This window comes from Sodalis sp. (in: enterobacteria) (assembly GCF_051710625.1).
Taxonomy (GTDB): domain Bacteria; phylum Pseudomonadota; class Gammaproteobacteria; order Enterobacterales; family Enterobacteriaceae; genus JBPESN01.
Genome location: NZ_JBPESN010000014.1, coordinates 1 through 49,689, shown reverse-complemented (window position 1 = coordinate 49,689; position 49,689 = coordinate 1). Strand labels below are relative to the sequence as shown.

The following is a 49,689-nucleotide window of genomic DNA, read 5'->3' as shown; positions in this document are numbered from 1 at the left end:
ACGGACTAAATCGGGTGAATTTGCAGTCCGCTTATTCAATGACCAGCGAAGTCCCTGCAAGGTGCCAGGCAATCCGGGTAAACCGACTCACTCACCGTAACAAACATAATTACGACACCTTGCGCATATAACGACTCAGTTAAATGCTAGCCGGATCCACATTGAGTGCATTAGCGATAATGCGTTCACCTTTGGGATAGGGACGATACAGCGCGTTTTTTAACGTGCTGGACGCCAGCCCCGAGCCGCGGGAGAGATCTTGCACGGTGATCCCCTTATTGTGCAGGGAGGCCACAATATCAATCCGGTGCCAGTCACGATGATTCACTTCATTTCTATCTAACATTTAATTATCCTAAAAAGTTAACCATGTGTGTAAGTCATGGGGCTTACCCATACAGCAATGACATCTCAAATTTAAGACAAGTAAAGCAAATAATGAATTTTCTTTTCTGATCGCCCCATATAAGAGATATTTTTGTATTTTATTAACTATAATCAATTAGTTATAGAGAAAATAAAATGAAAAAAATGAAAACAAGTAATTTTGCTTTTGATATGGATGGAAAAGAAAATTTTGTCGCACGCCTTAAACAACTTATAGGCAATAGAAGCGCTAGAGCTGCTGCAACTGAATGGGGGTTATCCTTTTCAACATTGCACAACTATTTAACTAGAGGTACAGAACCATCTTATACAGTGGTGCAGAGCATTACATATAAGGAACACGTCAGCCTGGACTGGCTTGCATTTAGTTTATTATGCACTCAAAAAGAAGTGGCCTCAACTAGCGAGATTCTGTCGATTAACGAGGAAAGCCTAATAGAGGATCCTTTAGAAGCTACTTGGCATATGATTTATAAGTCGCTGAATAAAAAAGATTTAGAGGCATTAATAATGCCTGCTTTTGCAAGAAGGGCAAAGGGTGTATTGGCGTTATCAGGACGTAAAGATGACTTAGATAGCCTGTTACTCCAACTTCCAAAAGAAGAAAAAGAACGGCTGATAGCCCTACACGAAGCTAAAAAGGAGGCGGTATCTGAAGAGTGTGCAGTAGCAGATGTGGCAAGTTTAAACTGTAAGAAAAGTGGCGCGGCCTAAATAAAGATTAGGCCATTATCTATCTCATTTCATTATTTTTATGATTTACCAAAATTTTTTAACCTAATTCACATATATATAATGGATGCCCAAAAAGCGTTTAGGCTACCTTTAAATCTGCTCAAACCACAGTCATTCGAATCCAGAATTTAGTGCAAGAGAATCATTTTCTGCCCATTTTTTTGCGACGAGTCCAAAATCTGTAAAATCTCTGTAAGGCGTGCCATTAAAGGGCTTCCGGCTAACCCATCGTTTAACTTAAGAGTCCAGAAATGATTGCCACCCCACACGCCGGGGTCAAATTTCCGCCCGGGTGCCGCATCGCCGTGGCCGATAATCTGAGTAGGGCTAATATCTGGATACCGTTGCAGGATATCCTGCGCTAATTGAATGATGGACGCAGTTTGCACCGGATGATAGGGCGGAAAAGTGAATTTCCCGTTATTGAGCGATGCCAGATTCACATTTTCAATGCCAATAGAGGTATTGTTGAGATTGTTGCGCCCAGCACACACGTGAATTGAATCCTTTCACCGAACGGTAACTTGTCGCATCTATGGGATACATGGTCAACGTTGACTCCTGTCTGAAAATTGCCCTCCTTCCATTCATACACCCCGTGGCCTCCGCCGGCAATCCTGGATTGTTGTGCCGTTGAAGGGACATTGCGCAGGGGGGCGCGGGGAAGGCGCCTTGAGACCGGCTTCGTTTAACGGCCCAGCGCACCCTGGCGGGCCAATTGCATCATCGCTGGATACAAATGCCAGAACGCCTCCTCCAGCGGGCGATAATGCATCTGGATCTCTGGAAAAATTGCCCCGAGGGCCGACAGTCGCGGGCGTCGTTGGGCCATCCCGTTAAGCACCTGAGCCAGAAAGGGCATATCCGCATAGCGCCGCAGCCAGCGTTCACGCCATAGATAGCGGTTGAGGGACTGGAAGCCCGCCGGCGTATCCGGCAGGGCCGGCGCAATTTTCCGCTGCGCCCGCAGGACGAATTGCGCCAGCGGCCATTGCGGTTCGACCTGCGACCAGTGGCGCACCAGAAAGTGATCCCAAACCACATCCAGCGCAATAGGCGCCACCCGCCGCGTCGCCGGTGAGAACAGCGTCCGTACCTGGCGTACCGCGTCATGAACATCGGTAAGGCTATCGATGCGGCGATGCATACGGATGCCGGCGACGACCGCGGGCGGATAAAAACCGTCGGGATCGCCGCGGACAAAATCCGCCATCAGATTACCGAGTAATGAACTTTGCGCCAGGGCGGCGAGATGCAGATGAGCAAGAAAATTCATCCTTTCAGTATACGGCAAAAGCGGCCCGCTGTTGCTTAATTCTTGCAGGGCGGAACGCATAGCCCTGACTAAGCCGCCTGCTTTTAAGCTGAAGTGACTTGTCATGCGCGTTGCCGACTTCTCGTTTGAATTACCCGATAATCTGATTGCCCGCTATCCTCAGGCGCAACGCAGCGCCTGTCGTTTGTTATCCCTCGACGGCTCGACAGAAGCGCTGGCGCATCAGGTCTTTACCGATTTGCTGGAGAAACTGGCGCCCGGGGATTTACTGGTCTTCTACAATACCCGAGTGATCCCCGCGCGGTTATTCGGCCGCAAAGTCAGCGGCGGCAAAATTGAAGTCCTGGTAGAAAGGGTTCTGGATGATAAGCGGGTACTTGCGCACGTCCGCGCTTCCAAAGCGCCGAAACCCGGCAGCGCGCTGCTGTTGGGGGATGATGACAGTATCGCCGCCACGATGGTGGCCCGTCACGATTCACTTTTTGAATTGCGTTTTGACGACGCCCGCGATGTCCTGACGCTCTTGAATGCCGCCGGCCATATGCCTTTGCCGCCCTATATCGATAGGCCTGATGACGCCGCGGACCGCGAGCTGTATCAGACGGTCTATGGCGGAACGGCCCGGCGCGGTGGCGGCGCCTACCGTCGGTCTGCATTTCGATGAGCCGCTGTTGGCAGCGCTACGCGCCAAAGGCGTTGAGATGGCGTTTGTCACGCTTCATGTAGGGGCGGGTACCTTTCAGCCGGTACGGGTGAACCAGATCGAACAGCATCAGATGCATTCGGAGTATGCCGAAGTACCGCAGGAGGTGGTCGATGCGGTACTGGCATGCAAAGCGCGCGGCAACCGCGTCGTTGCCGTTGGCACAACCTTCGTCCGTTCGCTTGAGAGCGCCGCCGCCGCGGCCAGTAAGCAAGCGCTGACACCATTTTTCGGCGATACGCGCATTTTCATTTACCCAAGTTATCAGTTCCGCGTGGTGGATATACTGATAACCAATTTTCATCTCCCCGAGTCCACTCTTATTATGCTCGTTTCGGCGATCGCCGGCGAACGCCATACGCTGGCGGCTTACCGGGAAGCGGTGGCGCAGGCGTATCGTTTTTTCAGCTACGGAGATGCGATGTTTATCACCCGCAATCCCGCTGCTGCCGCAGAGCGCGTAGGCGAGTCGTCACCGTCCAGCCCCGAAACCCACCCCTAACGGACCTGATTCAAGCGCAGACCGCCGGCGAGAGAAAGCATTCATTGACAACGCCGGTGATAAATACAGCGCGCGGACTGGCTTGTATAGCGGCTTGGGAGGTTGGTAGAATACGCTCCTTTTCATCAAGCATCGGACTGTTTCTCTGGTGTTGGAGGATGTGTGGAATATCAATTATTGAAAACCGATGGCCAGGCCCGCCGCGGGCGGCGGGTCTTTGATCGGGGCGTGGTGGAAACGCCGGCGTTTATGCCGGTCGGGACATACGGCATTGTTAAGGGCATGACCCCTGAAGAAGTAAAAGAAACCGGGGCGCAAATCCTGCTGGGTAATACCTTTCATCTGTGGCTGCGGCCGGGGCAGGCTGTGATGAAGCTGCACGGTGATTTGCACGATTTTATGCAATGGCATGGCCCGATACTGACTGATTCCGGCGGTTTCCAGGTATTTAGCCTGGGGGACATTCGCAAAATCACCGAAGGAGGCGTGCATTTCCGTAATCCGATCAACGGTGACGCGATTTTCCTCAGCCCGGAAAAATCGATGGAAATCCAGTACGATCTGGGTTCCGATATCGTGATGATTTTTGACGAATGTACGCCTTATCCGTCCGATTGGGATTACGCCAAACAATCGATGGAAATGTCGCTGCGCTGGGCGGCGCGCAGCCGTCAGCGCTTTGACGAACTGGGTAATCCCAATGCGCTATTTGGCATTATTCAGGGTGGTGTTTATGAAGATTTACGAGATGTATCGGTAAAAAGACTGGTAGAGATTGGATTTGATGGTTACGCTCTGGGCGGCCTGGCGGTAGGGGAACCGAAGGCTGATATGCACCGAATCCTGGCGCATCTCTGCCCGCAGATTCCGGCTGGTAAACCGCGCTATTTAATGGGGGTCGGTAAGCCAGAGGATGTAGTGGAGGGCGTACGCCGCGGTATTGATATGTTCGACTGTGTTATGCCGACCCGTAATGCCCGCAACGGCCATCTGTTTGTCACCGATGGCGTGGTGAAAATCCGCAATGCCCGGTACAAAGACGATGTCGCGCCGCTGGATGCGGAATGTGATTGTTACACCTGTCGCAATTATAGCCGTGCATACTTGCATCATCTTGACCGTTGCAACGAAATATTGGGTGCCCGTCTGAATACTATCCATAACCTACGTTATTACCAGCGTTTGATGGCGGGTTTACGCCAGGCTATCGATGAGGGTAAATTAGAGCACTTTGTAGGTGAGTTTTATCGCCGGACAGGTAAGCCGGTTCCACCTTTAGTCGTCGAGTTACGTAACAATGAGGGAATTTAAATGAGTTTTTTCGTTTCTGACGCCGTTGCCGCCACCGGTACTCCGTCCCAGTCTAGTCCTTACTCTCTGGTGGTGATGCTGGTCGTTTTCGGTCTGATCTTTTATTTCATGATCCTGCGCCCGCAGCAAAAACGCTCCAAAGTGCATAAAGAACTGATGAGCTCCATTTCCAAAGGTGATGAAGTTCTGACGACCGGCGGGCTGGTTGGCCGCGTGGTGAAAGTCGCGGACACCGGCTATATTTCCATCGCGCTCAACGACACCAATGAAGTGGTCATCAAGCGTGATTTTGTGGCCGCCGTTTTGCCGAAAGGTACGATGAAAGCGCTGTAATAGCTGATTTTCCCGAAGGGAACCGCCGTGTTAAACCGTTATCCTTTATGGAAGTACATCATGCTGGTGCTGGCGCTGGTCGTCGGCCTGCTGTATGCGCTTCCCAACATCTATGGTGAGGACCCGGCCGTACAGATTACTGGCGCGCGGGGTGGCGCCGCCAGTGAATCGACGCTGGTCCAGATTCGCAACGTATTAGAACAACAACATATCGCCAGCAAAGCCATTGCGCTGGAAAATGGCGCCATTATAGCCCGTTTCGCCAGCTCCGATGTGCAGTTGCGCGCCCGCGAAGCGTTAATGATGACCGCGCTCGGCGACAATTATGTCGTGGCGCTCAACCTGGCGCCGGCAACACCCGGCTGGTTAGCCATGCTCGGAGCCGCGCCGATGAAGCTGGGCCTGGATTTGCGCGGCGGCGTTCACTTCCTGATGGAAGTGGATATGGATACCGCGCTCAATAAGCTGCAGGAACAGACGATGGATACCCTGCGCGGCGATTTACGCGATAAGGGCATTCCTTATGCGGCGGTGCGCAAAATAGAGAATTACGGCAGCGAAATCCGCTTCCACGACGCCGAAATCCGCGATCAGGCGATCTCATGGCTAACGCTCCGCCCCCGCGATCTGGTGATTAACAGCCAGGGTGATAACGCCCTGCGCGCCACGCTGGCGGACGATCGACTGCGCCAGGCCCGCGAATACGCGGTGCAGCAGAACATCACCATCCTGCGCAATCGCGTCAACCAACTGGGGGTCGCCGAGCCTTTGGTGCAACGACAGGGCGCCGATCACATCGTGGTTGAACTGCCGGGTATTCAGGATACGGCCCGCGCCAAGGAAATCCTCGGGGCGACCGCGACGCTGGAGTTCCGTCTGGTCAATAGCGCGGTGGATCAAACCGCCGCCGCCAACGGCCGCGTGCCGGGGGATTCGGAGGTGAAAGCCACCCGCGCCGGCCAGCCGGTTGTCTTGTACAAACGGGTCATCCTGACCGGGGATCACATTACCGATTCCACCTCCAGCGCCGATGAATATAACCGTCCGCAGGTGAACATTTCCCTCGACGGCGCCGGCGGTACGACCATGTCCAACTTCACCAAGGACAACATCGGCAAGCTGATGGCCACCTTGTTTGTGGAGTATAAGGATAGCGGCAAGAAAGACGCCAACGGCCGTTTCATTCTAGTGAAGCAGGAAGAGGTTATTAATGTCGCCACCATTCAGTCGCGACTCGGTAACAGCTTCCGTATCACCGGGATCAACAATCCTAACGAAGCGCGTCAGCTGTCGCTGTTGCTACGGGCGGGGGCGTTGATTGCGCCAATCCAGATTGTGGAAGAGCGCACCATCGGTCCAACCCTGGGGTTGCAGAATATCACCCAGGGGCTGGAGGCCTGCTTATGGGGGCTGGTGGCGTCAATTCTGTTTATGGTGGTGTGGTATCGCAAATTTGGTCTTATCGTCACCACGGCGCTCATCGTCAACCTGGTGCTGATCATCGGCATTATGTCCTTGCTGCCCGGCGCGACGCTGACCATGCCGGGGATTGCCGGTATTGTGCTGACGCTGGCGGTGGCGGTGGATGCCAATGTACTCATCAATGAGCGCATCAAAGAGGAGCTGCGCAACGGTCGCACGGTGCAGCAAGCCATTCATGAGGGCTATCGGGGCGCGTTCTCCAGTATTGTTGACGCCAACGTCACCACGCTGATTACCGCCATTATCCTGTATGCCGTGGGGACTGGGTCCATCAAGGGCTTTGCCATCACCACCGCCATCGGGGTCGCTACCTCCATGTTTACGGCGATCATCGGCACGCGTGCCATCGTTAACCTGCTTTACGGCGGTAAACGCATCGATAAGCTGTCTATCTAGGAGTGGCTTGTGGCTCAGCAACAACGAAATGTTGAAGAATTGAATTACGGCCGTAAAGTCTATGACTTCATGCGCTGGGATTATGTCGCGTTCAGCCTGTCGGCTATTCTGCTTATCGCCTCCATCGCCATCATGGCGGTAAAGGGCTTTAACTGGGGGCTGGATTTCACGGGCGGGACGGTGATTGAACTTAACCTGGAAAAGCCCGCCGATGCCGATCTTGACCAGATGCGTGAGGCGCTTGAGCACGAGGGCTTTACCGATCCGCTGGTACAGAATTTCGGCAGCAGCCGCGACGTAATGATCCGTATGCCACCGGTGCAAGACGGGCTTGGCCAGGAATTGGGGAATAAAGTTCTTGGCGTGATTAATCACGCCACGGGTCAGAACGCCGCCGTGAAACGGGTCGAGTTCGTCGGCCCGAGTGTCGGCAGCGATCTGGCGCAGGATGGCGGTATGGCGCTGCTGGTTGCATTGATCTGTATCCTGATTTATGTCAGTTTCCGTTTTGAATGGCGGCTGGCGACCGGGGCGGTATTGGCGCTGACGCATGACGTAGTGATTACGCTCGGCGTCTTGTCGCTGTTCCACATCGAGATCGATCTGACGATTATTGCCTCGCTGATGTCGGTGATCGGCTATTCGCTGAATGACAGTATCGTGGTGTCGGACCGTATTCGTGAGAACTTCCGCAAGATCCGCCGCGGTAGCGCTTACGATATTTTCAACGTCTCGCTAACGCAGACCCTGAGCCGGACCATAATGACCTCGGCCACCACGTTGATGGTGGTGCTGATGTTGTTGATTTTCGGCGGGGCGATGCTGCGCGGTTTCTCGACCACGCTGTTCATCGGCGTGTTTATCGGCACCGTCAGTTCCATTTATGTGGCGTCGGCGTTGGCGCTTAAGCTCGGTATGAAGCGTGAGCATCTGCTGCAGCAGAAGGTGGAGAAAGAAGGCGCCGATCAGCCGTCACTGCTGCCCTGATAGAGGCGCCGCGCGCCGCAGCCGTGCAAGCGGTCTGCGACTGTAGTCAGCTTGGCCAGCTACATCCGGCCTGGCGCATGAGGAGCAGCAGTTATCACCTACTGTTCGCGCTACCGGCTAACTCATCGGGCCAGGCGCGCGAGGTCTGGCGCCTGGCGGATCGTAAGCGCTGGGCCTACTGGCTGCCGACAGGTTTGCTGGCATCCGCGGCCGGCGGGGTCTGCGGCGTGTCCGGGTGAATATCATGCAGCCGGATAAACCCCACCTGCTCCGGCGTCAGGCCGGACATCCGCAGTTCGGTGGTGGCTTCGGTTCTTGGCAGCAGCGAGACCGGTACGGAAATCGGCTAGCTGAGCGCGTTGGCGGTCAGTAATTTACCCGTCGCCGCGCGTCCACCTGTCCCCAATCTATAATCTCATGCAGGGGCCTCAACGCCGCGCTGTCCGCGCTGCGGATATGCAGCTGCGCACGCGAGCCGCTGGCCTCCGCTTCCACCTGATCGACAGAAACCCGCAGTGTGCCCGCCTCGCTTTGCACTTCGGCCGCGGTTTTCGCCGCCGGATAAAGGTAGATGGCGCGAGTGGACTGCCGATTTTGCTCGTTTTGCGCCACCAGCGCAGCGGCTTCACCGTCAATATTCCCAACTCTGCGGCGGCGGTTCCGCTTTAAGTACTGTTGCTTTGTAGTCTGCGGAGTTCGCGTTAAACTATCCTATCCCTAATCAGCCGGCCAGGAAGCGCTATGCATTGCCCGTTTTGTTCTGCAGTCGATACCAAAGTGATTAATTCCCGTCTGCTGGGGGAAGGAACTCAGGTTCGCCGCCGCCAGCAGTGCGTCGTCTGTAACGAACGCTTCGCCACCTTCGAGGTGGCGGAACTCGTGTTGCCTCGCGTTATCAAAAGCAATGACGTGCGCGGACCGTTCAATTGAAGAAAAGCTGCGTGGCGGGTTTTCAAAGGCGCTGGAAAAGCGGCCGGTCAAATCCGACGATGTCGAAATGGCCATCAACCACATCAAATCCCAGCTGCGCGTCACCGCCGAGCGAGAGGTGCGGAGCAAAGTGATCGGTAATCTCGTCATGGACGCGCTGAAAAAGCTCGACAAGGTCGCCTATATCCGTTTCGCCTCGGTTTACCGTAGTTTTGAGGATATCCGTGAGTTCAGCGAAGAGAGCGCCCGGCTGCAGGATTAGGCGCAACCCTTAAGGACCATCCTATGAATCATGATGAGGTTTATCTCGCGCGCGCGTTTGAGCTGGCGCGGCGGGGGCGTTTCACGACGGCGCCCAACCCCAATGTCGGCTGCGTCATTGTTCGTGACGGGCGCATTGTTGGCGAAGGGTACCATCAGCGCGCCGGCTATGCGCACGCCGAGGTGCATGCGCTGCGTCAGGCGGGGAACGCGGCGCGCGGCGCCACCGCCTATGTCACGCTTGAGCCCTGCAGCCACCACGGGCGCACGCCTCCCTGCGCCGCCGCGCTGATAGACGCCGGCGTGGCGCGGGTAGTGGCCGCGATGCCCGACCCGAACCCTCAGGTGGCGGGCCGCGGGTTTTATCGGTTACAGCAGGTGGGGATAGAGGTGCGCCATGGCCTGATGCTGACGGAGGCGGAGGCGGTGAATCCAGGCTTCCTTAAACGCATGCGCACCGGTTTTCCCTGGGCCAGGCTCAAACTTGCGGCATCGCTTGATGGCCGCACCGCCATGGCATCCGGGGAAAGCCAGTGGATTACCTCTGCCGAAGCGCGGCAGGATGTCCAGCGCTGGCGTGCCGAAAGCGACGCCATTCTTTCCACCGCCGCCACGGTGCTGGCGGACGATCCCGCCCTGACGGTACGCTGGCCGTCGCTGCCGGAGGATGTCCAGGCCCATTATCCCGAGGAGCGGTTGCGCCAGCCGGTGCGGGTTATCATCGACAGCGCCAATCGCGTGACGCCATTCCATCGGGTGGCGCAGGGGGAGGGGCTGACCTGGCTGGCGCGCTTTGCGCCGGATAATTTGACGTGGCCTTCGTCGGTAGAGCAACTCCTGCTGCCAGCCGGCGAGGGAGCAAACGCCGCGCATCTCGATCTGGTGGCGTTGATGATGCAATTGGGCCGCCGTCAGATTAACAGCCTGTGGGTCGAGGCGGGCGCGGGGCTTGCCGGCGCGCTGCTGGGCGCCGGGCTGGTGGATGAACTGATACTGTATCAGGCGCCAAAACTGCTTGGTGCCAACGCCCGCCCGCTGTGTCTGCTGCCGGGGCTGGAACGGCTTGGCGCGGCGCCGGGTTTTACCCTGCTTGATGTCCGGCAGGTGGGGCCCGACCTTCGCCTGTGTCTAAAACCCGGCGAACGCGCTTAATTGGCCCGCGCAGCGGACAAAGTATTATGTTAGAATTCGCTCCCTCGCGAGACGATTCAGCTTTCTGCCATTTTGTAAGGATAACCATGAACGTTATTGAAGGTGTTGTTGCAGCCCCCGATGCGCGCGTTGCTATCGCTATTGCGCGCTTTAACCACTTCATTAATGACAGCCTGCTTGATGGCGCCGTCGACGCCCTGAAACGCATCGGCCAGGTCAAAGACGAAAATATTACCGTGGTCTGGGTGCCTGGGGCTTATGAATTGCCGTTAGCGGTCAGCGCGCTGGCCGACAGCAAAAACTATGACGCCATCGTGGCGCTTGGTACCGTTATCCGTGGCGGCACCGCGCATTTTGAATTCGTCGCCGGCGAGTGCAGCTCCGGCCTGTCCGCGGTTGCCGCGCGCGCCGCGCAGCCGGTGGCGTTCGGGGTACTGACCACCGAGAGTATTGAACAGGCTATCGAACGCGCCGGCACTAAAGCCGGCAACAAGGGCGCGGAAGCCGCACTGACTGCGCTCGAAATGATCAACGTATTGCAAGCCATTAAAGCGTAAGTAAAGGGAAATTTTGTGAAACCAGCCGCTCGTCGCCGTGCTCGTGAATGTGCCGTCCAGGCGCTTTACTCATGGCAATTATCACATAACGACATCGCCGATATCGAAGTCCAGTTTCTGGCGGAGCAGGACACGTCGGATGTGGATGTCGCTTATTTCCGCGAGCTGTATGCCGGCGCGGCGACGAACGCCCGGGAGCTGGACAAGCTGATGGCGCCCTACCTTTCACGTCAGTTGGAAGAGCTCGGCCACGTTGAGCGTGCCGTGCTGCGCATTGCGCTGTTTGAATTGAGCAAACGCCAGGATGTCCCTTACAAGGTCGCCATCAACGAAGCTATTGAGCTGGCCAAAATCTTTGGCGCAGAAGAGAGTTACAAATTTATCAATGGTGTGCTGGACAAGGTAGCCCCCCAGATTCGTCTCAACAGAAAATAGCGGGGCGGGGTCGGAATAACCGCTCCCGCAGTGACGCCGCGTCAGCACCAATACAACTTTGGACAGAGTATGGCATGTGGTGAGTTTGACCTCATTAACCGCTATTTCAACCAGATGCGCAGTACGCGCCGGGATGTGGTGGTGGGCATCGGCGATGACTGTGCGCTGCTGTCGGTAGCTGAGAAAAAGTGGATTGCGGTCAGTACGGATACGCTGGTGGCGGGCACGCATTTTTTGCCGGACATCAGTCCGTCTGACTTAGGGTTTAAATCGCTGGCGGCGAACTTGAGCGATCTGGCCGCCATGGGGGCCGATCCGGCCTGGCTTTCGCTGGCGCTGACCTTGCCCTCGGTGGAAGAGAACTGGCTGGCCGCCTTTAGCGACAGCTTATTCCAGCAATTAGATTATTACGATATGCAGCTTATCGGCGGCGACACTACCCGAGGCCCACTGAGCCTGACGCTGACTATTCAAGGTATTGTACCCGCGGGCCGCGCGCTGACCCGCCACGGTGCCCGCATTGGCGACTGGATCTATGTTACCGGCACGCTGGGGGACAGCGCGGCCGGCCTGGCGATACTGCAAGAGCGTCTGCAGGTTCTGGATCCACAGGACAGGCAGTATTTGCTGGCGCGTCATTTGCGTCCGCAGCCGCGGATCTTGCAGGGGCAGGCAGTGCGCGATCTCGTCAGCACCGCCATCGACATTTCCGACGGTATTATCACGGATCTACGCCATATCCTTACCCGTAGTGATTGCGGCGCCCGCATCAATCTGGACGATATCCCCTATTCACCTGCGCTGCTGCGCCACACCACACCCGATCAGGCGCTGCGCTGGGCGCTTGTCGGCGGCGAAGATTACGAACTGTGCTTTACGGTGCCTGAAATCAACCGCGGCGCATTAGATGTGGCCTTGAGCCATACCGGCGCGCCTTTTACCTGCATCGGCCAAATCGGGCCGCGAAGCGAAGGGATTCAATTTATGCGTCATCACCAATCGGTAGAGTATGACTGGCACGGCTATGACCATTTCAAACGGGACAATATTGCGTGACGATGGATATGCTGGCCGCCAAGCGGCGGGTTAAACTCTCCAATCCCTGGCATTTGCTGGCGACGGGTTTTGGCAGCGGGATGTTTCCCTGGATGCCTGGTACCATTGGTTCGCTGGCGGCGATTCCGATTTGGTGCCTGTTGGTGCTGCTGCCGCGGCAGCTTTATTCGCTGGCGGTTATGTTCAGCCTGTGCATGGGGGTCTATTTTTGCCATCAGACGGCGCGGGATATGGGCGTACACGACCACGGCTGCATTGTCTGGGACGAGTTTGTCGGCATGTGGATCACCCTGATGGCATTGCCGGTAAACGATTGCCGCTGGGTGCTAACGGGCTTTATGCTGTTCCGGCTGCTGGATATCTGGAAACCCTGGCCGATTCGCTGGTTCGACCGTAAGGTACACGGCGGTATGGGTATCATTATCGACGATGTGGTGGCGGGGATTATCGCCGCCGGCGTGCTTTACTGGATAGGATACCACTGGCCGCTGTTTTGATACCGGACAGTCACGGTCGCTTTGAGAGTGGGAGCAGGTGTTGCCGGCCGCTATTTTAATGCAGGCCGCCGCATCGGTTGCTGTCTCAAGCCGGATAGACGTTACCGGCCGTTCTATCATGGTGTTTTCCCAACGCTGGCGGTGAAAGGAAAACGCCGGTCCTGCTAGCGAAAGCCCACCACGTGATGCGGTAGATAGGCCGTTTCCAGCCCGGCTATCTCTTTGCTGTCCAGCTTGACCTCCGTAGCCTGCAATAGCTCGGCCAACTGCGCCGGGCGCGAGGCGCCAACGATGGGCGCCGTCACCGCCGGCTTGCTGAGCATCCACACCAGCGCGCGGGAAACGCCGCGGACTTTGGCTATCACGCCGACCCGTTCGGCAATACGGGCGTCGTTATCTTCGCTTTGTTCATACAGCGTCTTGCCGAATTCATCCGATACGACCCGCGCGGTCGTTTCTCCCCAGGGCCGCGTTAACCGGCCACGCGCCAGCGGGCTCTTCCCGTTCCTCTTCGCGCTGAATCAAATTGTACTGATCCTGCATGCTGACAAAATGTAGTGGTCAACTAAAACTGGCCACCGCGTTAGCGTTTTTCCAGTATCTATTTTCTGATTCGTTTGGTGGCAAACCACCGTTATATTCATGCTGCCTGAGTGCGCTGTAACATCCCACGATATAGTCGGTAATTTCATGAGCTGCTTCGCTGAAGCTTATGTAGCCCGTTACCGGTATCCACTCGTTTTTCAGACTTCTGAAGAAGCGCTCCATCGGACTGTTATCCCAGCAGTTACCCCGCCGACTCATGCTTTGTTTGATCTGCTAACGCCACAGCAACTGTCGGAACTGCCTGCTTGTATAGTGGCTACCCTGATCGCTGTGGAACATCACTCCGGCTGGTTTACCACGCGTTTCCCATGCCATTTCCAGTGCTTTAATGGTCAGTCTGCTGTCCGGGAAGAACGACATAGCCCAGCCCACCGGTTTCCTCGCGAACAGATCAAGAACAACCGCAAGGTATGCCCAGCGTTTCCCGGTCCAGATATACGTCACATCGCCGCACCATACCTGGTTTGGCTCCGTTACAGCGAACTGGCGCTCAAGATAATTCGGGATCGCAACATGCTCCTGACCGCCACGCTTATACCTGTGCGTCGGCTGCTGACAACTGACCAGCCCCAGCTCTTTCATGAGCCTGCCTGCGAGCCAGCGCCCCATCCGGAAGCCTCTCTGGGTTGCCATGGTGGCGATACTTCTCGCGCCAGCGGCACCATGGCTGATATTGTGCAGTTCATGAACCTGACTGCGCAATACCGTTCGCCTGCCCGTCTGGCCTGTCGGGACGACTTTTCCAGTATTTGTAACTGCTGCGATGAACCCTGAACACGTGGCAGAGTGTGGGCACAGGATAATGCGCTTTGAGTTTCCCGATTAACGAGAACTGTTCAGGGAGTCTGACATCAAGAGCGCTGTAGCCTTTTTTAATATTTTGTTTTCCATTTCAATGCGTTGTACCTTCTTCTTGAGCTCACGTATTTCGATTTGTTCCGGGGTTATGGGAGAAGCTTTTGGCGTTTTCCCCTGCCGCTCATCACGCAGTTGTTTTACCCATTTCATCATCGTAGAAAAGCCGACGTCCATGGCTTTTGCTGCTGGCGCGGCGGTGTAATTTTGCTCGACAAGCAGTTGAGCGGATTCGCGTTTGAATTCAGGACTAAAATTTTTTCTTTTCATTGGTGCACCCGTGTTGTTTTGAGGTGAGCATATCACCTCTGTTCAGGTGGCCAAATTCAGTGTGCCACTACACAGCACAGGGGGGGCAAGCACGATGCCCACGGCACGGCCCGGGAAGGCGGGGGCGGGCGCCGGCAAAAAAAGGAGCGCGGTTGTGCTCCTGCGCCGCGGGCTTAAGCCAGCCAATCCTCGATTTGCCGCTGGATCCCTGCGCCGTCGAGGCCCACATCCGCGCGGACTTCCTCCTGGCTGCCTTGAGGAATGAAGTGATCCGGCAGGCCGATATTCAATACCGGCACCTGCAGCCGCTGCTGCATCACATACTCGTTTACGCCGCTGCCGGCGCCGCCCATGATGGCATTCTCCTCAACCGTCACCAACGCCTGATGGCTGGCGGCCAGCTCGCTTATCAGCGCGCCGTCGAGGGGCTTAACGAAGCGCATATCCACCAGGGTTGCATTTAGCGCTTGCGCTGCGTGTTCAGCTTGGGGCAGCAAGGTACCGAAATTGAGAATCGCCACGCCGACGTCCTGGCGGCGTACCACCCCTTTACCCAGCGGTAGTTCATGCAAATCGGTGAGCGGGGCGCCGGTACCGTTACCGCGCGGGTAACGCACCGCACTTGGGCCCGCTTGGTAGTGATAACCCGTGTGCAGCATCAGCCGGCATTCGTTTTCATCGCTCGGCGTCATGATGACCATATTGGGGATGCAGCGCAGGTAGGAGAGATCAAACGCGCCTTGATGAGTCTGCCCGTCGGCGCCGACCACGCCGCCGCGATCGATGGCAAACAGTACCGGCAAATTCTGTATCGCGACGTCATGGATCACCTGATCGTAGGCGCGCTGCAAAAAGGTAGAATAGATGGCCACCACGGGGTGATAACCGCCGATGGCCAGCCCGGCGGCAAAGGTGACCGCATGCTGCTCGGCGATGGCCACGTCAAAATACTGGCGCGGATATTGGCGCGAAAACGCCACCATGCCGGAGCCTTCGCGCATGGCGGGCGTAATCGCCATCAGTTTGTCATCGTGCGCGGCGGTGGCGCACAGCCAGTCGCCGAAAATGGTCGAGTAGGTGGGGCATCCGCCGCCGCTTTTTGGCAGGGTTCCCATGTGGGGATCGAATTTCGGCACCGCATGCCAACTGATAGGGTCTTTCTCGGCTGGCGCATAGCCACGGCCTTTTTTCGTCATGATATGCAGCAGCTGCGGTCCTTTTTTGGCCCGCATATTCTTCAGCGTCTGCACCAGTCCCTGGACATCATGGCCGTCCACCGGGCCGATATAGTTAAACCCCAGCTCCTCGAACAGCGTGCCCGGCACCACCATGCCTTTAATATGCTCTTCGGTGCGCTTCACCAGCTCTTTAATCGGCGGGATACCGGACAGCACCTTTTTGCCGCCTTCGCGCAGGGTGGAGTAGAGCTTGCCGGACAGGATCTGCGCCAAATGGCTATTCAGCGCCCCGACATTTTCCGAAATGGACATTTCATTGTCGTTCAGCACCACTAGCAAATCAGATTTGATATCGCCGGCATGGTTCATGGCCTCGAAGGCCATGCCGGCGGTAATGGCGCCATCGCCGATAACGCAAACCGTGCGGCGGCCCAATCCCTCATGTTCCGCCGCCACCGCCATACCGAGACCGGCGCTGATGGAGGTGGAAGAATGGCCTACCGAGAGCTGGTCGTATTCGCTTTCGCCACGCCAGGGAAACGAATGCAGGCCGTTACGCTGGCGAATAGTGGCAATACGGTCCCGTCGCCCGGTCAGGATTTTATGGGGATAAGCCTGATGGCCGACATCCCAAATCAGCTGGTCGAATGGCGTGTTGTACACATAATGCAGCGCCACCGTCAGTTCCACCGTGCCCAGCCCTGAGGCGAAATGGCCGCTTGAGCGGCTTACGCTGTCGAGCAGAAATTGCCGCAGCTCGTCGCACAGCGCCACCAAACTCTCTTTGGGCAACTGGCGCAGTTCCATAGGATTGTCGGCCAGGACCAGCGTCGGATACTTTTTGATATCAAGGCTCATCGGGTACTCATATCTGAGGTGTAAAAAACAGCATCACTTATTTGTCACGTTCAATAATATAGCGCGCCAGCGCCACAAGCGTGGCGGTATCATAACCGAGCGCGGCGACACATTCTAAGGACGCCAGGGATTCATGATACAGATCCTGAGCCTTGGCCCGCGCCATGTCCAGCCCCAACAGGGCGGGATAGGTGCTTTTACCCAATGCCTGGTCCGCTCCCTGTCGTTTGCCGGTGCTCTGGCTGTCGCCCACGACATCAAGAATGTCATCCTGTACCTGGAAAGCCAGGCCGATGGCGGTGGCGAAACGATCGAGATAGCGCCGCGCCGGTCCGCCGCGTTCCCCGGCCGCCAGCACGCCCATCCGAACCGCCGCGCGGATAAGCGCGCCGGTCTTGTGGCGGTGAATCGTCTCAAGTCGCGCGGCGGAGACCTGCTGCCACTCGGCCTCTAAATCCAGCGCCTGTCCAAGACACATACCGTCGGCGCCGCTGGCGGCGGCCAGCGTCGAGATCATTTGTAGCCGATGCTGTGGCGACACCTCCGGCATCTCCGCGTCGGCCAGAATGCTGAAGGCCAGCGTCTGCAGCGCATCGCCGGCCAGAATGGCGGTCGTTTCGCCGAATTTGACGTGGCAGGTCGGTAACCCGCGGCGCAGCGCATCATTATCCATTGCCGGCAGATCGTCATGAATCAGCGAATAGGCATGCATACACTCAATTGCGGCGGCCGGCGGGTCAAGGCTTGCGGCGGTAAGCCCGAATAACCGGCCGGTCTGGTACACCAGGAACGGGCGCAGCCGTTTGCCCCCCAGCAAAGCGCCGTGGCGCATGGCCTGGATAAGGGGCGCCTGCGGATTGGCGAGGGCGCTGAGATAACGTTCCAGCGCCGCGTCCACTTGCTGGCGGCTATTTTCAAGCGCGCGCGCGAAATCAGTCATAGCGCATCATTTTCCGGCGCAAAAGGAGCGAGCGGGGCGTCTGGCGTATCGTTTAGCAGAATCTGCACCCGCTGTTCCGCCTGTTGCAGGGTTTTCTGACCTTGTCGCGCCAGCTGCACGCCCTGCTCGAATTCATTAAGTGCCTGCTCCAGCGGCAGTTCGCCAGATTCGAGGCGGGTGACTATCTGCTCCAATTCTTTAAGCGCAGTCTCAAAACTGGCGGGTTGTTCTGCTTTTTTTGGCATCTCTGTATCCTACCGGTAGAAAGCGAAGGCGCGAGTGGCGCGGTCCACGTTAGTCCAGAGTGCGGTAGTAAGCAAATTGTACCTTAATCCCGCGGCATAAAGTGGTATACTCCGCGCCGCAAGGGCGTCAGGCCGATGCCAGGGCTAACGTGGGCCAGTGTCCCATTATATAACGTGTTGCGGCGCGTTACTCTTTAATGATCAAATAACGACTATTACCATGAAGTTTATCATCAAACTGTTTCCGGAAATCACGATAAAAAGTCAATCCGTGCGGTTGCGCTTTATAAAAATACTCACCAGCAATATTCTTAAACATTGTGATGAGTCGGTGGCGGTGGTGCGTCATTGGGATCATATCGAGGTCCGCGCCGGCGATGAACAACACCGGCCTCTGGTAGCTGACGCATTGACCCGCATCCCCGGGATCCGTCACATCCTGGCGGTGGAAAAGCGCCCCTGGCAGGATATGCATGATATTTACCTGCAAACGCTGGTCATGTACCGCGATCGGCTGCTGTTGATAACCGAGCGCCTCGAAGGGCTTGGCGGTTTCTCTATCGGCACCCAGGAAGATGTGCTGTCGCTTATCTCGGGCGGCTTCGATTTCGGCGTCTCCAGTTATATGCTGATGCGCCGCTGTTGCCGGGTTAATTATTGCTTTTTCAATCTTGGCGGCGCGGCGAATGAAATCGGCGTCCGCCAGGTGGCGCATCATTTATGGCGTCGCTTTGGCCAGTCTCACAAAGTCCGCTTTGTGTCCCTCGATTTTGCGCCGGTGGTAAACAAAATTCTGGCCAAGGTAGACGATGGCCAGATGGGGTGGTGTTGAAACGCATGATGGTGCGTGCGGCGTCGGCTATTGCAGAACGCTACGGCATTCAGGCGCTGGTCACCAGTGAGGCGCTGGGGCAGGTGTCGAGGCAGACGCTGACTAATCTGCGTTTAATTCACAACGCGTCAGATACGCTTATTCTGCGTCCGCTTATCTCTCATGACAAAGAGCATATCATTACGCCGGCGCGCCAGATTGGCACGGAGGGAGTACGCCAAAACCATGCCGGGATACTGCGGCGTGATTTCCAAGAGCCCAACCGTGCGGGCGGTGAAAAGCCGTATCGAGCAGGAAGAGGGACAATTCGATTTTGCCGTACTGGAAACGGCAGTGGCGCAGGCGGAGGTGGTGGATATCCGCGAGCTGGCCGCCGAAGAGGCGAACGCACCTGTCGCCGAAGTGGAAACCACCGTGGAGTTGGGCAGCGGCGATGTCGTGCTGGATATCCGTTCGCAGGATGAGCAGGAAGGCTGCCCGCTGACGCTGCCGTTTTACAAGTTGGGCAGTCACTTCGGCGAGCTGGATCAGAGTAAATCATATTTGCTGTACTGCGACCGCGGGGTGATGAGTCGTCTTCAGGCGCTCTATTTGTGCGAGCAGGGTTTTCAAAACGTGAAGGTTTACCGCTTTTAGTTTGCCGGCGGGCGCTCGCAGCGAGAATGCGGCCCGCACCAGCCGCGGGTCTTTTGCTGCCCCACTACATATTCTGCCCGCGCTCGCCGATCCTCTGGTTTGATACATTGCTAATCTTAAAAATTTGCAATGCCCTGGGGCAGTACTAACTGTGCCGCTACCTCGGCCAAGGCCGGACGGCCGCAGAGAAACGCGATAATGTTCAGGGTGAAATCCATGAACCGTCCCCGGCCCCTGGCTGGTGAGGAGCCAGGTAAAGCGCATCATAGTCGACCCGCTGATCCACCCAGCGATCGGCGCGAATACGGTCATTTAGCGCAGGAAAACCGGTCATATTGGCTTGGCTGAACAGCTGCTGGTGCTGCAATACCAAGGCCGGGGCGGCACATATCGCCGCCACCAGTTTGCCGTCGAGGTGCATTCGGCGTACGCACTCCAAGAGCAGCAGACTGCGCTGGAAACATTCGGTGCCCTGCATACCGCCGGGGAGGACAATGGCGTCAAAGGGCTGCTCCGCTAAAGCCGCCAGCGGCGCATCGGCCAGCAGGCGTACGCCACGCGAACCGACGATGGTCAATCTGCCATCGTCGTTGACGCTGGCCGCGCGTACCTGAATGCCGGCGCGTACCAACAAATCGAACGTAGTGACGGCTTCAGTTTCCTCGCTACCATCGGCTAGACAGAGAAGAATCGATTTGTCCATAGTTTTCCTCCTTGCGTTTCACCCAATCAAATAGCCGCTGATTCTCAGGCACATTCAGGCCGTGCGCGCGTGCGCGCCGCAGGACATGGCCGGTAATATAATTTATCTCCGATTGCCGCTGGGCTTGGACATCCTGCAGCATAGAGGAAACATTATCCGCGGTGCTGCGGATCACCTGGCCGACATAGAACAGCAGGCTTTCATAATGGGTATGGTAACCCTCACGGTCCATCACCATTGCCACTTCGCGGCAGATGGCTTCGATTTCGGCCGGATAGCATTCCAGCTCACCGTTGCGACAATCGTAAATGGCGGTGAGGGGGTTTATCACGCAGTTAGCGGCAAGCTTGACCCAACTTGAGGCGGCGATATTGTTATGCCAGGCAACCTCCGGCAGGGCATGATGTAACACTTCAGTCATCGCGTTGCTTCGCTGTGCTTGACTATTGCCAGGACCGATGCGCGTCGTACCGGCATAGACATGGTGGATTTTGTCCTCTTCACGGTGGGCGGCATGGGTGGTGGTGCCCATAATCAGCGGCTGGATCAGGACAGGTAACTCCTCACGTGTGCCGAGGCCGTTATGCAGCAGCAGGATGGCGCAATCGGCGCGCAATTGCGGCAACAGCGTCCGTACCGCCCCGGATACCTGCCCGGCTTTCAATGTCACCAGCAACAAATCGCTTGCGGCCAGATGTTCAGCGTTATTGGCGGGCAATTGTAAACGGTTTTCCTGCTTTTTGGGGCTGATAACATCCACGGTGCAGACCGATTGCGGCACCCTCAGCCATCCCTGAACGTTGTGTCCCTGACGGCTTAGCGCCGTCAGCCACAGCTGTCCCAATGCGCCACAACCCAGAACGGTAATTTTCATTTCCTTACCCTGTAGCCAAATAAAAGGGCTCCGGCCCGCGCATCACCTTGGAGCCATAAGTATAGACTTTTCTGCTGTACGGCAGGAGGTAATGCACGCCAGCATGAAATCTGCTGCGGGTATCCCGTCTTTTAACTCTTTGCCCTTGCGGGTATGGTATGGGCAAATTTTGCCTTACCGGAGCCACAGTATGTCCTCATTTGATATCGTGTCAGAAATTAATATGCAAGAAGTTCGTAATGCGGTGGAAAACGCCAATCGTGAATTGACCACCCGCTGGGACTTTCGCAATGTCCCGGCAAGCTTTGAGTTGAATGAAAAAAATCAGTCTATCAAGGCCGCCAGGGAATCCGATTTTCAGGTCAAACAGCTGATCAAAATCCTGAGCGATAAGTTAGCCAAGCGCGGCATTGAGGGCGGTGCTATCGAATTGCCGGATGAATTGGAGCACAGCGGTAAAACCTACAGCGTTGACGCCAAGCTCAAGCAGGGGATCGAGACCGGGCTGGCGAAAAAAATTGTCAAAGTGACTGATTAAAGACAGCAAACTGAAGGTGTAGGCGCGGATACAAGGTGAGCAGGTTCGCATTATTGGTAAGGCGCGGGACGATTTGCAACAGGTCATCGCGCTGGTAAAAGGTGCGGAGCTGGGGCAACCCTTCCAGTTTACCAACTTCCGTGATTAACCTGCGTTGCGGCGCCGAACTTGGTTCCTGCCGGCGCCGCAAGCTAGTCTTAGCCCGTTTATCCTTCCCGCGTCGCCTCAGGCCGCGACCGTTTTTTCCAGCGCCGCGCGACTGGTCTGTTTGGTATCGACCTTGACATAGGCGCTGCGCTCTTCGGGCACCACCACCACCTCGGTGACGCCCGGCTGCGCCTGGAGACGCTGAGCCAACTGACCATCGGCCGCCATGCAGTCGGGCAGAGCAATGCGCAGACTGCTTACGTAGGGCGGCTCGCGCAGCGTAATGCTGACAAGCCACCACGCCAGCGCTATCGCCGCGCCTGCCAGAAACACCAGCCAGTCACCTTCGAGTTGAAACAAAAAGCCGCCGAGCGTGCCGCCGAACGCCACGCCGAGAAACTGGCTGGTGGAGTAAACGCCCATCGCGGTGCCTTTATAGCCGGCCGGCGACTCTTTGCTGATAAGCGAAGGCAGCAGAGCTTCCATGATGTTGAACGCCAAGAAGAACATTTGAATGCCGGCGAACATGACACAGAGATGTCCGCCCGCCGCGAGCAATACCAGCTCGGCAACCAGCAGCAGCGTCACGCAGCCCAGAAACACGCCTTTCATGCGCCGTTTGACTTCGGCATAAATGATAGCCGGCACCACCGCGGCGAATGAAACCAGCATGGTGACTAGGTACACTTTCCACTGGTCGCCGGGCAAAAAGCCGGCACGGGCCATCATGGGCGGCAGGGCGACGAAACTCGACATCAACATGGCATGCAGGCAAAAAATTCCCACGTTAAGTTTCAGCAGCTGCAGATTGGCCAGGACTTTGCCGAAACTGCCGCGCACGATGCCCGATTCTCGATTAAGCGTATGGGCGCCGGCGGTGGGCACCACTAACAGGGTGAGCGCGACCCCTGCCAACGCCAGCGCGGTGATGTCCCAAAACAGGCCGTTAAGACCGATGGCATGGGTCATAATGGGGCCGACTACCATGGCGATGGCAAAGGTCACGCCAAAACTGACGCCGATAAACGCCATCGCTTTGGTGCGGTTCTGCTCGCGGGTCAAATCCGACAGCAGCGCCATGACCGCAGCGGCAATGGTGCCCGATCCCTGCAGCGCGCGGCCGAGGATAACGCCCCATATGCTGTCGGTCAGCGCGGCGATGGCGCTGCCGAGGGCAAAGATCAGCAAACCGCCGACGATAAGCGGCTTGTGGCCGACGCGGTCGGATACCAGTCCGAAGGGGATCTGAAACACCGCCTGCGCCAGCCCGTAGATACCGATGGCCAGGCCGATGAGCGCTTCGCTGGCGCCCTGTAGCGCCATCCCATAGGTGGTTAACACCGGCAATACCATGAACATGCCCAGCATGCGCAAAGAAAATACCGTGCCCAGGCCCCAGGTGGCCCGCAGCTCCATGCCGGTCATTTTTGTGTCGTTCATCACTACCTCGAAAAATCTTACCGGGCCATTGTAATGCCATAACGCAGGACGGGAAATCGAATGATATTTAACAGATGTTAACGTCATCGCCCATACGCGATATGCGAGCCGGCACGGCACCGGAAAACGCTTAACGCCCTGGCTGTTAATGAAGTGAAACGAGAGAAAGAGGGCAGGGCCTGCGCCCTGCCGAAACGGACAACCGCCGAGGGTTACCCGAGGTAAGTGAGCAGGCTGGTGGCGGACGGCACCATGAAGTCTACCGACATCATCACGCTCAACGAGGTGATGGCCACGATCGAGAAAATGAATAGCTTGCGCGCCCACACTTTATCGTCATTGGCCAATTTATAGCCTTGCAACGCCATGCCCAGCCACCAAACGCTCACCGAGGCGGCGACGATCAGGTATTTGTAGCCGGCATAACCGCTCAACGTCAGCATCAGCGTGGCCACCATGAACCCGATGATATACAGGGTAATGTGGTGTTTCGTGACCGAAATGCCGCGTTTGACCGGCAAGACCGGAATCGACGCTGCCTGATAGTCCTTGAAGCGGAAAATGGCAATGGCATAGGAATGTGGCATTTGCCACAGACTGAAGATCAGCAGCAGAATCAGCGCGCCGGTGTCGAACCGGTCGCTGACGGCGCAGTAACCGATGACCGGCGGCGCCGCGCCGGACAAACTGCCGATAAGCGTACCGTAGACGGATTTGCGCTTCATATACAGGCTGTACACGCCGACATAGACGATAAAGCCCATCACCGCCAGCCACATGGCCGGCGGATTCGCCGCCAGATACAACAACGCAAAACCGGCAATACCTAGCACCGTAGCGTAAACCAGACTGACTTTCGGAGAAATTAATCCTTTCACCAGGACCCTGTTTTTAGTCCTTTCCATTTTCCGGTCGATATCGCGATCGATATAGTTGTTAAACACACAACCCGAGGCTACCACCAGCGACACACCGACCAGCGTGACGAGAAACAGGGCATAATCAATCTGGCCCTTTGCGGCCAGCAAGAAGCCCCCGATGACAGAAATTAGATTACCGAAAATAATTCCTGGTTTTGTTACTTGCAGGTATTGCTTAATCATTACCGTTGCGCTCTGTTAGTGGCCCATTAAGTTGTGATTGAGGTACCACATAATCCACAAGGAGCCGACCACCAGGATGGCGATGATCATCGCCGCAAACACAAAGGCTATCAGATTCCACTGCTGCTCGGACGACGTACTGAGGTGCAGGAAGTACACCAGATGAACCACAATCTGCACAACTGCGCAAATTACCAGCACCGCGATCAGCGTGCTTTCGCTGGCGGAGACCTGCATCACCATGGCAAACGGAATCACCGTCAGGATGATGGAGAGAATAAAACCAATCAAATAAGACTTATGGCTGTCGTGGCTGGTGCCAGTATACCCTGCGGATGCATGACTCATTAAAGTGCCCCCATTAAATACACCACGGTAAAGACGCAAATCCACACCACGTCCAGGAAGTGCCAGAACAGGCTCAGGCACTGCAAACGAGTTTGGTTAACCGGGGTCAGACCGCGACGGGAGACCTGAACCATCATCATTAGAATCCAGATAAGGCCGGAGGTGACGTGCAAACCATGGGTACCCACCAGCGTGAAGAAGCCGGACAGGAAGGCGCTGCGATCCGGCCCGTAGCCTTCGGCAATCAAATGATGGAACTCGTAAAGTTCCATGCAGATAAAGCCGAGGCCGAACAGGAAAGTCAGGCCTAGCCAGACCTTGACCCGGCTCTTGTCACCGCGGTACATGGCCAGGATTGCCATGCCGTAGGTGATACTACTGAACAGCAGGAAGAAGGTTTCGACCAGCACAAACGGCAGCTCGAAAATGTCCTTGCCCGTCGGTCCGCCCGCCACGCTATTGCTCAGCACGGCATAGGTGGCGAACAGGGTGGCGAACAGAATACAGTCGCTCATCAGGTAGATCCAGAAGCCGAATACTTTGGTGGCTCCCGTATCGTGGTGCCCATGCTCGGCATGGGCGGCTTCGTGATTGGATAGGATCTTAGTTGACATTCTTCTCGCCCGCTTCACTGATTTGGGCAAAATGCCGGTTCTCGATACGTTCGACTTCCGCTACCGGCACATAATAATCCACGTCTTCATTGAAGCTGTGAACTATCCAGGTCACGATCATGCCGGCAAACCCGACGATCGCCAGCCACCAGATATGCCAGATCAGAGCAAAGCCGAACACCAGGCTAAAGGCGGCAATAATTACGCCGGCGCCGGTATTTTTCGGCATATGAATCGGTTCATACGCCAGCGGTTTCTGATAGGCGGACCCTTCTTTCTTCATTTCCCAGAACACATCGCGTTGATTGTTCACTTCCGGCACGATGGCAAAGTTATAGAACGGCGGGGGAGAGGAGGTCGCCCATTCCAGGGTGCGGCCGCCCCACGGATCGCCGGTCTGGTCGCGGTTTTGTTCCCGATCGCGCACGCTGACCACAATCTGGATGACCTGGCACAGGATACCCAGCGCGATAAGCGCAGCGCCGTCAGCGGCCACCATCAACAGCGGATGGAAAACGGGGTCGATCTGCTGGCTCAGACGCCGGGTCATCCCCATGAAGCCCAGCGCATACAGCGGCATAAAGGCGACGTAGAAACCAATAATCCAGAACCAGAAAGCGCGCTTTCCCCAGGTTTCGTTCAGGGTATAGCCGAACGCTTTCGGGAACCAGTAGGTCATACCGGCGAAGCAGCCGAACACCACGCCGCCGATAATGACGTTATGGAAGTGGGCGATCAGAAACAGACTGTTATGTAACACGAAGTCAGCGCCGGGTACCGCCAGCAGCACGCCGGTCATCCCACCGATGGAGAAGGTAATGATGAAGCCCACGGTCCACAGCATCGCGGAGTTAAGCACCACCCGGCCCTGATAAATGGTGAACAGCCAATTAAAAATCTTCACCCCGGTCGGGATGGCGATGATCATCGTCATGATGCCGAAGAAGGCGTTGACGTTGGCGCCGGATCCCATGGTAAAGAAGTGATGCAGCCAGACGCAGAACGACAGCACGGTAATGGCGATGGTTGCCCACACCAGCGAGGTATAGCCAAACAGGCGCTTTTTCGAGAAGGTGGCGACCACCTCCGAGAATACGCCGAATACCGGCAGCACCAGGATGTACACTTCCGGATGGCCCCATGCCCAGAACAAATTGACGTACATCATCATATTGCCACCCATGTCATTGGTGAAGAAATGGGTGCCCAGATAGCGATCCAGGGTTAGCAGTACGATGGTCACGGTCAAAATTGGGAACGCGGCGATGATAAGCACGTTGGTGCACAGCGCGGCCCAGGTAAAGACCGGCATTTTCATCATCGGCATGCCGGGCGCGCGCATCCGCAAAATGGTGGCGAAGAAGTTCACGCCGGTCAGGGTGGTCCCGATACCGGCTATCTGGATACTCCAGATCCAGTAATCGACCCCGACGCCGGGACTGTACTCCTTACCCGCCAGCGGCGGATAGGCAACCCAACCGGTTTGGGCGAATTCACCCACGCCGAGGGCGATGTTTATCAGGATAACGCCGACGACGAAGAACCAGAAACTCACGGAGTTCAGGAAAGGGAAAGCAACGTCGCGGGCGCCGATTTGCAGCGGCACCGCCAGGTTCATTAGGCCGACCACGAATGGCGTCGCCATGAAGATGATCATGATAACGCCGTGGGCGGTTACCACCTGGTCATAGTGATGCGGCGGCAGAAAGCCCGCTTCGTTCGCCGAAACCAGCGCCTGCTGCGAGCGCATCATGATGGCGTCGGCAAAGCCGCGTAGCAGCATCACGAACGCCACGATCATGTACATGATGCCGATTTTCTTATGGTCTACCGAGGTGAACCACTCATCCCAAAGGTATTGCCACTTACCAAAATAGGTAATGGCGGCCACCAGCCCCAGACCAATCACAATGATGGTGGCGACGGTTATCATAATGATCGGCTCATGGTACGGAACCGAATCAAGCGTTAATTTTCCGAACATCGTTATTATTCCTCGGTACTCGCGTGAAAGTATTCACCCATGTTCATGTCCATCTCTTTGTCCTGGGTAGTGGCAATACTCGTCCCCTTGCCCATGAATTTGCCGATCACATCCTGGTACAGACTGGGTTTAACGCTGGAGAAGTACTCGACCGGATGATACTCGCTCGGCGCCGCCAGCTGCTCGTAAGCCTCCATGGTACCAAGCGTTTCCGGTGATGCCTTGACCTTCTGAACCCACTGGTCGAAACCGGCTTTACCCGGCGTGGCGACGGCGGTGAATTTCATACCGGAAAAGCCCCGGCCGCTGAAGTTCGCTGAAATGCCTTTATAGTTGCCCGGCTCGTTGGCAATGAGATGCAGGGTGGCATTCATACCGGCCATGGCATAAATCTGGCCGCCCAACTGGGGAATAAAGAAGGAGTTCATGACCGAATTGGAGGTAATCTCGAACTTCACCGGTACGTTGGCCGGGAAAGCGATTTCGTTTACCGTTGCGATGCCTTGCTCCGGGTAAATGAACAGCCATTTCCAGTCCATGGCGATAACTTGGATGGTGACAGCTTTGGCGTCTGAGACAATGGGTTTGCTCGGATCCAGCGCATGGGTCGATTTCCAGGTCAGGGTGGCCAGGAAAATGATGATAAGGATGGGTACCGCCCACACCACCAGTTCCACCTTACTGGAGTGGGACCAGTTGGGGCTGTACGTTGCCTTGGTATTAGATGCGCGATATTTAATGGCAAAGACGAATGCCATGACGACAGCGGGTATCACGACGATCGACATCAGCCCGAGGGCGGTCAGTATTAATGAACGTTGCTCCAGTCCAATCTGTCCCTTGGGATTCATTAACACCATGTCGCTGCAGCCGCTAACTAACGCGGCGACGCTAAACAGCGACGACATCCCTAAATATTTATTGTATTTCCTGAGTCTCATCTAACGACCTCAATAAAAGGTGCTCTAATGTCGTTTCTTATGTGGGGGCATTTTACGGGAAGGTTGCAGTACTGTAAACACGCTTAAGCTTATGTCAGAAACATGTTTCTGCATTCTGCCAGGCGTGTCACACCTGTTGGGAATGATGACAAAATATTAATCGCGACAAAGGCTTAGAGAATTAACCTTCAGAATACCCAGATTCCGTTAACGGAAAGAATAACAGCGTGTAATCTGTGTCATCGAGTTAACAAATCAATGTCATTCTTTGACAAAGAAACTACAAATACGTAAATAGGCACCCTGTAAAATAGTAGAGGCGATAAACTGTCACTCCTGTGACATAAATAAAAAATGACCTTAAGCCGAAACAGTAATAAGTCGGAATGCGCCCGCCGCCGCGAAATTTTATTCGGCGCCGCACTGACCTGGGTCATCAATGACACGTCACCGTGCTTCGGCTAGCGGGATCATTTCATGGCGCGATAATCGAGTACGCACCCTATGAGTATACTCACCGTGAGCAGAAGAGCACCTATTTCCCAACATAAATTCATGATTGTGCCGTTTGCCTGCCACCATGCCCGCGGCCTTGGGCAGCACCAGCCTCAGCGCGCCGGCCGCCAGCAGCCGCTGCGCCAGGCGATAACCGGCGTTGAAATGGCCACGGCGCAGGAATTCGCCGGTTTGCTGGGTGAGGGTTAGCGTAGTGCGGCACAGCATGAGCAGGCCCAGACCCGGGAAAGATATCGCCACGGAGAAGAAATAAAACCAGGCCCAGCCGTGCAATTAGACAAACCAGCCGGCGAGGGGCCGACATAAACCCGGCCAACGGCGGCCAGCGCCGACAGCAGCGCGAATTGGGTAGCGGAATAGGATTTATTACACAGCATCATCAGCCAGCGCGACGAAAGCCGCGGTACCCATGCCGCCGCACAGGTTCTCGACGAAGACCGCCGCGGCCATAGACCACAGATGCTTATCGGTCACCGCCAGCGCCCAATAGCCGGCGTTGGATACTGCCTGCAAGAGCCCGAACAGCAACAGGGCGCGAAACAGCGACAACCACTGCATCAGCAATCCGCCCGCCAGCGTGCCGACCAGGGTCGCCAGCAGCCCCAGGCTTTTGTTGATCATCCCGACCTGACCGGCATCGAAGCCGACGCCGCGAACGCGAATAAGGAAAGTGGTGTACTCAGACTGAGTGCGAAGGCATCGCCGAGCTTGTAAAGCACAATCAGCATCAAGACGAGCCAGGCGTTATCGCGGCCGAAGAAATCGCGCAGCGGCGCCATCATCGCCAGCTCCAGACTGGCCGGCTTGGGTATCGCCTGGTCCGGCTCCGGCGCCAGCAGGGTGCTGACAAGGCCCAGCAGCATGAGGGCGGCCATCAGCCAATAGGTGGCCTGCCAGCCGCGCCGGCGGTCCATCAGCGGCGGACTGTAGCGATCCATTACCGGCGACCACAGAAACTTGAAGACGTACGCCTGCCCGACCAGCGAGAAGAAGCCGATGGTTTTAAGATCCAGCCGGGCCACACCGTCCATCCAGGCCTGCAATGTTCCGGAGGTGAGCGCCAGCGGTAAGCCCCGGAGGCAAAGCCGAGGCACAGCAGAATGACGGAACGGCGCTGGGTCAGGGTAGCAAGACGAAGGGAGGTCATGGTCATAAACGGCTTTCGGGTTAACCTATCCGGCACCGCGGGCAGGCGGGTGAACGGGGAAGCTTAGCGCGCGTTTTGTTTGATGAAACTGTTGACGCTGCTGTCGTTCGCCATGTCGTTGATCACGCCTGCTAGCACGCTGTCCACGGCGCAGGTGATCTTGTCATTGGTCGCGCGGAAGGCGCCCTGCACATTGTACAGCGACTGGTAGTTCTTCACTTGCTTGCTGCCGTTTTTCGCCTGGGCGATGATAGAGATATCCGCTCGCGTGGTGATGTTATAGCGCACATTGCCTCCGGTAACATCGGCGTAAAGTTTATTGACCACGATCTGCAAATCCACGGCGCCGTTCGGACCAATCATGTAACCGCGGGCGGTCATCTGTTTTTCCAGCACTTCCTGTAGCAGGTAACGCAGATCGCGCGACGGCGTCAGGGTCACCAGCTTGCCGTCGCGGTTAACCTTGGTTAACGCCTGATCCGGCCGCTGGTCGGCGCCGTTAACGCTGACAGTAACGCCCACCAGCGACGGATCCTGCTGCGGCAACTGGATCTTGGGTGAAATATCCAGCGTATTGGTGCTGGCGGCGCAGCCAGAGAGCAACAGTATTGCCACAAACGGCATCAGGTATTTTTTCAGCATATAAGCTTTCTCATTCATCAGGATAGGGAAGGTGAAAATGGCCTCATCATAGCATCGCCAACGGAAGGAAAAAGCCCCAAATCGCACTAATTTATGTTACCGAACATTTTGCCGCGTCACGCGTGCCAAACGCCGTCCGGCCCTGAGCCATACCGTGCCATGGCCCCGTGCAGGACGACTTGAGGCGTCGAGCGCGAAATTTGTCGCTTAAAAGCTAGGCGTTAAATAATATTCAGCTAAAATTTTAACTGACGGAGCAAAGCGCTCTGCCTGGCGTTGAGGAGAAAAGATGATGATGCGCGAGCAAATAGAAACAAAAATCAGGGCAGAGTTTACTCCGCTGTATTTGGAGGTCGTGGACGAAAGCTATCGGCATAACGTCCCGGCGGGCTCTGAGAGTCATTTTAAAGTGATATTGGTCAGCGATCAGTTTAACGGCGAGCGTATCCTTAGCCGCCACCGCGCAATATACGGCGTTCTGGCGGATGAACTGGCGGGGCCTGTCCATGCGCTGGCGCTGCACACCTACACCGTAAAAGAGTGGGAGGGGCTGCAAGATACGGTACCGGCGTCACCCCCTTGCCGGGGCGCCGGCCTGACTGCTTAAGCCGTAAACGGCCAAAGGTCAACGCACCGGAAGGGCGGGGAGATGGCCCGCCTGCCGTTTCTCTTGACCACGTTTCCGCCCCGCAGCGCGCAATTTGCGGGTCGTCCTCGACTCATAAACCCTATCCCGCTATAATGCCGCGTCTTATATTTCCGGAAGGTATTCGGGATGCTCCTGACGACAACTGGCAACAGGTTTTGATTCCTCAGACCACCCGGATAAAGAAGCCATTTTCACGTCAGTGGACCTGGATGACCACTTCTTTGAAAACGGCTTCTGGCGTTGATCGAGCACTGTGATTTTTTGAGGTAACGAGATGCAAGTTTCTGTTAAGACCACTGAAGGCCTGGGGCGCCGCGTAAACATTACCGTTGCCGCCGATACGATTGAGGAAGCGGTGAAAAGCGAATTGGTGAACGTCGCCAAAAGAGTCCGCATTGACGGTTTTCGCAAAGGGAAAGTTCCCATGAATATCGTTGCGCAGCGCTATGGCGTCTCCGTCCGTCAGGACGTGCTGGGCGACCTGATGCAGCGTAACTTTGTCGACGCCATTATCCAGGAAAAAATCAATCCGGTAGGCGCGCCGAATTATGTCCCGGGCGAATACAAGACCGGTGAAAATTTCAGCTATGCGGTGGAATTTGAAGTGTACCCGGAAATTAAACTGACGGGTCTGGACACCATCGAAGTCGAGAAACCGCATGTCGAAGTGAAAGACACCGACGTCGATACCATGCTGGATACGCTGCAAAAACAGCAGGCCGACTGGAAGGAAACCACGGATGCCGCCGGTGCGGAAGACCGCGTCACCGTCGACTTCACGGGTACCATTGACGGCGAAGCGGTTGACGGCGGCAAAGCCACCGACTTCGTACTGGCCCTGGGCCAGGGCCGTATGATCCCCGAGTTTGAAGAGGGCGTCATCGGTCATAAAGCCGGCGAAAGCTTCGACATCAGCGTCACCTTCCCGGAAGACTACCACGCGGAAAATCTGAAAGGAAAGGCCGCCAAGTTCGCCGTTAAGCTGAAAAAAGTCGAGCACCGCGAATTGCCTGAGTTGGATAAAGCTTTCATCAAACGTTTCGGCGTTGCTGACGGTTCCCTTGAGGGGCTGCGCGCTGAAGTGCGTAAAAACATGGAGCGCGAGCTGAAAAACGCCGTGCGCAACCGCGTGAAAACGCAGGTTATCGACGGTCTGCTTAACGCGAACGACATCTATGTTCCCGCGGCGCTGGTCGACGGTGAAATTGACGTGCTGAAACGTCAGGCGGCACAGCGTTTTGGCGGCAACGAGAAACAGGCGCTGGAATTACCGCGCGAGCTGTTTGAAGAGCAGGCGAAGCGCCGCGTCAAGGTCGGTCTGCTGCTGGGCGAAGTCATCCGCAAACATGAACTGAAAGCGGATGAAGCCCGCGTCACCTCGCTGATTGAAGAAATGGCGTCCGCCTATGAAGATCCGAAAGAAGTCATCGAGTTCTACGGCAAAAATAAAGAGCTGATGGACAACATGCGTAACGTAGCGCTGGAAGAACAAGCGGTTGAAGCGCTGCTCGCCAGCGCCCGCGTGACAGAAAAAGAAACCGGCTTCAATGAGTTGATGAAGCAGCCGAGCGCGGCGTAAGCGCCATCGTCATCGGACCGCGCGCGGTCTTAGGCTAAGCCGTCATCCTTAAAGTCTGTCACCCTGCGGTGGCAGGCTTTTTGTTTAAATAAGCTTTTCATACTATTGACAGTGATAAATAGCGCTATATTTAACAGGTAAGCAGTGTTAAAAAGAAGGTGCGCCGCAAAAATACCCGGCAATGTCCGGCGCTGAAATAGTACAGCTGCGGCCTTGAAAAAAGCGCCACAATCCCCCAATTAGAGGGAAAAGGAAGAGAAAGCCACGCAGAGCGGATGCGGGCCGAAAACCGTTCAGCGTACCGGCGACTTCTTAGGACATGGAGATGACGCCGCACCTCACGTAAAATCGGAAACTCAGGCGCTGAAAGCTTTATTTCTAGGAGACAATAATGTCATACAGTGGCGAACAAGATAACTTTGCACCTCATATGGCTCTGGTGCCGATGGTGGTGGAACAGACTTCACGCGGAGAGCGTTCATACGATATCTTTTCGCGCCTGCTGAAAGAACGGATTATCTTCATGACCGGTCAGGTCGAAGATCACATGGCGAATCTGATTGTGGCGCAGATGATGTTTTTGGAAGCGGAAAATCCGGAAAAAGACATCTACCTGTACATCAACTCGCCGGGCGGGGTGATCACCGCCGGGATGTCGATTTATGACACTATGCAATTCATCAAGCCTGATGTCAGCACCTTCTGTATGGGGCAAGCCGCCTCCATGGGCGCATTTTTGCTGGCCGCCGGCGCCAAAGGCAAGCGTTTTTGCCTGCCCAATTCGCGGGTGATGATCCATCAGCCGCTAGGCGGTTTTCAGGGTCAGGCTACCGATATCGAAATTCACGCCCGTGAAATCCTGAAGGTCAAGGCGCGGATGAATGAATTGATGGCAAAACATACGGGGCAGCCTCTTGAAGTAATAGAGCGGGATACCGAACGCGATCGTTTCCTCTCCGCCTCTGAGGCGGTAGACTATGGATTAGTGGATTCCGTATTAATCCAGCGCACGTAATTGCTTAATGGCGGAATCCGATAGGCTATAGTTAATGTAGTGCATCGTGCGGAAGCATCAGCGCTTCCGGCGACCAGTTTTGAGTTCAGCCGTCGCGTTGTCGCCCTGATTGGCCCGCGGGACAAAGACGAAAGAAAGAGGTTTACTGATGACAGATAAGCGCAAAGACGGTTCAGGAAAGCTGCTGTATTGCTCTTTCTGCGGTAAAAGCCAGCATGAGGTACGGAAACTGATCGCCGGGCCGTCGGTGTATATCTGCGATGAATGTGTCGATTTATGCAACGATATTATCCGCGAAGAAATAAAGGAAGTCGCCCCGCATCGTGAACGCAGCGCGCTACCGACGCCCCATGAAATCCGGCACCACCTGGACGATTATGTCATCGGTCAGGAAAAGGCCAAGAAAGTGCTCGCGGTGGCGGTTTACAACCACTATAAGCGCCTGCGCAATGGCGACACCAATAACGGCATCGAACTCGGTAAAAGCAACATTTTGCTGATTGGACCTACCGGCAGCGGTAAGACCCTGCTGGCGGAAACGCTGGCCCGCTTCCTGGATGTGCCTTTCACCATGGCCGACGCCACCACCCTGACAGAAGCCGGGTATGTGGGTGAGGACGTGGAGAACATCATCCAGAAGCTGCTGCAGAAGTGCGATTACGATGTGCAAAAGGTCCAGCTCGGCATTGTGTACATCGACGAGATTGACAAAATCTCCCGCAAGTCGGACAACCCCTCCATCACTCGCGACGTATCCGGCGAAGGGGTACAGCAGGCGCTGTTGAAACTGATAGAAGGGACCGTGGCTGCGGTTCCGCCCCAGGGCGGGCGCAAACATCCCCAGCAGGAATTCCTCCAGGTGGACACCTCGAAGATCCTGTTTATCTGCGGCGGCGCCTTTGCGGGTCTGGATAAAGTGATTGAACAGCGCACCGAAACTAACCGCGGTATTGGCTTTAGCGCCACTGTCAAAGGCAGCTCGGAGAAAGTGACCGAGAGCGAACTGCTGGCGCAGGTGGAGCCGGAAGACCTGATTAAATTCGGCCTTATCCCCGAATTTATCGGCCGGTTGCCCGTCGTCGCGACCCTGAATGAATTAAGCGAAGAAGCGCTTATTCAAATCCTGCGCGCGCCGAAAAACGCGCTGACCAAGCAGTATCAGGCGTTGTTCAACCTCGAAGGCGTAGAGCTGGAATTCCGTGACGAAGCCCTTACCGCCATCGCCAAAAAAGCCATGGCGCGCAAAACCGGCGCCCGCGGCCTGCGCTCCATCGTGGAGGGCGCGCTGCTGGAAACCATGTACGAACTGCCTTCCCAGGACAGCGTGGAAAAAGTGGTGATCGACGAAGCGGTCATCGCCGGCCAGTCGGAGCCGTTGCTCATCTACGGCAAGCACGAAGCGCAGCAGGCCTCCGGCGAGTAACGGGGGTGTGGGGCGGTGTGCGCGCCGAGTGACAGCGCCCAGGCGGGGGATTTTATCCCCCGTTTTGTCATCACCGGCTGCCGTTGAATGTAAGCGATTCGGCCCCATATACTCAGATACTTAATTGTTGAAACGGGCAAAAGCCGAGTTTTGCGCATCCCACAAACCTGGCGGAAGCTAAACTAAGAGAGAGCTCTATGAATGCTGAGCGTTCCGAACGCATAGAAATTCCCGTATTGCCTCTGCGCGATGTAGTGGTCTATCCGCACATGGTCATCCCGCTGTTTGTCGGCCGGGAAAAATCGGTTCGGTGTCTTGAAGCAGCCATGGACAGTGGTAAAAAAATCATGTTGGTGGCTCAAAAAGAAGCGTCAACCGACGAGCCGGGCATCAATGATCTTTTTTCCGTCGGGACGGTATCGTCCATTCTGCAGATGCTGAAACTGCCGGACGGCACGGTAAAAGTGCTGGTAGAGGGGTTGACCCGCGCCCGTATCAAAGAACTGTCGGACAGCGGCGATCATTTCAGCGCCGAAGCGGACTATTTCGACGCACCCGAGCTGGATGAGCGCGAGCAGGAAGTGCTGGTGCGGACCGCCATCAATCAGTTTGAAGGCTATATCAAACTGAACAAAAAAATCCCTCCTGAAGTACTTACCTCGTTAAACAGTATCAATGATGCCGCCCGTCTGGCCGATACCATCGCCGCCCATATGCCCCTGAAGCTGGCCGACAAGCAGTCGGTGCTAGAAATGGCCGATGTGACCGAGCGGCTCGAATACCTGATGGCGATGATGGAATCGGAAATCGATCTGTTGCAGGTGGAGAAACGTATCCGCAATCGCGTTAAAAAACAGATGGAAAAGAGCCAGCGCGAGTACTATCTGAATGAACAGATGAAGGCGATTCAGAAAGAGCTGGGCGAGATGGATGACGCGCCGGATGAAAACGAAGCGCTGAAGCGCAAGATAGAGGCGGCCAAAATGCCGCAGGAAGCCCGGGAAAAGACCGAGGAGGAGCTGCAGAAATTGAAGATGATGTCGCCGATGTCGGCCGAGGCGACCGTGGTGCGAGGCTATATCGACTGGATGCTGTCGGTACCCTGGTACGCGCGCAGTAAAGTGAAAAAAGACCTGGTCAAAGCGCAGGAGACTCTAGATAAAGATCATTACGGGCTTGAACGCGTCAAAGACCGCATTTTGGAATACCTGGCGGTACAAAGCCGGGTCAGTAAAATCAAAGGGCCGATCCTGTGTCTGGTGGGACCGCCGGGGGTAGGTAAAACCTCGCTCGGTCAGTCCATCGCCAAGGCGACCGGGCGTCAGTACGTGCGTATGGCGCTGGGCGGGGTACGCGATGAAGCGGAAATCCGCGGGCATCGTCGGACCTATATCGGCTCGATGCCGGGTAAGTTGATACAGAAAATGTCCAAGGTCGGGGTGAAAAACCCGCTGTTCCTGCTCGACGAAATCGACAAGATGTTTTCGGATATGCGCGGCGATCCGGCTTCAGCCTTGCTGGAGGTGCTGGATCCGGAACAGAACGTGGCGTTCAACGACCATTACCTGGAAGTGGATTATGATCTCTCCGATGTGATGTTTGTCGCTACCTCGAACTCAATGAATATCCCGGCGCCGCTACTTGATCGTATGGAAGTGATTCGTCTGTCGGGCTACACCGAAGACGAAAAGCTCAACATCGCCCGTCAGCATCTGCTGCCCAAGCAGCTTGAGCGCAACGCGCTGAAAAAAGGCGAACTGACGGTGGAAGACAGTGCGCTGGTGGGGATTATCCGCTATTACACCCGCGAAGCCGGGGTGCGTAGCTTGGAGCGCGAGATCTCCAAACTGTGCCGCAAGGCGGTGAAGACCCTGCTGATGGACAAGAGCACAAAACATATCACCATCAGCGCCGATAACCTGAAGAATTTCCTTGGCGTTCAGCGCTTCGATTACGGCCGCGCGGAAGGCGAGAACCGTATCGGTCAGGTCACCGGTCTGGCGTGGACCGAAGTCGGCGGCGACTTGCTGACCATCGAAACCGCGTGCGTGCCCGGCAAGGGCAAATTGACCTATACCGGTTCGCTGGGTGAGGTGATGCAGGAATCCATTCAGGCGGCGTTGACCGTGGTGCGTGCGCGGGCGGACAAGCTGGGTATCAATCCCGATTTCTATGAAAAGCGGGACATTCATGTCCACGTGCCCGAAGGCGCCACGCCCAAGGACGGTCCCAGCGCCGGTATCGCGATGTGTACCGCGTTGGTGTCCTGCCTGACCGGCAATCCGGTCAAAGCCAACGTGGCGATGACCGGTGAAATAACACTGCGCGGTCAGGTACTGCCCATCGGCGGGCTGAAGGAGAAACTGCTGGCGGCGCACCGCGGCGGTATAAAAACCGTTCTGATTCCGTTTGAGAACAAGCGCGACCTGGAAGATATGCCGCCCAACGTGATAAACGATCTGGACATTCATCCGGCACAGCGTATCGACGAAGTCCTGAATCTGGCGCTACAGAATGCGTTTTTCGGCATCGAAGTGGCGCCCGAAACTGTAAAATAAGGGGTTTATGCAAAATAAACCAGTAAAAAGGAGCTGGCAGGCCATTTCGGACTTGCCAGCCTTTTTTTGTACCGTTAAGTTAGTGAGCTGTTGGGTCGGGGCAGCGAGCAGGTTCAGTCTGTTCCGACATACTGGGTTTGATATAACAGCTGCGCTGTCGCGTTTAAGGAAAAATCCGCCGCGACATGAGAATTCAAGAGGGGATGAAAAAGTGAATAAGTCACAACTAATCGACAAAATTGCCGCAGGTGCTGATATTTCCAAAGCGGCTGCCGGACGTGCGCTCGATGCTATCATCGGTTCGGTTACCGAGTCGCTGCAGCAGGGAGATGACGTTGCGCTGGTCGGGTTTGGCACTTTCACCGTGCGCGCGCGTCCCGCCCGCACCGGACGTAATCCGCAAACCGGTAAAGAAATTACCATCGCCGCCGCCAAGGTACCGGGCTTCCGTGCCGGTAAGGGGCTGAAAGACGCGGTGAACTGATGGCTTTCCCGTTCTCGCCTGTGTCGACTAATACCTGACGCAGTCAAACGGGTAGGGTAGAATAGAAGGCGCATCATCAAAATGCGCTTTTTTTCTGAATTGCCTGACAAGGCAGGGTTGGCGTTGTTAGATAACTAGCGTTAACGCGCAGCGGCTCCCAAGAGCTGCGGCAGGCGGGTAGACCGTTTACCAGCGCAGAGGTTTCATTCATTTACAGCGGGGTGTTGTCACACCATGATGGACAATTTACGCGCGGCCGCTAATCACGTCGTGCTCAAAATTATTCTGGGGCTTATTGCCGTTTCATTCGTGCTGACTGGGGTAGGCAACTATCTGATCGGCGGCGATGGCGACTACGCCGCCAAGGTGAACGGTCAGCAGATAAGCCGTGCGCAACTGGAGCAAGCGGTGCAGAACGAACGTAACCGCCAGCAGGAATCCATGGGTGAACAGTTCTCCCAGTTGGCGGCCAATGAAGGCTATATGCACCAGATGCGCCAGCAGGTGCTCTCGCAGTTGATAGATGAAACGCTTCTGGATCAGTACGCTGATAAGCTGGGACTGGCTATCAGCGACGATCAAATCAAACAGGCTATTTTTGCCATCCCGGCCTTCCGCACCGAGGATAAATTCGATAATGCCAAATTCCGCTCCCTTATCGGCAACATGGGGCTGTCACCGGATCAATATGCCGCGCTGATGCGCAAACAGTTACTTACCCAGCAGCTGATTGAAGGTATAGGCGGCACCGGTTTCCTGCTGCCGGCAGAAACCTACCGGCTGCTGGCGGTGGCGGTACAAACCCGCGAAGCGCGTCTGGCAACGTTTGCTATCGCGCCGCTGACAGAGAAGCAAACCGCGAGTGACGATGAAATTCAGGCGAGCTATAACGCGCACAAGAACCAGTACCTGTCTCCGGAAGCCTTTAAGGTAAGCTATATCCCGATGGACGCTGAAGCGATGCAGGCGAAAACCACCGTTGACGAGCAGGAGATTCAGGCCTGGTACGATCAGCATCACGACCAGTTCACCGTTCCCGGGCGTAAACGTTACAGTATCATTCAAAGCAAAAACGAAAACGATGCCAACGACTGGCTGAAACAACTGCAGCAGGGCGCCGATTTCGCCGCCTTGGCCAAAGCTCATTCCACTGATGTCGTCTCGGCGAAAAACGGCGGCGATATTGGTTGGATGAGCGACAGCGATACCCTCGACGAGCTCAATCAGGCCGACCTGAGCCAAAAAAAGCAGCTATCGGGAGTGATCAAATCGTCGGTAGGCTTCCTTATCATTCGTCTGGACGATATGCAGCAGGCGCAGGTCAGTCCGCTGAGCGCGGTCCACGACGAAGTGGCGGCGAAAGTGAAGCAGGAAAAAGCCATTGATGCCTATTATGCGCTGCAGCAAAAAGTGAGCGATGCGGCCAGCAACGATAACGAGACGCTGGCGTCGGCGGAAACCGCCACCGGCATCAAGGCCCGGCAAACCGACTGGTTTAGTCACGATGACGTGCCCGCGGCGCTCGACTACGACGCGGTGAAACAGGTGCTGTTCCGGAGGTCGCTTTTGGGTAGCAACGGGGCGCCGGGCAGCAACTCGGACGTTATCACGGTGGACGGCAACCGCGCTTTTGTCATCCGTATTGCGGATCACCGTCCCGAACGCGTGCAGCCGCTTGAGGATGTGCGTGCGCGGGTGGAACAGGAAGTCAAACGCCCGAAAGCGCTGGAACAGGCGCGCGTCAATGCTGAAAAGGCGCTGGTCGCCCTGAAGCAGGACAAAGGCACGGAGACGCTGCAGGCGGCCGGCCTAAGCTTTAGCGCGCCGCAGCAATTCGACTCCGCCAATCAGGGCGATCCCCTGGCGCAGACCGTCTTCACGCTGGTGCCGCCGCCCCATGGCAAGAGCAGTTACGGCATGGCCAGCAATGCTCAGGGCGATATCGTACTCATAGCGCTGGACAGTGTGACGCCGCGGACGCTGGACGAGCAGCAGCGCAAACAGTTTGTGGATCAGTTGAATCAGGGGATGACCGGCGTCGCCTTTGATGCGCTGCTGGCGAACCTGCGCGCGGAGGCGAAAATTAAAATGGGCGCGGCGGCGCAGATGCAATAATGGGGCGTTGAGCGCACTTCCACCGTTAATTCTGTAACACCAACAGGCCGCAAAAGCGGCCTGTTGCGGTTTTCGCCGCGGGCGATAGCGGTGAACCAGACACCAAGGCATGCTCTGCCGGGAAAAGACTATGGAGAAAAGAGCATGCGACAACCCATTTCGACAAGAATGTTACTCACCCTCATCGCCGTCCTGTCCCTGCAATGCGCCGGGCCGGTGCGAGCCACCCTGGCTGGGGCTGACGAAGCGGCGTCGACCACCGCCACTGGCGAAGCGGCGATGGCACCCGCTACCGCTGATAAAGCTACCCAGACCGATCCCCCCCCCGTTACGTTTGAGGCGGCGGTGCAGCAGGAGGGGGCACACGCGCCGATGGACTACCAGACCACGGACACGACCACCCCGGACATCAAGCAGGAAAAACCCGTGCGTTCCACCGCCAGCGTTACGGCGCGCCCTATCCTGTCAGGGAGTAAAAGGCCTCCAGGCGGTAAGCGAGAGAGAAAAGCGCCAGGAGGTGCAGCCAGACAACGCGCCGGCGACACGGGGTCGCAGGACACACCGGAGAGTGCGGGGCCGTCAGAAACGCCGCGGGTGCCGGAACCTGTAGAGGAAGTTGCGTCGGCGGCGGGCGGCACGGAGGAGGAGGAAGAAGAGGATAAAATCAGCATCAACACCGCGTCGCTGGACGATCTGGTGGACGGGTTGAAAGGGATCGGGCCTAAAAAGGGCCAGGCGATTATTGACTACCGTGACCAGAGCATGGGCCGTTTGAGCATATTGAAGATCTGGAGAAGGTCAAAGGCATCGGCCCGGCGGCGATGGCACGGCTCGAAGATTGTCTAAAGTTGTAGACGCTGCGGGCGTGGACCGTAAGCGCAACGTGCTTTGGGTCCACGAAAGGCATTTTCGCCGCTATCTGCGGCGTGGGGTGGGGTGGCGGTATCATCCTAATGCGGCTGGGGTGCCTATAATGCTTTCAGCCCACTTGGCTGCGGTTTGTAGCGCTGGAATTGTCGCCCTTGGCGCCGCCTCATTACGATTTAGAGCTGCGATATTGCCGTTGGGGCCATCAGACTGCCGCTGCCGTTTATGGCGAGGCTGCTGCGCTTAACGCAGTCCGGTTTTGGCTTTCAGCAAGGCCACGACCGCCTCGGGCTGCGCACGCTACAACGCCAGCCCACGCGCGCACTGGCCGCCGCCGTCGCCTTTGGTGCCGTTGTAGCAGGTAAGCGTATCGTGGCGGACCCAATCGATACTGGTGGTAATAATCCGCCAGCGCCCAGGTTTCAGCTTTGTCCAGCCACATCAGCGGCGTAACGAAGCTCAGTTCGCGCGCTATCTGGAGATTGACTGCGGCATTCAACGCTTTGATAAAGTCATCGCGGCAATTGGGATAACCGGAAAAATCTGTCTCGCAAGCGCCGGTAATGACTGCGCTTGCCTTGACCTGATAGGCGTAAATAACGGCCAGGGTCAAGAACAGGATATTTCGGCCGGGGACAAAGGTGCTGGGCAGACCGCCAGCGCATTAAGCAGTCCCGCATTGATCACTTTATGCGCGCGGGCGCCTAATTGCATCGCCAGTTTACGGGCGACGTCGATCTCCGCCTGATGGCGTTGGCCATAGTCAAAGGTGACGCAATGGACTTCGTCATACTGACTTAACGCCTGAATAAAGCAGGTTGTTGAGTTCTGTCCGCCGCTAAACACCACCACCGCTCGTTTCATCTGTTTCATTCACTCTGTAGGGCAAAGGATATGGGGTACTGTCTCTGCCAGCGGATGAACAGTAGCGGGCGGCGAAGAATCCGACGACGGCGTGACGTTACAGATTTTCCAGCGCTGTCTGCCAGGGACGAATGTCGCCGATATGTTCCTTTACCCATGCCGGCTAGTAGTAGGTGTCGCTATAGCATTCGCCGCCGGCGCACAAAAGCCTGACAATGGCTCCCGCTTCGCCAGCGGCACGCATCTATTTGGCCAATTGCAGCGCACCCCACATATTGATACCGGTAGAACCGCTGAGGCGGTGGCCGAGCAGCGACTCCAGCCATCCGAGCGTGGCAATGCTGGCGCCATCAGGGACGGTCATCATCTCATCTATCACGCCGGGAATAAACGACGGCTCCCCCCGCGGCCGGCCGATGCCCTCGATACGGCTGGGCCGATTATGGGTCAGGTCAGGATCCGCCCTGGCGGAATAACGCATGAAATACCGAATTCTTCGGGTCGACGACCATCAGGCGAGTAGGGTGGCCTTGATAGCGAAGATAGCGTCCAAGCGTCGCGAAGGTGCCGCCGGTGCCGGCGCTCATCACTACCCAGGAGGCCTGTGGAAAGGGTTCGCGTGCCATCTGGCGCCAAATGCTTTCGGCGATATTGTTATTCCCTCGCCAGTCGGTTGCCCGCTCGGCATAGGTGAATTGATCCATATAGTGGCCGTTTTGCTCGCGCGCCAGCCGTTTCGCCTCGTCATAAATCAATCCGCCGTGGCTGACGAAATGGCAGCGGCCACCGTGGTGCTCGATTTGTTCAATTTTTCGCCGTGCGGTGCATTCCGGCACCACGGCGATAAAAGGCAACCCCAGCAGGCGGGCGAAGTATGCCTCGGAAACGGCGGTACTACCGGATGACGCTTCGATAACGGGTCTGTCCTGTCGGATCCAGCTGTTGCACAGTCCGTAGAGAAACAAAGAACGGGCGAGTTGGTGTTTCAAACTGCCGGAAGGATAAGTACTTTCATCCTTCAGATAGAAAATAATATAGGGAAAGGCCGGCAACGTAAGCCGGATTAAATGGGTATCCGCCGAGCGCTGAAAGTCACACGCTATCTCGTTTACCGCCTGTGTTGCCCATGACGACATGCTTGTAGTCATTAATAATGAGTCTAAACATAGCTTAACCGGAACGGCGGGAAAAGAGTTTGCTTTTTCTCACGTTATTACCGCTTTTAGTAAAAAATATTCCTCTTAAATATTTATTTAATGGTTTTGTTTTTCTTTTAAATGGTCATTCCATGGGTATTTTACCTTTTTATCGATCGGTGATATCTGCTGCGACTTTATTAACCGGTGACGCTGTCGCACCCGGCGCCGGTGATGTCTTTGGCGGGGCCTGAAGCCAACATTAGTTTCTTAATCACGGTATAATACGGCAATAATGTTGCCCGGCGCGTCGCTACTGCCTTTTATATTTTTGGAATAACGCCTCGTGAGATTATTTGCACAATTAGGATGGTTCTTTCGCTGCGAGTGGCGGCACTACCTGGGTGCTGTGACGCTGCTGATAATTATCGCGCTGTTACAATTAGTGCCGCCGCGGCTGATGGGTATTATCATCGATAGGGTCGTGGCGGGCCAGGCCACGGGGCGTCATCTGGCGCTGTGGCTGGGGATAATGGCCGCGACGGCCGTGCTGGTTTATGGACTGCGTTATGTCTGGCGTATTTTGTTATTTGGCGCCGCTTATAGGCTGGCGGCGGAGCTGCGCGATCGGCTATATCATCTGCTCAGCCGGCAATTGCCGGGCTTTTATCTACGCCACCGCCCCGGCGATCTGATGGCGCGCGCCACAAATGATGTCGACCGCGTGGTGTTCGCCGCCGGCGAAGGCGTGCTGACGCTGGTCGATTCACTGGTGATGGGGTGTTCGGTTTTGCTGGTGATGAGTCTGCAAATCAGCTGGCAATTGACCGTACTGGCCCTCCTCCCGATGCCGGTAATGGCCGTGCTTATCAAGCGGGACGGACAGCGCCTGCATTAGCGTTTTCGCGTGGCGCAGGCGGCGTTCTCCTCGCTGAATAATCAGGCACAGGAAAATCTGGCCAGCATCCGCATGATTAAGGCTTTCGGCCTGGAATAGCATCAGTCAGCGCGTTTCGCCGCCGTCGCCTTGGAGGACGGCGACAAAAATATGCATGTGGCCCGGGTGTACGCCCGCTTCGACCCGACTATCTATCTGGCGGTGGCGCTATCCAATTTACTGGCGGGCGGCGGCAGCAGCTGGCTGGTGATGCGCGGCGCTATGACGCTCGGTCAATTGACCAGCTTTATCATGTATCTCGGCTTGATGATCTGGCCGATGCTCGCCCTGGCCTGGATGTTTAACATTGTCGAGCGCGGTAGCGCAGCCTATAGCCGTATTCGCCAGCCGCTGGAGGAAAGACCCAAGGTGGTGGATGGCACCTTATCCCTTCCTTGTTGGACTGGGAGCACTGAGCGTGGCGATGGACGCGTTTCGTTATCCGCACGCCCGGGATCCTGCGCTACAGGGTATCCATCTGACGCTGGCTCCCGGGCAGATGCTGGGCGTGTGCGGACCTACCGGCGCCGGCAAAAGCACGCTCCTGGCGCTAATCCTGCGGCAGTTTGACGTAGCCGAAGGGGAGGGATACGCTTTCACGATCTGCCCTTGACCGCGCTGGCGCTCACCGTACGGTTATCATCACCGCCCACTGGCTGTCGGTGTTGCAGGGTGCGAGTGAGATCCTGGTATTAAGACAAGGCCGCATCGGCCACCGCGGCGATCATCAAGCGCTACTGCAACAGCCTGGCTAGTACCGGGATATGTACCGCCATCAGCAGCTGGAAGCCGCGCTCGAACAGGAACCCCACCCCAAGGAGACGAACGATGCGCAACTGAACTAGCCTCTGGCCCACCTTTAAGCGGCTGCTTGCCTATGGCCGCCCGTACCGCCGGCCCTTAACGCTGGCGGTCATGATGCTATGGCTGGCGGCGGCGGAGGTTGCCGGGCCGATAGTGATAAGCTATTTCATCGATCATATTCTGCCGGAGAAAAGGTTGCCGTTTGAAATGGTGGCCGGCCTGGTGACGATTTTTCTTACGCTACAGGTACTGTCGGCCGCGTTGCGCCAACCGTTAAGCGTGTCCGACAGACAGCCTGTAGGGCAGCTTATTTCCAGGGTCACAAACGATACTGAAGTGGTGAAAGATCTGTACGTCACGGTGGTCGCTTCGGTGCTGCGCAGCGTGACGTTAATCGGCGCCACGCTGGTAGCGCTGTTTTTGTTGGACTGGCGGCTGGCGTGTATCTCGCTGATTTTGTACCCGGTGGTCATTGTGGTGATGTGGCTGTATCAGCATTACAGCACGCCGATTGTCTGGCGTTTGCGGTCCTATGTCGCCGATATCAATGAGGGTTTCAACGAGGCCATCAACGGTATGGGCGTCATTCAGGAGTTCCGTAAACAGCAGCGTTTCGGCGCCAAGCTTCAGCGGGCGAGTTATGCCTACTTTCAAACCCGTATGGCGACGCTGCGGCTGGAGGGCTACCTGTTGCGCCCGATGTTCAGCCTGCTATTCGCATTTATTTTGTGCGGCATGCTGCTGTTCGGGCTTAGCCCGCGTGGAGCAATCAGCGTGGGGGTACTTTACGCCTTTATCAACTATCTTAGACGGTTGAATGAGCCGCTTATTGAGTTGACAGCCCATCAGTCCATCATGCAGCAAGCGGTGGTGGCAGGTGAGCGAATCTTTGAATTAATGGATGGTTCCGCACAGCACTATGGCCCGGATGATCGTCTCCTCGACGATGGTGCCATTGCGTTGCGCGACCTCGAGTTTGCCTATGATCGCGGAGCGCCGATGCTGCGTCGCATTTCGTTGACGGCGCCGGCGAGAAGCTTTATTGCCCTGGTAGGGCATACCAGCTACCCTGGGTAGCCTGATAATGGGGTACTACCCGGTAAGCGAAGAAACGCTGTTGTTGGACGGCGGACCGATTGAAACGCTCAGCCACCGGGTATTGCGCCAGGGAGTGGCAATGCTACAGCAGGATGATCCGGTCGTGATGGCCGACACGGTGTATGCCAACGTGACTCTTGGAGGGGGCTCGATGAGCATCAGGTCTGGCGCGCGCTCGAACAGGTGCAACTGGCAACATTAGTGCGTGCCTTACCAGGGGGGCTCTGTATGCTGAACTGGGTGAGCAGGGCGATACGATGTCGGTCGGGCAAAAAGCGACTGCTGGCCTTGGCGCGGGAGCTGGTGTCTACGCCGGCGTACGACGCTTTTGGTCATCGCCCACCGGCTGGCTGTCCACGGTTGTCAAGGCGGACCAAATCCTGGTCCTGCATCGGGGGAAAGCGCTGGAACGCGGTACCCATGCCGCGTTGCTACAGTCGCGGGGCCGCTATTATCAAATGTATCAGCTGCAGCAGGCGCGGGGGGCAGGCGCTGCACGCCGACGAGCCTCAGGTGTTCCGGCTGAATATGCTTTGGCGCGCCGCGTCGCCGTCTACGCCCTTTCTTACGCCGCTACCGCCTGCTTTCTTGGCAGGCGGGCGATAGATGGCCTCCACCCTTAACCTTCCTGTCGTCTGGAGCCCATACCCGATACGCACTCTGAATAAGCATGAATGTGCCATTTTTGTGATACACGCACCCTTTTTTAGCATTGAACACCCGTTTGGTGCATTCCCGCTGCGTTGAACGTTGCCTTTCACTCCGGCGCACTGTCCTGCAACGGGCAGGTGCCAAAGGCATAGCCTGCTAACGGTAAATTTCTATGTCAAAACATTTGTGGCACATGCTTTGCTCTACTTGGGCGTAGTGGTCGCGAGTTGGGACTTAATTTTCGTGGGATTACATATGAAGCTGGTAACCGTGGTAATTAAGCCATTTAAATTGGAAGATGTGCGTGAAGCGCTCTCCTCTCTGGGTATTCAGGGGCTGGCGGTCACTGAAATGAAAGGATTTGGACGTCAGAAAGGCCATGCTGAGCTTTATCGCGGTGCTGAGTACAGCGTGAATTTCCTGCCGAAAGTGAAAATTGACATCGCTATTGCCGAGGATCAGCTTGATGAAGTGACTGATGTCATCAGCAAAGCTGCTTACACCGGCAAGATAGGCGCCGGCAAAATTTTTGTTGCTGAGCTTCAGCGGGTTATTCGCATTCGTACCGGCGAAACCGACGAAGCGGCACTTTAACGTTATGCGCTATTTGTAGAAAGGGATGAATAAAAAATGAAGAAACTTGTCTCACTCACCACGCTTGGCGCTGCGGCCCTTTTGCCGTCCTGGGCCATGGCTGCGGCACCCGCGGCCGATAAGGCCGATAACGCCTTTATGATGATAAACACCGCGCTGGTGCTGTTTATGAACCTGCCGGGGATTGCGCTTTTTTACGGCGGCCTGCTGCGCGGGAAAAACGTGTTGTCGATGCTGGACGCAGGTGGCGGTCAGCTTCGCCCTGGTCTGCGTGCTGTGGATGATTTATGGTTACTCGTTAACGTTCGGCACCGGTAACGCCTTCTTCGGCGATTTCAGCATGATTATGCTGAAAAGTATCGGCGTGACCGCGCTAACCGGCAGTTTCTATCAGCTGATCCATGTGGCGTTTCAGTGCTCCTTTGCCTGTATTACCTTTGGCCTGATCGACGGCGCGCTGGCGGAACATATCCGCTTCTCGGCGGTGTTGATTTTCGTGGTGGTATGGTTGACGTTCTCCTATCTACCGATGGCGCATGCATATAGTGTGGGCGGGCGGCTTTTTGGCATCGCTTGGGGCGTTGGACTTCGCCGGCGGGACGGTGGTGCACATCAATGCCGCCAGTGCCGGTCTCTGGTGGGCGCTTACCTGCTTGGCAAACGCGCCGGCTTTGGTAAAGAAGTTTTCAAACCGCATAATTTGCCGATGGTCTTTACCGGCACCGCAATCCTTTATATCGGCTGGTTCGGTTTCAACGCCGGCTCCGCCAGCGCCGCCAATGAAATTGCCGGGCTGGCGTTTATCAACACCGTCATGGCGACCGCCAGCGCTATCCTCTCCTGGGTGTTCGTCGAGTGGATGCTGCGCGGCAAACCTTCTTTACTGGGCGGCGTGCTCCGGTTGCATTGCCGGGCTGGTCGCCATTACCCCAGCTGCCGGTACCGTCGGCGGCGCACTGGTCATTGGTCTGGTCGGTGGTGTAGCGGGACTGCGGGGTGTCGTCACATTGAAGAAATGGCTGAAGGTGGACGACGTTTGCGATGTGTTTGGCGTACACGGTGTCTGCGGCATCGTCGGCGGTCTCCTGACCCGGGGTATTCTCCTCCGCCTCTCTGGGCGGCACTGGTTATGCTGAAGGCGTCACAATGGGACATTAGGTCTGGGTACAGCTTATAAGCGTAGTGGTGTGTCTGATCTGGTCTGGCGTGGTCGCGTTTATCGGCTTTAAAATCGCCGATATGATGGTAGGCCTGCGTGTTTCTGAAGAGCAAGAGCGCGAAGGTCTGGACGTGAACAGCCACGGCGGAAACGCCTACAACCCTTAATCGGGCGGTGACCAGTTCGCGAGCCGGTCGTTCTGGTCACCCCTGGCGGGAGCCTTTGTGCTCCCACTTTTTTATGGCCGCCGTTTACTTCGCTAAGTGGGGCTGGCGCGAGAAAATCCTCCTTAACCCGGCGAGGGGAAAATTCCGGGATCTTGTGCCATGATTAAAGGATTGGGTGGTGCGAACCACCATCGCATTCGTTACCACATTACTCACGGTGGTGAAGGTCCGGCAAATAATAATAAGAAGAAGCGAAAGATGAAACTCTGGCAAATTGTTGCGGGTATCGCCTTGGGCGCTACGCTTGCAGGATGCGCGGATAAAAGCGCCAATATTCCCATCCCCGCGTTTAAAGCGCCGGGAACCGCCCAACAGGGCGCGATTAGCCATCCGGCGGTTTAGCGGTACAGTTTATATCCACGAACGTATTGCGCTGCCGCCTGGCGCGGCGCTGACGGTAACGCTATCCAATGCCACTATCCCCGATACCCCCTGTCCAAGGTTATCGCACAACGCGCCGTGCGTACCGAGGGTAAGCGGGCACCGTTCAGCTTTGTGTTGCCGTTTAACCCCTCGGATATCCAGACCAACGCCCGTATTCTGCTGAGTGCCGCCATTACCGTCGATGGGCGTGTGGTGATGATTACCGAACAGGCCAAAATGGCGGTCACGCAAGGCGGCACGCGTCACGACCTGACAATGATACCGGTACAGTTGGTTGCCTTACCAACGTAAACCAAGCCGGTGACCACGGTTTCATTAACGTGCCGACGCAGGTTAACCCCCTCTAATTAGTGTTCCGGCGCCAACGTCCTTCTGATAGCCAGCGGCGCTTGTAGACATCATGGCCGTCGCCAGCGGCGACCGTCCAATAACTAAGCCCGTTTCACTCATGGCCACGTGTCCACGGTGGCCACACTTTCACCGTGTCAATAGGTCAGTAGCGGCCGCGCGCGGGGCCAGCAGGAAACGGCGTCGATTGCCCACTAAAACCGTTTGGTCCGCACGCCGACAGGCGCGATTAATCGCCGTCTTCCGGTCGTCAACGGTAGCGGTCGAGATCAAATCGGCCGCTATCCTGTAGCAATAGTCCTTCCCCTTGCGGCACGCGAAGCTGCCGGTAAAAATCCCCCCCCCCCCCCGCTTAACAAGATGGCGCCATGACGATTAAC

35 protein-coding genes and 16 pseudogenes are annotated in these 49,689 nt (G+C 56.2%); 29 read left to right on the top strand and 22 right to left on the bottom strand.

Going from position 1 to position 49,689, the window contains the following annotated elements; translation table 11 throughout:
- Positions 1 to 139: 139 nt before the first annotated feature.
- Entirely contained in the window at positions 140 to 346 is a 207-nt protein-coding gene (locus tag ACTBDU_RS06030; RefSeq protein ID WP_438805865.1) for a helix-turn-helix domain-containing protein, read from the bottom strand.
- Positions 347 to 522: 176 nt separating this feature from the next.
- On the opposite strand from ACTBDU_RS06030, the gene ACTBDU_RS06025 reads away from it, so the two are divergent.
- On the top strand, positions 523 to 1,101 hold the full coding sequence (locus ACTBDU_RS06025) for a hypothetical protein (RefSeq protein WP_438805864.1): 579 nt from the start codon (positions 523 to 525) through the stop codon (positions 1,099 to 1,101).
- 290 nt (positions 1,102 to 1,391) lie between these two features.
- Here the strand turns inward: ACTBDU_RS06025 and ACTBDU_RS06020 are convergent.
- Both ACTBDU_RS06020 and ACTBDU_RS06015 read right to left on the bottom strand, forming a co-directional pair.
- Positions 1,392 to 1,607 (bottom strand): annotated as a pseudogene (locus ACTBDU_RS06020) (N-acetylmuramoyl-L-alanine amidase); the annotation flags it as partial.
- A gap of 203 nt (positions 1,608 to 1,810) precedes the next feature.
- Positions 1,811 to 2,398, bottom strand: a complete 588-nt coding sequence (locus tag ACTBDU_RS06015; RefSeq protein WP_438805872.1) for an ACP phosphodiesterase — start codon at positions 2,396 to 2,398, stop codon at positions 1,811 to 1,813.
- 103 nt (positions 2,399 to 2,501) lie between these two features.
- Here ACTBDU_RS06015 and queA point away from each other — a divergent pair.
- From queA to secF, 5 genes and pseudogenes are all read left to right on the top strand, one after another.
- A pseudogene (gene queA / locus ACTBDU_RS06010) lies at positions 2,502 to 3,603 on the top strand (tRNA preQ1(34) S-adenosylmethionine ribosyltransferase-isomerase QueA).
- 162 nt (positions 3,604 to 3,765) lie between these two features.
- The gene (gene tgt / locus ACTBDU_RS06005; RefSeq protein ID WP_438805863.1) at positions 3,766 to 4,914 is read left to right on the top strand and encodes a tRNA guanosine(34) transglycosylase Tgt; all 1,149 of its coding nucleotides are present in this window, start codon (positions 3,766 to 3,768) and stop codon (positions 4,912 to 4,914) included.
- The gene (yajC, locus tag ACTBDU_RS06000) at positions 4,915 to 5,247 is read left to right on the top strand and encodes a preprotein translocase subunit YajC (protein WP_438805862.1); all 333 of its coding nucleotides are present in this window, start codon (positions 4,915 to 4,917) and stop codon (positions 5,245 to 5,247) included.
- Positions 5,248 to 5,274: 27 nt separating this feature from the next.
- Positions 5,275 to 7,125, top strand: a complete 1,851-nt coding sequence (secD, locus tag ACTBDU_RS05995; RefSeq protein WP_438805861.1) for a protein translocase subunit SecD — start codon at positions 5,275 to 5,277, stop codon at positions 7,123 to 7,125.
- 69 nt (positions 7,126 to 7,194) lie between these two features.
- Complete coding sequence (gene secF, locus ACTBDU_RS05990; protein ID WP_438805871.1) at positions 7,195 to 8,112, top strand: protein translocase subunit SecF; 918 nt, start codon at positions 7,195 to 7,197, stop codon at positions 8,110 to 8,112.
- A gap of 175 nt (positions 8,113 to 8,287) precedes the next feature.
- Here the strand turns inward: secF and ACTBDU_RS05985 are convergent, their stop codons facing one another.
- Together ACTBDU_RS05985 and ACTBDU_RS05980 are read right to left on the bottom strand one after the other, a co-directional pair.
- Complete coding sequence (locus tag ACTBDU_RS05985; protein WP_438805870.1) at positions 8,288 to 8,455, bottom strand: DUF3251 domain-containing protein; 168 nt, start codon at positions 8,453 to 8,455, stop codon at positions 8,288 to 8,290.
- Positions 8,456 to 8,478: 23 nt separating this feature from the next.
- Positions 8,479 to 8,748, bottom strand: a complete 270-nt coding sequence (locus ACTBDU_RS05980) for a DUF3251 domain-containing protein (RefSeq protein WP_438805869.1) — start codon at positions 8,746 to 8,748, stop codon at positions 8,479 to 8,481.
- A gap of 105 nt (positions 8,749 to 8,853) precedes the next feature.
- On the opposite strand from ACTBDU_RS05980, the pseudogene nrdR reads away from it, so the two are divergent.
- From nrdR to pgpA, 6 genes and pseudogenes are all read left to right on the top strand, one after another.
- Positions 8,854 to 9,304 (top strand): annotated as a pseudogene (gene nrdR / locus ACTBDU_RS05975) (transcriptional regulator NrdR).
- Positions 9,305 to 9,327: 23 nt separating this feature from the next.
- Complete coding sequence (ribD, locus tag ACTBDU_RS05970) at positions 9,328 to 10,455, top strand: bifunctional diaminohydroxyphosphoribosylaminopyrimidine deaminase/5-amino-6-(5-phosphoribosylamino)uracil reductase RibD (protein WP_438805860.1); 1,128 nt, start codon at positions 9,328 to 9,330, stop codon at positions 10,453 to 10,455.
- Between the two features lie 86 nt (positions 10,456 to 10,541).
- Entirely contained in the window at positions 10,542 to 11,012 is a 471-nt protein-coding gene (gene ribH / locus ACTBDU_RS05965; RefSeq protein WP_438805859.1) for a 6,7-dimethyl-8-ribityllumazine synthase, read from the top strand.
- Between the two features lie 15 nt (positions 11,013 to 11,027).
- Positions 11,028 to 11,447, top strand: a complete 420-nt coding sequence (gene nusB / locus ACTBDU_RS05960) for a transcription antitermination factor NusB (protein WP_438805858.1) — start codon at positions 11,028 to 11,030, stop codon at positions 11,445 to 11,447.
- A gap of 69 nt (positions 11,448 to 11,516) precedes the next feature.
- Positions 11,517 to 12,503 (top strand): thiamine-phosphate kinase, encoded by a 987-nt coding sequence (gene thiL / locus ACTBDU_RS05955; protein WP_438805857.1) that lies wholly within the window; start codon positions 11,517 to 11,519, stop codon positions 12,501 to 12,503.
- 8 nt (positions 12,504 to 12,511) lie between these two features.
- A complete protein-coding gene (gene pgpA / locus ACTBDU_RS05950; protein ID WP_438805868.1) occupies positions 12,512 to 13,000 on the top strand; it encodes a phosphatidylglycerophosphatase A in 489 nt (162 codons plus the stop codon).
- A 164-nt stretch (positions 13,001 to 13,164) separates the two neighbouring features.
- Here pgpA and ACTBDU_RS05945 read toward each other — a convergent pair.
- The 5 genes and pseudogenes from ACTBDU_RS05945 to xseB all read right to left on the bottom strand — a co-directional run.
- Positions 13,165 to 13,552 (bottom strand): annotated as a pseudogene (locus ACTBDU_RS05945) (aldo/keto reductase); the annotation flags it as partial.
- A 9-nt stretch (positions 13,553 to 13,561) separates the two neighbouring features.
- A pseudogene (locus tag ACTBDU_RS05940) lies at positions 13,562 to 14,731 on the bottom strand (IS3 family transposase).
- A 173-nt stretch (positions 14,732 to 14,904) separates the two neighbouring features.
- Positions 14,905 to 16,767 (bottom strand): 1-deoxy-D-xylulose-5-phosphate synthase, encoded by a 1,863-nt coding sequence (gene dxs, locus ACTBDU_RS05935; RefSeq protein ID WP_438805856.1) that lies wholly within the window; start codon positions 16,765 to 16,767, stop codon positions 14,905 to 14,907.
- Positions 16,768 to 16,804: 37 nt separating this feature from the next.
- On the bottom strand, positions 16,805 to 17,707 hold the full coding sequence (gene ispA, locus ACTBDU_RS05930) for a (2E,6E)-farnesyl diphosphate synthase (protein ID WP_438805855.1): 903 nt from the start codon (positions 17,705 to 17,707) through the stop codon (positions 16,805 to 16,807).
- Positions 17,704 to 17,952: an exodeoxyribonuclease VII small subunit gene (gene xseB, locus ACTBDU_RS05925; protein WP_438805854.1), complete on the bottom strand. Its 249-nt coding sequence runs from the start codon at positions 17,950 to 17,952 to the stop codon at positions 17,704 to 17,706. Before xseB ends, ispA begins: the two co-directional genes overlap by 4 nt.
- Before the next feature lie 220 nt (positions 17,953 to 18,172).
- On the opposite strand from xseB, the pseudogene thiI reads away from it, so the two are divergent.
- Positions 18,173 to 19,420, top strand: a pseudogene (thiI, locus tag ACTBDU_RS05920) (thiazole biosynthesis protein).
- 116 nt (positions 19,421 to 19,536) lie between these two features.
- Here thiI and yajL read toward each other — a convergent pair.
- Both yajL and panE read right to left on the bottom strand, forming a co-directional pair.
- A pseudogene (gene yajL / locus ACTBDU_RS05915) lies at positions 19,537 to 20,123 on the bottom strand (protein deglycase YajL).
- Complete coding sequence (gene panE / locus ACTBDU_RS05910) at positions 20,086 to 20,997, bottom strand: 2-dehydropantoate 2-reductase (RefSeq protein ID WP_438805853.1); 912 nt, start codon at positions 20,995 to 20,997, stop codon at positions 20,086 to 20,088. The pseudogene yajL and the gene panE overlap by 38 nt, the downstream one beginning before the upstream one ends.
- Before the next feature lie 190 nt (positions 20,998 to 21,187).
- Here panE and ACTBDU_RS05905 point away from each other — a divergent pair.
- Positions 21,188 to 21,683: pseudogene (locus ACTBDU_RS05905) on the top strand (YajQ family cyclic di-GMP-binding protein).
- A 77-nt stretch (positions 21,684 to 21,760) separates the two neighbouring features.
- On the opposite strand, the gene ACTBDU_RS05900 reads toward ACTBDU_RS05905, so the two are convergent.
- The 8 genes and pseudogenes from ACTBDU_RS05900 to ACTBDU_RS05865 form a co-directional block, all read right to left on the bottom strand.
- Entirely contained in the window at positions 21,761 to 23,122 is a 1,362-nt protein-coding gene (locus ACTBDU_RS05900; RefSeq protein WP_438805852.1) for an MFS transporter, read from the bottom strand.
- Positions 23,123 to 23,334: 212 nt separating this feature from the next.
- Positions 23,335 to 24,225, bottom strand: a complete 891-nt coding sequence (gene cyoE, locus ACTBDU_RS05895) for a heme o synthase (RefSeq protein ID WP_438805851.1) — start codon at positions 24,223 to 24,225, stop codon at positions 23,335 to 23,337.
- 15 nt (positions 24,226 to 24,240) lie between these two features.
- Positions 24,241 to 24,573: a cytochrome o ubiquinol oxidase subunit IV gene (locus ACTBDU_RS05890; RefSeq protein ID WP_438805850.1), complete on the bottom strand. Its 333-nt coding sequence runs from the start codon at positions 24,571 to 24,573 to the stop codon at positions 24,241 to 24,243.
- Entirely contained in the window at positions 24,573 to 25,187 is a 615-nt protein-coding gene (locus tag ACTBDU_RS05885; RefSeq protein ID WP_438805849.1) for a cytochrome o ubiquinol oxidase subunit III, read from the bottom strand. Before ACTBDU_RS05885 ends, ACTBDU_RS05890 begins: the two co-directional genes overlap by 1 nt.
- Complete coding sequence (gene cyoB, locus ACTBDU_RS05880; RefSeq protein ID WP_438805848.1) at positions 25,177 to 27,171, bottom strand: cytochrome o ubiquinol oxidase subunit I; 1,995 nt, start codon at positions 27,169 to 27,171, stop codon at positions 25,177 to 25,179. The genes ACTBDU_RS05885 and cyoB overlap by 11 nt, the downstream gene beginning before the upstream one ends.
- A 5-nt stretch (positions 27,172 to 27,176) precedes the next feature.
- A complete protein-coding gene (gene cyoA / locus ACTBDU_RS05875) occupies positions 27,177 to 28,112 on the bottom strand; it encodes a cytochrome o ubiquinol oxidase subunit II (protein WP_438805847.1) in 936 nt (311 codons plus the stop codon).
- Between the two features lie 597 nt (positions 28,113 to 28,709).
- Positions 28,710 to 29,775 (bottom strand): annotated as a pseudogene (locus ACTBDU_RS05870) (MFS transporter); the annotation flags it as partial.
- Positions 29,776 to 29,838: 63 nt separating this feature from the next.
- A complete protein-coding gene (locus ACTBDU_RS05865; RefSeq protein ID WP_438805867.1) occupies positions 29,839 to 30,417 on the bottom strand; it encodes a lipoprotein in 579 nt (192 codons plus the stop codon).
- A gap of 289 nt (positions 30,418 to 30,706) precedes the next feature.
- Here ACTBDU_RS05865 and bolA point away from each other — a divergent pair, with 289 nt between their 5' ends.
- The 9 genes and pseudogenes from bolA to ACTBDU_RS05820 all read left to right on the top strand — a co-directional run bounded on the left by bolA (position 30,707) and on the right by ACTBDU_RS05820 (position 41,094).
- The gene (bolA, locus tag ACTBDU_RS05860; protein ID WP_438805846.1) at positions 30,707 to 31,024 is read left to right on the top strand and encodes a transcriptional regulator BolA; all 318 of its coding nucleotides are present in this window, start codon (positions 30,707 to 30,709) and stop codon (positions 31,022 to 31,024) included.
- Positions 31,025 to 31,340: 316 nt separating this feature from the next.
- Positions 31,341 to 32,645 carry a trigger factor gene (tig, locus tag ACTBDU_RS05855; protein WP_438805845.1) on the top strand — a complete coding sequence of 435 codons (1,305 nt, stop codon included), beginning with the start codon at positions 31,341 to 31,343 and terminating at the stop codon, positions 32,643 to 32,645.
- Positions 32,646 to 33,036: 391 nt separating this feature from the next.
- On the top strand, positions 33,037 to 33,660 hold the full coding sequence (clpP, locus tag ACTBDU_RS05850; RefSeq protein ID WP_438805844.1) for an ATP-dependent Clp endopeptidase proteolytic subunit ClpP: 624 nt from the start codon (positions 33,037 to 33,039) through the stop codon (positions 33,658 to 33,660).
- Between the two features lie 148 nt (positions 33,661 to 33,808).
- A complete protein-coding gene (gene clpX / locus ACTBDU_RS05845; protein WP_438805843.1) occupies positions 33,809 to 35,083 on the top strand; it encodes an ATP-dependent protease ATP-binding subunit ClpX in 1,275 nt (424 codons plus the stop codon).
- A gap of 197 nt (positions 35,084 to 35,280) precedes the next feature.
- Complete coding sequence (gene lon, locus ACTBDU_RS05840) at positions 35,281 to 37,641, top strand: endopeptidase La (protein ID WP_438805842.1); 2,361 nt, start codon at positions 35,281 to 35,283, stop codon at positions 37,639 to 37,641.
- Between the two features lie 7 nt (positions 37,642 to 37,648).
- The gene (hupB, locus tag ACTBDU_RS05835) at positions 37,649 to 38,125 is read left to right on the top strand and encodes a nucleoid-associated protein HU-beta (RefSeq protein WP_438805841.1); all 477 of its coding nucleotides are present in this window, start codon (positions 37,649 to 37,651) and stop codon (positions 38,123 to 38,125) included.
- 234 nt (positions 38,126 to 38,359) lie between these two features.
- Complete coding sequence (ppiD, locus tag ACTBDU_RS05830; protein WP_438805840.1) at positions 38,360 to 40,240, top strand: peptidylprolyl isomerase; 1,881 nt, start codon at positions 38,360 to 38,362, stop codon at positions 40,238 to 40,240.
- Positions 40,241 to 40,384: 144 nt separating this feature from the next.
- Positions 40,385 to 40,987, top strand: a pseudogene (locus tag ACTBDU_RS05825) (hypothetical protein); the annotation flags it as partial.
- 32 nt (positions 40,988 to 41,019) lie between these two features.
- Complete coding sequence (locus ACTBDU_RS05820; RefSeq protein WP_438805866.1) at positions 41,020 to 41,094, top strand: hypothetical protein; 75 nt, start codon at positions 41,020 to 41,022, stop codon at positions 41,092 to 41,094.
- A 313-nt stretch (positions 41,095 to 41,407) separates the two neighbouring features.
- Here ACTBDU_RS05820 and ACTBDU_RS05815 read toward each other — a convergent pair.
- Together ACTBDU_RS05815 and ACTBDU_RS05810 are read right to left on the bottom strand one after the other, a co-directional pair.
- Positions 41,408 to 41,971, bottom strand: a pseudogene (locus tag ACTBDU_RS05815) (7-cyano-7-deazaguanine synthase).
- A 97-nt stretch (positions 41,972 to 42,068) separates the two neighbouring features.
- Positions 42,069 to 43,107: pseudogene (locus ACTBDU_RS05810) on the bottom strand (PLP-dependent cysteine synthase family protein).
- 59 nt (positions 43,108 to 43,166) lie between these two features.
- Between ACTBDU_RS05810 and ACTBDU_RS05805 the strand changes: the two are divergent.
- From ACTBDU_RS05805 to ACTBDU_RS05780, 6 genes and pseudogenes are all read left to right on the top strand, one after another.
- A complete protein-coding gene (locus tag ACTBDU_RS05805) occupies positions 43,167 to 43,361 on the top strand; it encodes a hypothetical protein (protein ID WP_438805839.1) in 195 nt (64 codons plus the stop codon).
- A gap of 92 nt (positions 43,362 to 43,453) precedes the next feature.
- Positions 43,454 to 44,889, top strand: a pseudogene (locus tag ACTBDU_RS05800) (ABC transporter transmembrane domain-containing protein).
- 73 nt (positions 44,890 to 44,962) lie between these two features.
- Positions 44,963 to 46,569 (top strand): annotated as a pseudogene (locus ACTBDU_RS05795) (ABC transporter transmembrane domain-containing protein).
- A 283-nt stretch (positions 46,570 to 46,852) separates the two neighbouring features.
- Positions 46,853 to 47,191 carry a P-II family nitrogen regulator gene (glnK, locus tag ACTBDU_RS05790; protein ID WP_438805838.1) on the top strand — a complete coding sequence of 113 codons (339 nt, stop codon included), beginning with the start codon at positions 46,853 to 46,855 and terminating at the stop codon, positions 47,189 to 47,191.
- Between the two features lie 36 nt (positions 47,192 to 47,227).
- Positions 47,228 to 48,517 (top strand): annotated as a pseudogene (amtB, locus tag ACTBDU_RS05785) (ammonium transporter AmtB).
- A gap of 258 nt (positions 48,518 to 48,775) precedes the next feature.
- Positions 48,776 to 49,337, top strand: a pseudogene (locus tag ACTBDU_RS05780) (YbaY family lipoprotein).
- The last annotated feature ends 352 nt before the right edge of the window (positions 49,338 to 49,689 follow it).

What these genes read in the sequence shown, in the direction of transcription:
- ACTBDU_RS05890 (WP_438805850.1), bottom strand. Translation starts at nt 24,573, where the DNA reads ATGAGTCATGCATCCGCAGGGTATACTGGCACCAGCCACGACAGCCAT.
- clpP (WP_438805844.1), top strand. Translation starts at nt 33,037, where the DNA reads ATGTCATACAGTGGCGAACAAGATAACTTTGCACCTCATATGGCTCTG.
- cyoA (WP_438805847.1), bottom strand. Translation starts at nt 28,112, where the DNA reads ATGAGACTCAGGAAATACAATAAATATTTAGGGATGTCGTCGCTGTTT.
- ACTBDU_RS05865 (WP_438805867.1), bottom strand. Translation starts at nt 30,417, where the DNA reads ATGCTGAAAAAATACCTGATGCCGTTTGTGGCAATACTGTTGCTCTCT.
- hupB (WP_438805841.1), top strand. Translation starts at nt 37,649, where the DNA reads ATGCAAAATAAACCAGTAAAAAGGAGCTGGCAGGCCATTTCGGACTTG.
- ACTBDU_RS05900 (WP_438805852.1), bottom strand. Translation starts at nt 23,122, where the DNA reads ATGAACGACACAAAAATGACCGGCATGGAGCTGCGGGCCACCTGGGGC.
- ribH (WP_438805859.1), top strand. Translation starts at nt 10,542, where the DNA reads ATGAACGTTATTGAAGGTGTTGTTGCAGCCCCCGATGCGCGCGTTGCT.
- panE (WP_438805853.1), bottom strand. Translation starts at nt 20,997, where the DNA reads ATGAAAATTACCGTTCTGGGTTGTGGCGCATTGGGACAGCTGTGGCTG.
- lon (WP_438805842.1), top strand. Translation starts at nt 35,281, where the DNA reads ATGAATGCTGAGCGTTCCGAACGCATAGAAATTCCCGTATTGCCTCTG.
- tig (WP_438805845.1), top strand. Translation starts at nt 31,341, where the DNA reads ATGCAAGTTTCTGTTAAGACCACTGAAGGCCTGGGGCGCCGCGTAAAC.
- ACTBDU_RS06025 (WP_438805864.1), top strand. Translation starts at nt 523, where the DNA reads ATGAAAAAAATGAAAACAAGTAATTTTGCTTTTGATATGGATGGAAAA.
- secF (WP_438805871.1), top strand. Translation starts at nt 7,195, where the DNA reads ATGCGCTGGGATTATGTCGCGTTCAGCCTGTCGGCTATTCTGCTTATC.
- ACTBDU_RS05885 (WP_438805849.1), bottom strand. Translation starts at nt 25,187, where the DNA reads ATGTCAACTAAGATCCTATCCAATCACGAAGCCGCCCATGCCGAGCAT.
- dxs (WP_438805856.1), bottom strand. Translation starts at nt 16,767, where the DNA reads ATGAGCCTTGATATCAAAAAGTATCCGACGCTGGTCCTGGCCGACAAT.
- ispA (WP_438805855.1), bottom strand. Translation starts at nt 17,707, where the DNA reads ATGACTGATTTCGCGCGCGCGCTTGAAAATAGCCGCCAGCAAGTGGAC.
- xseB (WP_438805854.1), bottom strand. Translation starts at nt 17,952, where the DNA reads ATGCCAAAAAAAGCAGAACAACCCGCCAGTTTTGAGACTGCGCTTAAA.
- cyoE (WP_438805851.1), bottom strand. Translation starts at nt 24,225, where the DNA reads ATGATTAAGCAATACCTGCAAGTAACAAAACCAGGAATTATTTTCGGT.
- ppiD (WP_438805840.1), top strand. Translation starts at nt 38,360, where the DNA reads ATGATGGACAATTTACGCGCGGCCGCTAATCACGTCGTGCTCAAAATT.
- yajC (WP_438805862.1), top strand. Translation starts at nt 4,915, where the DNA reads ATGAGTTTTTTCGTTTCTGACGCCGTTGCCGCCACCGGTACTCCGTCC.
- bolA (WP_438805846.1), top strand. Translation starts at nt 30,707, where the DNA reads ATGATGATGCGCGAGCAAATAGAAACAAAAATCAGGGCAGAGTTTACT.
- glnK (WP_438805838.1), top strand. Translation starts at nt 46,853, where the DNA reads ATGAAGCTGGTAACCGTGGTAATTAAGCCATTTAAATTGGAAGATGTG.
- clpX (WP_438805843.1), top strand. Translation starts at nt 33,809, where the DNA reads ATGACAGATAAGCGCAAAGACGGTTCAGGAAAGCTGCTGTATTGCTCT.
- thiL (WP_438805857.1), top strand. Translation starts at nt 11,517, where the DNA reads ATGGCATGTGGTGAGTTTGACCTCATTAACCGCTATTTCAACCAGATG.
- ribD (WP_438805860.1), top strand. Translation starts at nt 9,328, where the DNA reads ATGAATCATGATGAGGTTTATCTCGCGCGCGCGTTTGAGCTGGCGCGG.
- ACTBDU_RS06030 (WP_438805865.1), bottom strand. Translation starts at nt 346, where the DNA reads ATGTTAGATAGAAATGAAGTGAATCATCGTGACTGGCACCGGATTGAT.
- pgpA (WP_438805868.1), top strand. Translation starts at nt 12,512, where the DNA reads ATGCTGGCCGCCAAGCGGCGGGTTAAACTCTCCAATCCCTGGCATTTG.
- ACTBDU_RS06015 (WP_438805872.1), bottom strand. Translation starts at nt 2,398, where the DNA reads ATGAATTTTCTTGCTCATCTGCATCTCGCCGCCCTGGCGCAAAGTTCA.
- cyoB (WP_438805848.1), bottom strand. Translation starts at nt 27,171, where the DNA reads ATGTTCGGAAAATTAACGCTTGATTCGGTTCCGTACCATGAGCCGATC.